At 55.9% G+C, this 48,909-nt stretch carries 46 protein-coding genes and 8 tRNA genes; 18 read left to right on the top strand and 36 right to left on the bottom strand.

Annotation, left to right across the window (positions count from 1 at the left end):
• The 20 genes from ACCW71_RS19390 to sdhC form a co-directional block, all read right to left on the bottom strand.
• Positions 1–72: transfer RNA gene (locus ACCW71_RS19390), tRNA-Lys, on the bottom strand.
• A gap of 164 nt (positions 73–236) precedes the next feature.
• Positions 237–1,037, bottom strand: coding sequence for a cell division protein CpoB (gene cpoB / locus ACCW71_RS19385; RefSeq protein ID WP_436374196.1), 801 nt, complete (start codon positions 1,035–1,037; stop codon positions 237–239).
• A 9-nt stretch (positions 1,038–1,046) separates the two neighbouring features.
• Positions 1,047–1,574 carry a peptidoglycan-associated lipoprotein Pal gene (gene pal, locus ACCW71_RS19380; protein WP_003853135.1) on the bottom strand — a complete coding sequence of 176 codons (528 nt, stop codon included), beginning with the start codon at positions 1,572–1,574 and terminating at the stop codon, positions 1,047–1,049.
• Positions 1,575–1,625: 51 nt separating this feature from the next.
• Positions 1,626–2,921: a Tol-Pal system beta propeller repeat protein TolB gene (gene tolB, locus ACCW71_RS19375; RefSeq protein WP_436374194.1), complete on the bottom strand. Its 1,296-nt coding sequence runs from the start codon at positions 2,919–2,921 to the stop codon at positions 1,626–1,628.
• Between the two features lie 115 nt (positions 2,922–3,036).
• Complete coding sequence (gene tolA, locus ACCW71_RS19370; RefSeq protein ID WP_436374192.1) at positions 3,037–4,359, bottom strand: cell envelope integrity protein TolA; 1,323 nt, start codon at positions 4,357–4,359, stop codon at positions 3,037–3,039.
• A gap of 27 nt (positions 4,360–4,386) precedes the next feature.
• Positions 4,387–4,815, bottom strand: a complete 429-nt coding sequence (gene tolR, locus ACCW71_RS19365; protein WP_009091394.1) for a colicin uptake protein TolR — start codon at positions 4,813–4,815, stop codon at positions 4,387–4,389.
• A gap of 13 nt (positions 4,816–4,828) precedes the next feature.
• Positions 4,829–5,515 carry a Tol-Pal system protein TolQ gene (gene tolQ, locus ACCW71_RS19360; RefSeq protein ID WP_031374831.1) on the bottom strand — a complete coding sequence of 229 codons (687 nt, stop codon included), beginning with the start codon at positions 5,513–5,515 and terminating at the stop codon, positions 4,829–4,831.
• Positions 5,512–5,916: a tol-pal system-associated acyl-CoA thioesterase gene (gene ybgC / locus ACCW71_RS19355; protein WP_436374190.1), complete on the bottom strand. Its 405-nt coding sequence runs from the start codon at positions 5,914–5,916 to the stop codon at positions 5,512–5,514. Before ybgC ends, tolQ begins: the two co-directional genes overlap by 4 nt.
• A gap of 178 nt (positions 5,917–6,094) precedes the next feature.
• Positions 6,095–6,388 carry a cyd operon protein YbgE gene (ybgE, locus tag ACCW71_RS19350; protein WP_436374188.1) on the bottom strand — a complete coding sequence of 98 codons (294 nt, stop codon included), beginning with the start codon at positions 6,386–6,388 and terminating at the stop codon, positions 6,095–6,097.
• On the bottom strand, positions 6,388–6,492 hold the full coding sequence (cydX, locus tag ACCW71_RS19345; protein ID WP_436374187.1) for a cytochrome bd-I oxidase subunit CydX: 105 nt from the start codon (positions 6,490–6,492) through the stop codon (positions 6,388–6,390). Before cydX ends, ybgE begins: the two co-directional genes overlap by 1 nt.
• Before the next feature lie 15 nt (positions 6,493–6,507).
• Positions 6,508–7,647: a cytochrome d ubiquinol oxidase subunit II gene (gene cydB, locus ACCW71_RS19340; protein ID WP_436374185.1), complete on the bottom strand. Its 1,140-nt coding sequence runs from the start codon at positions 7,645–7,647 to the stop codon at positions 6,508–6,510.
• Positions 7,648–7,658: 11 nt separating this feature from the next.
• Entirely contained in the window at positions 7,659–9,230 is a 1,572-nt protein-coding gene (gene cydA / locus ACCW71_RS19335; protein WP_436374183.1) for a cytochrome ubiquinol oxidase subunit I, read from the bottom strand.
• A 576-nt stretch (positions 9,231–9,806) separates the two neighbouring features.
• Positions 9,807–10,682: a succinate--CoA ligase subunit alpha gene (sucD, locus tag ACCW71_RS19330; protein WP_436374181.1), complete on the bottom strand. Its 876-nt coding sequence runs from the start codon at positions 10,680–10,682 to the stop codon at positions 9,807–9,809.
• Entirely contained in the window at positions 10,682–11,848 is a 1,167-nt protein-coding gene (gene sucC / locus ACCW71_RS19325; RefSeq protein WP_436374180.1) for an ADP-forming succinate--CoA ligase subunit beta, read from the bottom strand. The genes sucD and sucC overlap by 1 nt, the downstream gene beginning before the upstream one ends.
• Positions 11,849–11,918: 70 nt before the next feature.
• The gene (gene odhB, locus ACCW71_RS19320; protein ID WP_436374178.1) at positions 11,919–13,142 is read right to left on the bottom strand and encodes a 2-oxoglutarate dehydrogenase complex dihydrolipoyllysine-residue succinyltransferase; all 1,224 of its coding nucleotides are present in this window, start codon (positions 13,140–13,142) and stop codon (positions 11,919–11,921) included.
• 15 nt (positions 13,143–13,157) lie between these two features.
• Complete coding sequence (sucA, locus tag ACCW71_RS19315; protein WP_436374176.1) at positions 13,158–15,965, bottom strand: 2-oxoglutarate dehydrogenase E1 component; 2,808 nt, start codon at positions 15,963–15,965, stop codon at positions 13,158–13,160.
• Positions 15,966–16,169: 204 nt separating this feature from the next.
• Complete coding sequence (locus tag ACCW71_RS19310) at positions 16,170–16,886, bottom strand: succinate dehydrogenase iron-sulfur subunit (RefSeq protein WP_436374174.1); 717 nt, start codon at positions 16,884–16,886, stop codon at positions 16,170–16,172.
• Between the two features lie 13 nt (positions 16,887–16,899).
• A complete protein-coding gene (sdhA, locus tag ACCW71_RS19305) occupies positions 16,900–18,666 on the bottom strand; it encodes a succinate dehydrogenase flavoprotein subunit (RefSeq protein ID WP_436374172.1) in 1,767 nt (588 codons plus the stop codon).
• The gene (sdhD, locus tag ACCW71_RS19300; protein ID WP_436374170.1) at positions 18,667–19,014 is read right to left on the bottom strand and encodes a succinate dehydrogenase membrane anchor subunit; all 348 of its coding nucleotides are present in this window, start codon (positions 19,012–19,014) and stop codon (positions 18,667–18,669) included.
• On the bottom strand, positions 19,008–19,397 hold the full coding sequence (gene sdhC, locus ACCW71_RS19295; RefSeq protein WP_436374168.1) for a succinate dehydrogenase cytochrome b556 subunit: 390 nt from the start codon (positions 19,395–19,397) through the stop codon (positions 19,008–19,010). Before sdhC ends, sdhD begins: the two co-directional genes overlap by 7 nt.
• A gap of 631 nt (positions 19,398–20,028) precedes the next feature.
• Here sdhC and ACCW71_RS19290 point away from each other — a divergent pair.
• Entirely contained in the window at positions 20,029–21,312 is a 1,284-nt protein-coding gene (locus ACCW71_RS19290; protein ID WP_436374167.1) for a citrate synthase, read from the top strand.
• 275 nt (positions 21,313–21,587) lie between these two features.
• Here ACCW71_RS19290 and nei read toward each other — a convergent pair whose 3' ends face one another.
• From nei to ACCW71_RS19235, 11 genes are all read right to left on the bottom strand, one after another.
• Positions 21,588–22,376, bottom strand: coding sequence for an endonuclease VIII (gene nei, locus ACCW71_RS19285; RefSeq protein ID WP_436374165.1), 789 nt, complete (start codon positions 22,374–22,376; stop codon positions 21,588–21,590).
• Positions 22,377–22,387: 11 nt separating this feature from the next.
• Positions 22,388–23,035 (bottom strand): pyroglutamyl-peptidase I, encoded by a 648-nt coding sequence (gene pcp / locus ACCW71_RS19280; protein WP_436374164.1) that lies wholly within the window; start codon positions 23,033–23,035, stop codon positions 22,388–22,390.
• A 6-nt stretch (positions 23,036–23,041) separates the two neighbouring features.
• A complete protein-coding gene (locus ACCW71_RS19275) occupies positions 23,042–24,061 on the bottom strand; it encodes a DUF979 domain-containing protein (RefSeq protein ID WP_436374198.1) in 1,020 nt (339 codons plus the stop codon).
• On the bottom strand, positions 24,058–24,786 hold the full coding sequence (locus ACCW71_RS19270; RefSeq protein WP_436374162.1) for a DUF969 domain-containing protein: 729 nt from the start codon (positions 24,784–24,786) through the stop codon (positions 24,058–24,060). Before ACCW71_RS19270 ends, ACCW71_RS19275 begins: the two co-directional genes overlap by 4 nt.
• Positions 24,787–24,842: 56 nt before the next feature.
• Complete coding sequence (gene pxpA / locus ACCW71_RS19265; protein ID WP_436374161.1) at positions 24,843–25,580, bottom strand: 5-oxoprolinase subunit PxpA; 738 nt, start codon at positions 25,578–25,580, stop codon at positions 24,843–24,845.
• Entirely contained in the window at positions 25,570–26,502 is a 933-nt protein-coding gene (pxpC, locus tag ACCW71_RS19260) for a 5-oxoprolinase subunit PxpC (RefSeq protein ID WP_436374159.1), read from the bottom strand. The genes pxpA and pxpC overlap by 11 nt, the downstream gene beginning before the upstream one ends.
• On the bottom strand, positions 26,496–27,152 hold the full coding sequence (gene pxpB, locus ACCW71_RS19255; protein ID WP_436374157.1) for a 5-oxoprolinase subunit PxpB: 657 nt from the start codon (positions 27,150–27,152) through the stop codon (positions 26,496–26,498). Before pxpB ends, pxpC begins: the two co-directional genes overlap by 7 nt.
• A 158-nt stretch (positions 27,153–27,310) precedes the next feature.
• Positions 27,311–28,054 (bottom strand): type 2 GTP cyclohydrolase I, encoded by a 744-nt coding sequence (locus tag ACCW71_RS19250; protein ID WP_436374155.1) that lies wholly within the window; start codon positions 28,052–28,054, stop codon positions 27,311–27,313.
• 17 nt (positions 28,055–28,071) lie between these two features.
• Positions 28,072–29,499 carry a deoxyribodipyrimidine photo-lyase gene (gene phrB, locus ACCW71_RS19245; protein WP_436374153.1) on the bottom strand — a complete coding sequence of 476 codons (1,428 nt, stop codon included), beginning with the start codon at positions 29,497–29,499 and terminating at the stop codon, positions 28,072–28,074.
• Positions 29,500–29,511: 12 nt separating this feature from the next.
• Positions 29,512–30,468, bottom strand: a complete 957-nt coding sequence (locus ACCW71_RS19240) for a YbgA family protein (RefSeq protein WP_436374151.1) — start codon at positions 30,466–30,468, stop codon at positions 29,512–29,514.
• Between the two features lie 155 nt (positions 30,469–30,623).
• A complete protein-coding gene (locus tag ACCW71_RS19235) occupies positions 30,624–30,824 on the bottom strand; it encodes a YbfA family protein (protein ID WP_436374149.1) in 201 nt (66 codons plus the stop codon).
• A 256-nt stretch (positions 30,825–31,080) separates the two neighbouring features.
• Here ACCW71_RS19235 and kdpE point away from each other — a divergent pair, with 256 nt between their 5' ends.
• A complete protein-coding gene (gene kdpE / locus ACCW71_RS19230; RefSeq protein ID WP_436374147.1) occupies positions 31,081–31,755 on the top strand; it encodes a two-component system response regulator KdpE in 675 nt (224 codons plus the stop codon).
• A 251-nt stretch (positions 31,756–32,006) separates the two neighbouring features.
• Here the strand turns inward: kdpE and pgm are convergent, their stop codons facing one another.
• Entirely contained in the window at positions 32,007–33,647 is a 1,641-nt protein-coding gene (pgm, locus tag ACCW71_RS19225; RefSeq protein WP_436374145.1) for a phosphoglucomutase (alpha-D-glucose-1,6-bisphosphate-dependent), read from the bottom strand.
• 25 nt (positions 33,648–33,672) lie between these two features.
• Positions 33,673–34,221 carry a replication initiation negative regulator SeqA gene (gene seqA / locus ACCW71_RS19220; RefSeq protein WP_436374143.1) on the bottom strand — a complete coding sequence of 183 codons (549 nt, stop codon included), beginning with the start codon at positions 34,219–34,221 and terminating at the stop codon, positions 33,673–33,675.
• A 250-nt stretch (positions 34,222–34,471) separates the two neighbouring features.
• Between seqA and ybfF the strand changes: the two genes are divergently transcribed.
• The 4 genes from ybfF to fur all read left to right on the top strand — a co-directional run bounded on the left by ybfF (position 34,472) and on the right by fur (position 37,145).
• Positions 34,472–35,236: an esterase gene (gene ybfF, locus ACCW71_RS19215; RefSeq protein ID WP_436374142.1), complete on the top strand. Its 765-nt coding sequence runs from the start codon at positions 34,472–34,474 to the stop codon at positions 35,234–35,236.
• A gap of 167 nt (positions 35,237–35,403) precedes the next feature.
• The gene (ybfE, locus tag ACCW71_RS19210) at positions 35,404–35,679 is read left to right on the top strand and encodes a LexA regulated protein (protein ID WP_069728027.1); all 276 of its coding nucleotides are present in this window, start codon (positions 35,404–35,406) and stop codon (positions 35,677–35,679) included.
• Positions 35,680–35,811: 132 nt separating this feature from the next.
• Entirely contained in the window at positions 35,812–36,342 is a 531-nt protein-coding gene (gene fldA, locus ACCW71_RS19205; RefSeq protein WP_094119655.1) for a flavodoxin FldA, read from the top strand.
• Between the two features lie 359 nt (positions 36,343–36,701).
• Entirely contained in the window at positions 36,702–37,145 is a 444-nt protein-coding gene (gene fur / locus ACCW71_RS19200) for a ferric iron uptake transcriptional regulator (protein ID WP_031374805.1), read from the top strand.
• A gap of 69 nt (positions 37,146–37,214) precedes the next feature.
• On the opposite strand, the gene ACCW71_RS19195 is transcribed toward fur, so the two are convergent.
• The 3 genes from ACCW71_RS19195 to nagE form a co-directional block, all read right to left on the bottom strand.
• Positions 37,215–37,610, bottom strand: a complete 396-nt coding sequence (locus ACCW71_RS19195; protein ID WP_436374140.1) for a hypothetical protein — start codon at positions 37,608–37,610, stop codon at positions 37,215–37,217.
• Between the two features lie 233 nt (positions 37,611–37,843).
• Positions 37,844–39,511 carry a glutamine--tRNA ligase gene (gene glnS / locus ACCW71_RS19190; protein WP_436374138.1) on the bottom strand — a complete coding sequence of 556 codons (1,668 nt, stop codon included), beginning with the start codon at positions 39,509–39,511 and terminating at the stop codon, positions 37,844–37,846.
• 152 nt (positions 39,512–39,663) lie between these two features.
• A complete protein-coding gene (gene nagE, locus ACCW71_RS19185; protein WP_436374136.1) occupies positions 39,664–41,691 on the bottom strand; it encodes an N-acetylglucosamine-specific PTS transporter subunit IIBC in 2,028 nt (675 codons plus the stop codon).
• A gap of 331 nt (positions 41,692–42,022) precedes the next feature.
• Between nagE and nagB the strand changes: the two genes are divergently transcribed.
• The 12 genes from nagB (at position 42,023) to ACCW71_RS19125 (ending at position 48,909) form a co-directional block, all read left to right on the top strand.
• Entirely contained in the window at positions 42,023–42,823 is an 801-nt protein-coding gene (gene nagB, locus ACCW71_RS19180) for a glucosamine-6-phosphate deaminase (protein ID WP_436374135.1), read from the top strand.
• Positions 42,824–42,885: 62 nt separating this feature from the next.
• Positions 42,886–44,034, top strand: coding sequence for an N-acetylglucosamine-6-phosphate deacetylase (nagA, locus tag ACCW71_RS19175; protein ID WP_436374134.1), 1,149 nt, complete (start codon positions 42,886–42,888; stop codon positions 44,032–44,034).
• A 7-nt stretch (positions 44,035–44,041) separates the two neighbouring features.
• Entirely contained in the window at positions 44,042–45,262 is a 1,221-nt protein-coding gene (gene nagC / locus ACCW71_RS19170) for a DNA-binding transcriptional regulator NagC (RefSeq protein WP_436374132.1), read from the top strand.
• A gap of 39 nt (positions 45,263–45,301) precedes the next feature.
• Positions 45,302–46,054 carry an HAD-IIA family hydrolase gene (locus ACCW71_RS19165; protein WP_436374131.1) on the top strand — a complete coding sequence of 251 codons (753 nt, stop codon included), beginning with the start codon at positions 45,302–45,304 and terminating at the stop codon, positions 46,052–46,054.
• Positions 46,055–46,361: 307 nt separating this feature from the next.
• Entirely contained in the window at positions 46,362–48,029 is a 1,668-nt protein-coding gene (asnB, locus tag ACCW71_RS19160; RefSeq protein WP_436374129.1) for an asparagine synthase B, read from the top strand.
• A gap of 217 nt (positions 48,030–48,246) precedes the next feature.
• A tRNA-Met gene (locus tag ACCW71_RS19155) sits at positions 48,247–48,323 on the top strand.
• 9 nt (positions 48,324–48,332) lie between these two features.
• A tRNA-Leu gene (locus ACCW71_RS19150) sits at positions 48,333–48,417 on the top strand.
• A 22-nt stretch (positions 48,418–48,439) separates the two neighbouring features.
• Positions 48,440–48,514: transfer RNA gene (locus tag ACCW71_RS19145), tRNA-Gln, on the top strand.
• Positions 48,515–48,549: 35 nt separating this feature from the next.
• Positions 48,550–48,624: transfer RNA gene (locus tag ACCW71_RS19140), tRNA-Gln, on the top strand.
• 22 nt (positions 48,625–48,646) lie between these two features.
• Positions 48,647–48,723 (top strand) — tRNA-Met (locus ACCW71_RS19135).
• Between the two features lie 6 nt (positions 48,724–48,729).
• A tRNA-Gln gene (locus ACCW71_RS19130) sits at positions 48,730–48,804 on the top strand.
• Between the two features lie 30 nt (positions 48,805–48,834).
• Positions 48,835–48,909, top strand: a tRNA-Gln gene (locus ACCW71_RS19125).

Raw genomic sequence — 48,909 nt, 5'->3', positions numbered from 1 at the left:
GGGTCGTGCAGGATTCGAACCTGCGACCAATTGATTAAAAGTCAACTGCTCTACCAACTGAGCTAACGACCCATCTTCAGGCTTACCAGACACTTTGCAATGTGTCCCGGCAACGGCGGCATATATTACTGATTTAGCGGGGTAGCGCAACTCTTATTTCTGCTAAACGCTTCAGTTGCTTACCTTTCATACGGCAAGACCAGAAATCAGACGAAATCTGGTCTGAACCGTACAAATTACAGACTGGCCAGACGTTTTTGCGCCTGACGGGCAGAATCGGTATTCGGATAAAGTTTAATCACCTGCTGGAACACCGCTTTGGCTTTCGCGGTATCTTTTTTCTCCTGCATGATGACGCCCACTTTCAATAACGCTTCTGCCGCTTTCGGCGACTTCGGATAGTTTTTCACTACCGTGGCATAATAATAAGCCGCGTCGTCTTTCTTACCTTTGTTGTAGTTCAGCTGTCCCAGCCAGTAATTGGCGTTCGGCTGATAGGTCGAATCGGGGTAACGTTTCACCCACGCCTGCAAAGCGCTGATCGCCTGATCGTACTGTTTCTTCTCCAGAATCAGCGCCACAGCCGCATTGTAATCGCTGTTAGCATCACCGGTCTGGGCCGGAGCATCACCTGTAGAAGCCGCCGCGCCTGCGGTGGCCGCTGCGCCGGTATCCGCTGCTGCGGCATCGCTGCCAGCGGCGGGCTGCGCGCCACTGCTGGTCGCACTGCTGCTCAGGCTGTCAATCTGCTGGTAGAGCTGCTTCTGGCGCTCGACCACCTGATTCAACTGATAGGTATTTTGCTGAATTTGCCCACGCAGCGAGTCAATATCACGCTGGTTATCGCTCATCTGCTGCTGCAATTGTTGCATCAGCTGCGCCTGGGCGTTAGAGATTCGTTCAAGAGTGGTGACACGGTCTTCGACCGAGCCGGAGCCAACGCTACTGATTGACGCTTGGGCATTAGCGGCCCAGGGGGCCGCTACGCCAATCAGTAACGACAGACTCAACAGATGACGTCTGAAGTTACTAACCATGTGATTCTCTTAGTAGACCAGTACGGCACGACGGTTTTTAGAATAGGCAGCTTCGTCATGACCCAGAACGGCTGGCTTCTCTTTACCGTAAGAAACGATAGACATCTGGTCAGCCGACACGCCTTTACCTTGCAGGTACATTTTAACCGCGTTAGCACGACGTTCGCCCAGGGCGATGTTGTATTCCGGCGTACCGCGCTCATCCGCGTGACCTTCGATAGTCACTTTGTAAGATGGGTTGCTGCGCAGGAAGGTCGCATGCTGATCCAGCATCTGTGCGTAGTCAGACTGAACGTCATATTTGTCCAGACCGAAGTACACGATGTTGTTCTGTTGCAGCTGCTGCATTTGCAGACGCGCCTGCTCGTCAGAAGACATGTTGCCGCCGTTGCCGTTCATGCCAGAGTTTGCACCGTAAGCGCCATCAGCGCCCATGCCAGTCTGGTCATTGTTGTTGTTTTTGTGTGAGCTACAAGCCGCTACTGCCAGAACCGGCAGAGCCAGCATCAAACCCTTCAGCACTTTGTTCAGTTGCATTTCAAAAATCCCATTATTGTTTATTGTTTGTGATGTCTGTTAGGTCAGACATTACAGGTACGGCGACCAGGCAGGAAATTTTACCTGTCCATCAGTTGCCGGAAGACGCGCTTTGAAACGGCCGTCGGTTGAAACCAACTGCAACACGGAACCCATCCCCTGAGTAGAGCTATAGATTACCATTGTGCCGTTTGGTGCCAGGCTCGGCGTTTCATCCAGGAACGTGTCCGTTAACGTTTGAACGGCTCCCGTTTCCAGATCCTGTTTGGCGACATGCTGAGCACCACCGCTGGTGCTAATCATCACCATAGATTTCCCATCTGTTGCCACATCCGCATCCTGGTTCTGACCGCCTTCCCAGGTAATACGCTGTGGCGCGCCGCCATTCAGACCCACTTTATAGATCTGAGGAGCGCCCGCCTGATCGGAGGTATAGGCCAGAGTCTGGCTATCCGGGAACCAGGTCGGTTCAGTACTGTTATAGCGACCGTCAGTGACCTGACGTGTCTGACCGGAGGCGAGATCCATCACGTAGAGGTTCAGGCTGCCGGTTTTGGAGAGTGCGAAAGCCAGTTTAGAGCCATCCGGTGAGAACGCAGGCGCACCGTTGTGACGCGGGTAAGAGGCAACCTGACGGATCGCTCCGTTTGACAGCGTCTGCACCACCAGCGCTGACTTGCCGCTTTCAAAGGTCACGTAGGCAACTTTGCTGCCATCTGGCGACCAGGCTGGCGACATCAGAGGCTGCGGTGAACGATGCACCACGAACTGGTTGTAACCATCATAATCCGCAACGCGCAGCTCATACGGGAACTGGCCGCCGTTGGTCTGGACCACATAGGCGATACGGGTACGGAAAGCGCCCTTAATGCCGGTCAGCTTCTGGAAGGTTTCGTCACTGGCGGTGTGTGCGGCATAGCGCAGCCACTGCTTGGTCACTTTATAGGTGTTCTGTGCCAGAACGGTTCCTGGCGCACCGCCGGTGTCGACCAGCTGGTAAGAGACCTGATAGCTGCCATCCGGGTTAGAGGCAACCTGACCCACTACCACGGCGTCGATACCGAGCGCGCTCCATGCGGCAGGCTGCACTTCCTGCGCGCTGGCAGGTTGCTGTGGCAGACGTGAGCGATCCAGCGGATTAAATTTACCGCTGTTGCGCAGGTCAGCGGCCACGATACCGCCAATATCTTCTGGCGCAGCGCCTGAGCCTGCCCATTTGAACGGCACCACCCCAATCGGGCGCGCCGTATTGACACCCTGGGTAATCTCAATTCGAACTTCTGCATGCAGCATGGCTGCCCACAGCAGGATAAAAAAGCCTAACGTAACGCGAAGAGCTTGCTTCATTTTATCTCCCTTATCTGAACCTCAGTCCACGATAATTGGCACTGTTCCTGGAAACCACGAGTACAACTTGAGTACGGCAAGCTAAACATAGATCAACTTGCCGACCGTTACTGCATTATTGCGGTTTAAAACGCATCGGGGCGTTTTTAAACACTTCGTACACCGCCTGTGAAGGTGGCTTCGGAATGCGTGCCTGTCGGGCGGCGGCAATTGCTGCCTGACAGAGCGCCGGATCGCCACCCTCTGACTTAACATCAATCAACAATCCATCAGGTGCAAGTTTAATCCGCAAATCGCAACTTTTTCCGCGATACAGGTCCGCATCATAGAAGCGGCTTTGAATCGCGCTGGTTATCTGGCCCAGGTAGGAGTTGATCTCTGCTCCTGATGCACCCGCTTTCTTCTGGTTTCCCTGCCCTGCCGCACCGCCGGAGGTACCGCTTTTCGGTGCATTTTTGCCGGAAGCCAGTCCACCCAGCAGATCGTCGACATCACTGTCATTGGCGGCATCGGCGGCGGCTTTCGCTTTGGCGTCAGCTTTGGCTTTTGCGGCGGCATCGGCTTTCGCCTTGGCGGCAGCATCTGCTTTGGCTTTCGCGGCGGCCTCGGCCTTCTCTTTGGCAGCTTCGGCTTTGGCTTTCGCCGCGGCTTCGGCTTTCTCTTTGGCGGCTTCGGCCTTGGCTTTTGCGGCTTCCTCAGCTTTCTCTTTCGCCGCTTCGGCTTTCGCTTTTGCTGCTTCCGCCGCTTTCTCTTTGGCTTCTTCAGCCGCTTTGGCTTTAGCGTCCGCAGCCGCCTTCGCTTTGGCCTCAGCCGCTGCTTTCGCCTCCGCCTCTGACTTCGCTTTCGCTTCGGCTACCGCTTTCTCTTTGGCGGCGGCGGCCGCGGCGGCTTTCGCCTGCTGGTCAGCCTGCTTCTTCGCTTCAGCTGCCGCCTGTTTCGCCTGTTCAGCCGCGGCTTTTGCCTGGGCATCCGCCTGCGCTTTAGCATCTGCTTTCGCTTTGGCAGCGGCTTCTTCCGCCGCTTTCTGCTGCGCTTCAGCCTGTTTCGCGGCCTCTTCTGCCGCTTTCTGCTGCTCAGCCTGCTGTTTCGCCGTTTCCTGAGCCGCTAAGCGCTCTTTTTCCAGCGCTTTCAGACGCTGCTGCTCAGCCGCCTGCTTCTGCTGCAACTCTTCCGCCTGCTGCTGGGCCTGCTTTTTACGCTGCTGCTCAGCGCGCTGGCTGTCACTTTGCTGATTCTGCTGACGATTATATTGACTCACGACGGCACCCGGATCGACCATCACCGCGTCAATATCGCTGCCACCGCCACCGGCGCTGCTGGCGTCAATGTGCTCATTAAACGAGCTCCATATCAGCAGCGCGATCAGCACGATGTGCAGAATCACCGAAATGATTATCGCGCGCTTTAACTTCTCGTTTTGCTCGGTTGCCTTCGACACACTCGGTTCCCAAAAAACGGTTCGATTTTAAATCGGCTGCGTCATCAAACCGACAGATTTAACACCCGCCTGGTGCAGCAGGTTGAGCGCTTTAATAATTTCATCGTAAGGCACCTCTTTCGCGCCTCCGATCAAAAACACCGTCTTTGGATTGGCTTCCAGTCGGCGCTGCGCTTCGCTGATCACCTGCTCAGGCGGAAGCTGATCCATACGGTCGTGATCCACCACCAGGCTGTATTGGCCAACCCCGGCCACTTCAACAATCACCGGCGGATTATCATCGCTGGAGACCGTTTTGGAATCGGTGGCATCCGGCAGATCCACTTCCACGCTCTGGGTAATAATGGGTGCTGTCGCCATAAAGATCAGCAGCAGCACCAGCAGGACGTCCAGTAGCGGAACGATGTTGATTTCCGACTTCAGGTCGCGGTGTTTGCGACCACGTACTCTGGCCATCATTAACCTCTATTTACTTAGCGCTATCGCTGGAGAAAGCCTGGCGATGCAGGATGGCGGTGAACTCTTCCATGAAGTTGTCGTAGCCCTGCTCCAGTTTGTTGACGCGCTGGTTCAGGCGGTTGTACGCCATCACCGCCGGAATGGCCGCAAACAGACCGATAGCGGTCGCGATCAACGCTTCAGCGATACCGGGCGCGACCATCTGCAACGTCGCCTGCTTCACCGCACCCAGGGCGATAAAGGCGTGCATGATCCCCCAGACTGTACCGAACAGGCCGATATAGGGACTGATTGAGCCGACGGTGCCGAGGAAAGGAATATGGTTTTCCAGCGCTTCCAGCTCGCGGTTCATCGAGATGCGCATCGCACGGCTCGCTCCCTCAATCACCGCTTCGGGCGCATGGTTGTTGGCGCGGTGTAAACGGGCAAACTCTTTAAAACCGGAGTAGAAAATCTGCTCCGATCCCGCCAGTTCATCACGACGTCCCTGACTCTCCTGATAGAGACGCGAGAGTTCGATACCGGACCAGAATTTATCTTCAAACGCCTCTGCTTCCCGGCCCGCCGCATTCAGAATGCGCGTGCGCTGAATGATGATAGCCCAGGATGCAATGGAAAATCCGATTAAAATCAACATGATAAGTTTGACCAGAAGGCTAGCCTTCAGGAACAAATCAAGAATGTTCATGTCAGTCACTGCTTGAACTCCGCGACAATAGACTTGGGAAGCGCAATCGGCTTCATGAGATGTGGGTTGATGCAGGCAATCAGGACCTCTGCCTCATTGAGCACTTTGCCTTCAGTATTCACGATACGCTGAGAGAACGTCATCGTGGCCCGGGTCATTGATGTCACCTCACTCTGGATCTCCAGAAGGTCATCAAGCCGCGCCGCCGACAGATAGTCCACCGTCATACGCCGTACCACAAAAGCGATCTGCTGTTCTAACAGCGTCTGCTGATTGAAATGGTGCTGTCGCAACATTTCGGTACGTGCTCGTTCATAAAAAGCGATATAGCTGGCGTGATAAACCACGCCACCGGCATCAGTGTCTTCGTAGTAGACCCGAACCGGCCAGCGAAACAGCGTTGTACTCACTCTACATCCCGGCCTCGTTTTAAACGTTGCTACTATACGCAAGAGAATTGGGGTTGGGAATGGCTCACCAGAGCCAGACGAAAATAATTATCGCTCCGTAACAAACGGAACGATTTCAGTGAGATTTCTTGACCAGACGCTGACAAAAATTCACCGGCAGCGTTGATGAGGCGGGGCGTTACAGGAAAAAGCGACCAAGCGCGATAAACAGGACCAGCAGTGCCGGTAACGGGGTGAACAGCGCCTGCCAGCGGGTTCGCTCGGGCCGGAAACCGACGCCGTGGATCACACCGCTGCATACCGCCCAGATCAGGATGAGGCCCTGCACCGCAGGCAGCTGCCCGGCCTGATTCGCCAGGCGCGTCGGGTCCCACAGCACGCAACCCGCCGTCAGCAGCGCCAGCAGCAGTGAAAGGGCCCGTAACGGGCCCTTCTCCATCAGATCATACAGCATCCGAATCGCTTTACGCATCAGTGCGGCTCATCCTGCGTTTCGATATGCTCAATCGCCAGTGCGGTGACGATACCAAAGGCACAGGCCAGCAAGGTGCCGAGAATCCAGGCAAAATACCACATGCGACATCTCCTTAATTAATAGAGTGAATGACTGTTGCTTTCAATCTGCTCTTTGGTAATACGACCAAACATCTTCCAGTAGCACCAGGTGGTGTAAATCAGGATGATCGGCACAAAGATGACGGCAGCGACGGTCATGGTTTGCAGGGTTAACAGGCTGGAGGTGGCATCCCACATGGTCAAACTGATGCCCGGCACGGTGCTGGATGGCATGATGAACGGAAACATCGCAATACCGACTGTCATGATCACACAGGCCAGCGTCAGGGAGGAGAACAGGAACGCCCAGGCGCCCTTCTCGCCGCGTGAGCAGAGCATGGTCAGCAGCGGCAGCACCACGCCCAGCAGCGGGAACAGCCACAGCACCGGATGGTTCTGGAAGTTCACCATCCAGGCACCCGCTTCGCGCACCACGGTTTTACCCAGCGGATTGGAGGCGGCGAAGTGATCGATGGTGCTGGTGACCACATAGCCATCAATGCCATATTTCACCCAGACGCCCGCCAGAATAAAGCAGACCATCATCACCAGCGCCGCCAACTGTGCCGCGGTGCGTGAACGCAGATGCAGTTCGCCAGTGGTGCGCATTTGCAGATAGGTCGCGCCCTGCGCCAGAATCATCGCCACGCTGACCACACCAGTGAGCAGAGCAAACGGATTCAGCAGCTGGAAGAAGTTACCGGTATAGAACAGACGCAGATATTCATCCGCATGGAACGGCACGCCCTGCAACAGGTTGCCGAACGCCACGCCAATTACCAGTGGCGGCACAAAGCTGCCGAGGAAAATGCCCCAGTCCCAGGCTCCGCGCCAGCGGTTGTCTTCAATCTTTGAGCGGTAGTCGAAACCCACCGGACGGAAGAACAGCGAGGCAAGCACCAGAATCATCGCCACGTAGAAGCCGGAGAAGGCCGCCGCATACACCATCGGCCAGGCCGCAAACAGCGCGCCACCGGCGGTGATCAGCCAGACCTGGTTGCCATCCCAGTGCGGGGCGATAGTGTTAATCATGATGCGGCGTTCGGTATCGGTACGGCCCAGAATGCGCGTCAGCATCCCGACGCCCATATCAAAGCCATCCGCCACGGCAAAGCCGATCAGCAGCACGCCAATCAGCAGCCACCAGACAAAGCGCAGAACTTCGTAATCAAACATGGTCGCTCTCCTTATCCCTGTACCGGCTGAGCCGTAGTGGTGATCTGCTCGTGATGATAACGGCCGGTCTTCAGGCTGCTTGGCCCAAGGCGGGCAAATTTAAACATCAGGTACATCTCGGCCACCAGGAACAGGGTGTAGAGACCGCAAATCAGGATCATCGAGAACAGCAGATCGCCGGTGGTGAGTGACGAGTTGGCGACCGCGGTCGGCAGCACTTCACCAATAGCCCAGGGCTGACGACCATACTCGGCTACAAACCAGCCAGACTCGACGGCAATCCACGGCAGCGGAATACCGAATAGCGCTGCTTTCAGCAACCAGCGGCTCCGGCCGATACGATTACGCAGCACGTTCCAGAAGGAGAGCGCGATAATCCCCAGCAGCAGCACGCCACACAGCACCATGATGCGGAAGGCGAAATAGAGCGGAGCGACCCGCGGGATAGAGTCCTGCGTCGCCTGTTTAATCTGCGCCTCAGTCGCGTCAGCCACGTTGTCGGTATAGCGTTTCAGCAGCAGACCGTAGCCGAGATCCTGTTTGTGGCTGTTGAAAGCGTCACGCACCGCCGGATCCTGGCTGCCGCTGCGCAGCTCATTCAGCAGGGCGTAGGCTTTCATGCCGTTGCGGATCCGCACTTCATGCTGTGCCATCAGATCTTTCAGGCCGGTCACCGGCGTATCGGTGGATCGGGTGGCGATCAGGCCCAGCAGCCAGGGGATCTGAATCGCATAGCGGTTTTCCTGAGTCGCCTGATTCGGCAGGCCAAACAGGGTAAAGGAGGCCGGTGCCGGCTGGGTATCCCACTCCGCTTCAATGGCGGCCAGTTTGGTTTTCTGGACATCCCCCATTTCATAACCGGACTCATCGCCCAGTATGATCACTGACAGCACCGCCGCCATACCAAAGCTGGCCGCAATCGCGAACGAACGTTTCGCAAAGGCGAAGTCACGCCCTTTCAACATATACCAGGCGCTGATACCCAGAATAAACATCGCGCCAGTGGTGTAACCGGCCGCCACGGTATGAACAAATTTCACCTGTGCCACCGGATTCAGCACCAGCTCCGAGAAGCTGACCATCTCCATGCGCATGGTTTCAAAGTTGAACTCAGAGGCGATGGGGTTCTGCATCCAGCCGTTCGCCACCAGAATCCACAGAGCAGACATGTTGGAGCCCAGCGCCACCAGCCAGGTGACCGCGAGGTGCTGCACTTTGCCCAGACGATCCCAGCCAAAAAAGAACAGACCGACAAAGGTGGATTCAAGGAAGAACGCCATCAGACCTTCAATGGCGAGCGGCGCACCGAAAATATCGCCGACATAGTGAGAGTAATATGACCAGTTCGTCCCGAACTGAAATTCCATGGTCAGGCCGGTGGCGACGCCCAGCGCAAAGTTAATACCAAATAACTTGCCCCAGAACTTCGTCATATCTTTATAAATTTGTTTGCCACTCAGCACATAGACCGTTTCCATGATCGCCAGCAGAAACGCCATACCCAGCGTTAAAGGGACGAACAGAAAATGGTACATCGCCGTTAAGGCAAACTGTAACCGCGACAGCTCGACGATATCTAACATAATGACTCCTTGCTCCTCGCATTGTCTCCGTTGCGCGCGCAATGGGAACGCACGTAACCAGAGTCAGGAACGACTGTTTATTAATTCCAGTTTTTTATTACCAGCAGAACAGGTAAGTGAGCTGCCCGAACAGGCGAGTAACGGATGAAGCAGCTCTGAAAAGTGTCAAATCAGCGCTTTCATTCACGTCAGCTGTAGCAGGAGAAAGGCGGACATCATCCCGGGTTTAGCAAACGTTTGAAAGTTTGTGTAAAAGGCTGGATTGATGCAGCGCAATTTACGCCCTTAACGCTGCGCTTTGCCAGAGAAATAGTTGGATATAAATCGCAAAGAATTGATCTGGATTAACGCAATAAGTTTCCAGATAAGGTCAGGTAGGGTTATTGTTAATAAGATGTCACTATCGAAATGAATAATAGTGAAATAGATCACCTTCAACACCTTTTATTAACGTGGAAGTGACCTGTCCTCGTATTCTGAACCGCCCTCCCCTTTTTATCGTACGGGAACCGAACCGCGAATAAACACCATAAAAAAAGCCACCCGAAGGTGGCTTGCGTCGTTAATCAGGCTGACTTAGTTAGCAGGCAGGACCGCTTTCACGGCGTCGCCAATGTCCGCCAGGCTGCGAACGGTCTTCACGCCAGCCGCTTCCAGCGCAGCAAACTTCTCATCTGCTGTACCTTTGCCGCCCGCGATGATCGCGCCCGCATGACCCATACGCTTGCCTTTCGGCGCGGTGACGCCGGCGATGTAGCCGACAACCGGTTTGGTCACGTGCTCTTTGATGAACGCCGCCGCTTCTTCTTCCGCGCTGCCGCCGATCTCGCCGATCATCACGATCGCTTCGGTCTGCGGATCGTCCTGGAACATTTTCAGAATGTCGATGAAGTTAGAACCAGGAATCGGGTCGCCGCCGATGCCGACGCAGGTCGACTGGCCGTAACCGATGTCGGTAGTCTGCTTCACCGCTTCATAGGTCAGAGTACCGGAGCGAGAGACGATACCCACGCGACCCGGCTGGTGAATGTGGCCCGGCATGATACCGATTTTACATTCGCCTGGAGTGATGACGCCCGGACAGTTTGGACCGATCATCCGCACGCCCGCTTCATCCAGCTTCATCTTCACGGTCAGCATATCCAGCGTCGGGATGCCTTCGGTGATGGTGATGATCAGTTTGATGCCCGCTTCGATCGCTTCCAGGATGCCATCTTTACAGAATGGTGCCGGAACGTAGATCACGGTGGCGGTCGCGCCGGTGGCTTCTACCGCTTCGCGCACGGTGTTGAACACCGGCAGGCCGAGGTGGGTGGTGCCCCCTTTGCCTGGCGTCACGCCGCCTACCAGCTGGGTGCCGTAAGCCAGCGCCTGTTCAGAATGGAAAGTCCCCTGGCCACCGGTGAAACCCTGGCAAATGACTTTGGTGTTTTTGTCGATCAGAATGGACATTATTTACCCTCCGCGGCAGCAACAACACGCTGTGCGGCGTCTGTCAGGCTGGTTGCTGCAATGATGTTCAGACCGCTGTCCGCCAGTTTCTGGGCGCCCAGCTCGGCGTTGTTACCTTCCAGACGTACCACTACCGGCACGTTCACACCCACTTCAGCCACTGCGCCGATGATGCCGTCGGCAATCAGGTCACAGCGTACGATACCGCCGAAGATGTTAACGAACACGGCTTTAACCGCATCGTCAGAGAGGATGATTTTGAAGGCTTCGGTTACGCGCTCTTTGGTTGCGCCACCGCCGACATCCAGGAAGTTGGCTGGCTGACCGCCGTGGTGCTTAACGATGTCCATGGTGCCCATCGCCAGACCTGCGCCGTTAACCATACAACCGATGTTGCCTTCCAGCGCAACGTAGTTGAGCTCCCACTGCGTCGCATGCGCTTCGCGGGGATCTTCCTGGCTTGGATCGCGCATTTCGCGCAGCTCTGGCTGACGGAACAGGGCGTTGCCATCGGCACCCAGTTTGCCATCCAGACAGATCAGGTCGCCCTGTTTGGTGATCACCAGCGGGTTGATCTCAACCATCGCCAGATCGCGCTCCAGGAACAGCGTCGCCAGACCCATAAAGATCTTGGTGAACTGACCGACCAGCTTGCCGCTCAGACCCAGTTTAAAGGCCAGCTCACGGCCCTGATAAGGCTGTGGACCGGTCAGCGGGTCCAGCGCCATTTTGTGGATCAGGTGCGGGGTCTCTTCCGCCACTTTTTCAATTTCCACGCCGCCTTCGGTCGAGGCCATGAAAATGACGCGACGGGTGGCACGATCGACCACCGCGCCCAGATAGAGCTCCTGATCGATGTCAGTGGCTGCTTCAACCAGAATCTGGTTTACCGGCTGGCCGCTGGCATCTGTCTGATAGGTCACCAGGCGTTTGCCCAGCCAGTTTTCAGCAAAGGCACGAATCTCTTCTTTGCTGTTAACCACTTTCACACCGCCCGCTTTACCGCGGCCACCGGCATGAACCTGACATTTTACTACCCACGGACCTGCGCCAATTTTCGAGGCTGCTTCTTCCGCTTCACGTGGTGTAGTACAGGCGTAACCGGTAGGAGCCGGCATACCATACCGTGCAAACAGTTGTTTCGCCTGGTATTCGTGTAAGTTCATGATGTTCTATCCATTCAGATCTGAAAAGAGTAATGAGGTTGGGCGCGCAGCAAGGCGCGCCCGGTGAAAATCAGACATCCAGCAGCAGACGCGCCGGATCTTCCAGCATCTCTTTGACTGCAACCAGATAACCCACTGATTCACGGCCATCGATCAGACGGTGGTCATAGGAGAGGGCCAGATACATCATTGGCAGGATCACAACCTGACCATTCACCGCCATCGGGCGATCTTTGATGGCGTGCATGCCCAGGATGGCGCTCTGCGGTGGGTTGATGATCGGGGTGGACATCAGTGAACCAAAGACACCGCCGTTGGTGATGGTGAAGTTACCGCCGGTCAGATCGTCGACCGTCAGCTTACCGTCACGGCCTTTCACCGCCAGCTCTTTGATTTTCTTCTCGATGTCGGCCATGCTCAGCGCATCCACATCGCGCAGAACCGGCGTCACCAGTCCACGAGGTGTTGAGACCGCGATGCTGACATCGAAGTAGTTGTGGTAAACCACATCTTCGCCATCAATAGAAGCGTTCACTTCCGGGTAGCGTTTCAGCGCTTCAACCACTGCTTTAATGTAGAACGACATAAAGCCCAGACGCACGCCGTGACGCTTCTCAAAAGCCTCACCATACTGCTTGCGCAGATCCATGATCGGCTTCATGTTGATTTCGTTAAAGGTGGTCAGCATCGCGGTGCTGTTTTTCGCTTCCAGCAGACGCTCAGCAACACGCTTACGCAGACGGGTCATCGGCACACGTTTTTCGCTGCGGTTAGCCACGGGCTGCGGCGCGGCGCTGTTGTCAGCGGCAGGCGCGGCGGCTTTAGCGGGCTGCGGCTTATTCGCCAGATGTTTTTCAACATCTTCACGGGTCAGACGGCCACCGACACCACTGCCTTTAATCTGCGAGGCGTCGAGGTTGTGCTCGGCGATCAGACGGCGGATAGCCGGGCTGAGCGCGTCGTTGCTCTCTTCTTCCAGTGACGCGGTCTGACGCTGAGCCGGGGTCGACTCTTTGCTTTCAGACTTCGCGCTGGTCTCTTTACCGGCGCTGTTGCCCTCTTTCAGACGGCCCAGGATCTGGCGCGAGGTCACAGTGGCGCCCTCTTCTTCCAGTACCGCTTCCAGGATACCGTCAGCGGCGGCTGGCACTTCCAGCACCACTTTATCGGTTTCGATTTCAACCAGCACTTCATCGCGAGTGACGGCATCGCCTGGTTTTTTGTGCCAGGTTGCCACAGAGGCATCGGCAACCGATTCAGGCAGGTCGGGAACGAGAATATCTACGCTACTCATTATCTTTCCTTTTAATTAATTAACGTTCAGCGCGTCATTAACCAGGTCTTGCTGCTGTTGTTGGTGTACGGACATGTAACCCACGGCCGGTGAGGCGGAGGCCGGGCGGCCTGCATAACGTAAGGTGGCACCAAACGGCACAACTTCACGGAAATGATGCTGGCTGCAATACCAGGCGCCCTGATTCAGCGGCTCTTCCTGACACCAGACAAAATCCTGCACGTGAGAATACGCTTTTAATGCTTCCTGTACCGCCTGATGCGGGAACGGATAGAGCTGCTCGATGCGCACGATAGCGACATCGGTCTGCTCGTTTTTACGGCGCTGTTCCAGCAGGTCGTAATAGACTTTACCGGAGCAGAGCACCACACGTTTCACACCCTGCGGATCGAGATTATCGATTTCGCCAATCGCCGGCTGGAAGCTGCCGTTAGCCAGCTCATCCAGCGTCGAGATCGCCAGCGGATGACGCAGCAGGGATTTCGGCGACATTACAATCAGCGGACGGCGCATACCGCGCAGCGCCTGACGACGCAGCATATGGTAAACCTGCGCCGGGGTAGACGGCACGCAGACCTGCATGTTCTGCTCGGCGCAGAGTTGCAGATAACGCTCCAGGCGCGCCGAGGAGTGCTCGGGTCCCTGACCTTCATAGCCGTGCGGCAGCAGCATCACCAGGCCACACATCCGGCCCCACTTCTGCTCACCGGAGCTGATGAACTGGTCGATGACCACCTGAGCGCCGTTGGCGAAGTCACCAAACTGCGCTTCCCAGATAGTCAGGATGCGCGGTTCCGCGGTGGCGTAACCATATTCAAACGCCAGCACCGCCTCTTCTGACAGTACTGAGTCCCAGACTTTGAACTGACCCTGACCGCTGTGCACGTGGTGCAGCGGGGTGTAGGTCGAGCCATTAGCCTGGTTGTGGATCACCGCGTGACGGTGGAAGAAGGTTCCGCGACCGGTATCTTCACCCGACAGACGAACCGGAATACCTTCATCAACCAGCGTGGCGTAGGCCAGGTTTTCCGCCCCGCCCCAGTCAAAGGCTTTCTCGCCTTCGGCCATCAGGCGACGGTCGTTATAGATCTTAGCCACACGCGACTGGACTTCTACCTCTTCAGGTACCTGGCTGATACGCAGCGCCAGCTCTTTCAGACGCTTCATCTCAACCTGCGCCGGATAAGGCTCATCCCACTCATGGTTGAGGTAAGGCGACCAGGTAAAGGAGTGCAGGCTCATCGGACGCCATTCCGGCACCACGCATTCGCCCGCGTCCAGCGCGTCACGGTAAAGATTGACCATTTCGGTCGCATCTTCCTGAGTGGCGACAGCTTCCGCTTCCAGACGGTCGGCATAAATTTTACGCGGCGTCGGATGCTTTTTGATTTTCTGGTACATCAGCGGCTGGGTCGCACTGGGCTCATCCGCCTCGTTGTGACCATGACGGCGATAGCAGACCAGATCGATAAACACATCACGCTTAAAGGTGTTGCGGTAATCGAGCGCCAGGCGCGTCACAAAGGCCACCGCTTCCGGGTCGTCAGCGTTGACGTGGAAAATCGGGGCCAGCACCATTTTGCCGATGTCGGTGCAGTAAGGGGTCGAACGCGCGTCACGCGGGTTGGAGGTGGTAAAGCCAACCTGGTTGTTGATCACGATGCGAACGGTACCGCCCACTTCGTAACCGCGCGCCTGCGACATGTTCAGGGTTTCCTGTACCACGCCCTGACCAATTACCGCGGCATCACCATGAATGGTGATCGGTAAGACTTTGTTGCTGGCCGGCTCATCGAGACGATCGAGACGGGCGCGAACCGAACCCATCACCACCGGGCTGACGATCTCCAGGTGCGACGGGTTAAACGCCAGCGCCAGGTGAACCAGGCCGCCTTCGGTTTCCACGTCGGACGAGAAGCCCATGTGGTACTTCACGTCACCGGTGCCCAGGTGCTCTTTATGCTTACCGGCGAACTCGTCGAACAGATCCTGCGGCTTTTTACCCAGCACGTTAATCAGCACGTTGAGACGGCCACGGTGCGCCATCCCCAGCACCACTTCACGGGTCCCGCTCTTGCCGGCGTGACGGATCATCTCGCGCAGCATCGGCACCAGCGCATCGCCGCCTTCCAGCGAGAAGCGTTTAGCGCCCGGGAATTTCGCGCCGAGATACTTCTCCAGCCCTTCTGCCGCGGTCAGCTCTTTCAGGAAACCTTTTTTCTCTTCGTTGCTGAAGGAGGCACGGCCCGCAACCGACTCAAGACGCTGCTGGATCCAGCGTTTCTCATCGGTGTTGTTGATGTGCATATACTCCGCACCGATCGAGCCGCAGTAAGTCTGGGTCAGCGCCTCGAACAGATCGGCCAGCTTCATGGTCTCTTTGCCGATGGCAAAAGAGCCAACGTTAAAGCTTTCCTGAAAATCGGCCTCAGTCAGATCGTGAAAGGCGGGATCGAGATCGGCGACCCGATCCTGTTTCCACAGTCCGAGCGGATCTAGGTTGGCGTGCTGATGGCCGCGAAAACGGAATGCGTTGATCAGCTGTAGCACCTTGACTTGCTTGGAGTTGGTTTCCGGATCGGAGAGAGAGGAAGTGTAACGAGATGCATCTTTCGCCAGGCGACGGAAGTACTCACGTGTGGTGGAGTGAAACTGCTCAGGTTTCATTCCGGTGCCCGGTAACTGTTGGAACATCGAGCGCCACACTGCATCGACAGAGTCAGGATCGGTCAGGAAATCCTCATAGAGCTGCTCTATGTAAGACTGATTCGCGCCGGCCAGCCAGGAAGAGTCCAGCCAGGGCTTCATCGCGCTGTTCTGCATTGTGATCCCTTAAGCATTGCTATGCTTTTTTGAGGTTTCATTTGTTGCCGCTTTCGCGGTTTGCCGTAGTGAGTTCAGCGATACGAGCACTGTGCGCAGCGCGCGTGGCCCGTAAGGGAACCTTTGTAAACGTGGTGTCGCACCGCGCTTACAGAGGCTTCCGTAAACTATCGGGAACCTGAGGTTCCCGACAGAGGTGTTACCTTATGCCCCGCGTTGCAGCAGCATCGACTTGATATGGCCGATGGCGCGCGTCGGGTTAAGCCCTTTCGGACATACGCTCACACAGTTCATGATGCTGTGGCAGCGGAATACACTGAAAGCATCATTCAGATTGTCGAGACGCGCATCCGTTTCGGTGTCACGGCTGTCAATCAGAAAACGGTAAGCGGCCAGCAGACCAGCCGGACCGATGAACTTCTCAGGATTCCACCAGAAGGATGGGCATGAGGTTGAGCAGCAGGCACAGAGAATACATTCATATAATCCATCCAGATGTTCGCGCTCATCCGGGGATTGCAGATGCTCGCGTGCTGGCGGATTTTCCCCATTATTCAACAGGAAAGGTTTGATTTTCTCATATTGTGCATAAAACTGGCTCATGTCCACCACCAGATCACGCACCACCGGCAGGCCTGGCAGCGGGCGGATAACGATCTTCTGCTTGCCGTTACCCAGCGCCGAGACCGGCGTGATGCAGGCCAGACCGTTTTTACCGTTCATGTTCAGGCCATCGGAGCCACAAACGCCTTCACGACAGGAGCGACGGAAAGCCAGCGTCGGATCTTTCTCTTTCAGGCGAATCAGCGCGTCCAGCAGCATCATGTCGCGACCCTCTTCCGCTTCCAGGGTGTAATCCTGCATCCGCGGTTTGTCGTCGACGTCGGGATTGTAGCGATAAATTGAAAACTCGAGTCTCATCATCGTCTCCGGATTAGTAGGTACGCACTTTCGGCGGGAAGGCCGCGCGCAGTTTCGGCTGCATGTTCACCTCACGGCGGGTCATGCTCTCGGTTTCCGGGACATACAGGCTGTGGCACAGCCAGTTTTCATCATCACGATCCGGGAAGTCGAAACGACTGTGGGCACCGCGGCTCTCGGTGCGATAGTTAGCCGCCACCGCCGTGGCAAAGGCTGTCTCCATCAGGTTATCCAGCTCCAGACACTCAATACGCTGGGTGTTGAAGTCAGGTGAGCGGTCATCCAGACGCGCTGATTTCAGGCGCTGACGGATCTCTTTCAGCTCTTCCAGACCCTGGGCCATCGCTTCGCCTTCGCGGAACACCGAGAAGTTATTCTGCATGCAGCGCTGCAACGCTTTGCGAATCTCAACAGGATCTTCACCGGTGGTGTTGTTTTCCCAGCGGTTGAAGCGCGCCATCGCCGCATCAATCTCATCTTCAGTGGCATCACGCAGATCGCCCTGCTCCTGAATACTCTCCAGCAGATGCAGACCGGCAGCACGACCAAACACCACCAGGTCGAGCAGTGAGTTACCACCCAGACGGTTCGCGCCATGGACCGATACGCAGGCGATTTCGCCCACCGCAAACAGCCCTGGGATCACCACATCTTCGCCCTGCTCATTCACGCGCAGCGCCTGGCCGGTTACTTTGGTCGGAATACCGCCCATCATGTAGTGACAGGTCGGGATCACCGGAATCGGCTCTTTAATCGGATCGGCGTGGGCAAAGGTGCGTGACAGCTCCAGGATACCTGGCAGACGCGACTCCAGCACCTCTTTGCCGAGGTGATCGAGCTTCAGTTTAATGTGCGGGCCCCACGGACCATCGCAGCCGCGACCTTCACGGATCTCAATCATCATTGAGCGCGCGACCACGTCACGGCCCGCCAGATCTTTGGCGTTTGGCGCATAACGCTCCATAAAGCGTTCGCCATGTTTATTCAGCAGATAGCCACCTTCACCACGGCAGCCCTCTGTTACCAGCACGCCCGCACCGGCGATGCCGGTTGGGTGGAACTGCCACATCTCCATGTCCTGCACCGGAACGCCGGCACGCAGCGCCATGCCCACGCCGTCGCCGGTGTTGATGTGCGCATTGGTGGTGGACTGATAGATACGGCCCGCGCCGCCGGTGGCCAGAATAGTCGCTTTGGCTTTGAAGTAGACGGTTTCGCCGGTTTCGATGCAGATAGCGGTACAACCCACCACTGCGCCATCGGCGTTTTTCACCAGATCCAGCGCATACCACTCAGAGAAGATAGTGGTTTTGTTTTTCAGGTTCTGCTGATAAAGGGTGTGCAGCAAGGCGTGACCGGTACGGTCAGCCGCGGCCGCGGTACGTGCCGCCTGCTCGCCGCCGAAGTTTTTCGACTGGCCGCCAAACGGACGCTGATAGACACGACCATCTTCCAGACGGGAGAATGGCAGGCCCATGTGTTCCAGCTCCAGAATCGCTTCCGGGCCGGTTTTACACATATATTCAATCGCGTCCTGGTCACCGATATAGTCGGAACCTTTGACGGTGTCATACATGTGCCATTCCCAGTTATCTTCATGGGTATTGCCCAGCGCAACGGTGATACCGCCCTGCGCAGAGACCGTATGGGAACGGGTCGGGAAAACTTTAGATAACAGGGCGCAGCTCTGGCCACCCTGGGAGATTTGCAGTGCGGCCCGCATTCCTGCGCCACCTGCGCCGATCACCACGGCATCAAACTCTCTGATTGGCAAACTCATTTACACACCCCACACCACAACAAAGCCATAGATCGCATACCACAACAGCGCCACGACAATCACAAACTGCAACAGCAGACGGGCTGGCAGCGATTTAACGTAGTCTGTTAACACCTGCCACATTCCAATCCAGCCGTGGATCAGAATCGAGAACAGCGTCAGCAGCGTGAACACTTTGGTGAATGCGGAAGCGAAGAAGCCACGCCATAAATCATAAGTCAGCGTGTCTGTCATCACCATGAAACCCAGGATATAGACGATGTAGAGCGTAATGAGAATTGCAGTTGCGCGCAGCAGCAGCCAGTCCTGAATGCCGTTGCGACCCAACGAGGATGCATTGCTTACCATACGAGGACTCCCGCCAGAATTGCCAGCACGCCAGTGATCACAAAAGTCATATAAGCTGAGCGCTTACCGACCTCCAGCGTCTCCGCCAGATAACCAAAATCCATCAACATATGACGAATCCCGCTCACCGCGTGATAGGCCAGCGCAGTTAAAATGCCCCACATAATGAACTTCGCGAAGAAGCCATCCATAATGGACGCAGCGTGCTGGAAACCTTCAGGAGAAGAGAGAGAGAGGCCGAGTAACCACAGCAGGATGCCGAGGGCAACCAGGGTTATGACGCCGGAGACGCGGTGAAGAATGGACGATATTGCAGTAACGGGAAACCGGATCGTCGAGAGATCCAAGTTGACAGGTCTTTGTTTTTTCACGGTTTTGCCCACACAGCTCTTTTTTATTTTGCTTCCTCCGGACCTGAGGCGGAGTCTAATCACAACGCGTGGCAGACTTTAACCGTCACCAAAAAAGCAACATCCAGTGTTAATTGACGCGGTAGTAAACGCTGGGTGGCTCCTGGTGTCAGGATGTTCCGGAGACCTGGCTGGAGTATAGGAGGATCACATTCTGATTACAATTCCCCTACAAACTCTTTGGTATATTTTAGGTAGAACAGTGATCCTACTCACGATTTTCACAATTGATACAATTTTAATTATCTGATTTGACAATAGTTCAACAATTCAGTTACAAACTAAGCCTATAAATTCCTATGATGCACAAAAGTTATGGGGATACACTTTCCCCTAAGCGCAAGTTATGTAACATTGCGAATATGAGCTTTAAAAAGCATCAGGTTATTGGTTACCAAGAAGTTATGTCCTGACCGGATCTTTAACAACCGCGATATGCAGCACGTCCATGGCTCACCGGTTCCCTCAGGAACGCGCCGCTCACTCTGTACCCTGCACCCGTTTTACCTCCGCAGAGTGATACCAGGTCGTTATGCCAACCGCAACATGAACGCGTTTCAGGTGTCAAAGATCTTTACCTACATAAGGCGCTATGGAGACGAAAATGACAGATAAAAAAGTGACGTTAACCCTACAAGATGGAACGTCGATTGAACTGGATGTGCTGCAAGGCGCTCTGGGCCAGGATGTGGTTGATGTCCGTGCCCTGGGGTCCAGTGGCCTGTTCACCTTCGATCCCGGTTTCACGTCTACAGCGTCCTGCGAATCCAAAATTACCTTTATCGATGGCGATGAAGGTATTCTGCTGCACCGTGGCTTCCCGATTTCCCAGCTGGCGACCGACTCCAACTATCTGGAAGTGTGCTATATCCTGCTGAATGGTGAAGCACCAGACCAGCAGCAGTTTGATGAGTTCCGCACCACGGTGACGCGCCACACCATGATTCATGAGCAGATTACCCGTCTGTTCCACGGCTTCCGTCGCGACTCCCACCCTATGGCGGTGATGTGCGGCGTGACCGGCGCGCTGGCTGCGTTTTACCATGATTCGCTGGATGTTAACATTGAACGCCACCGCGAAATCGCGGCATTCCGTCTGCTCTCTAAAATGCCGACCATGGCCGCGATGTGTTACAAATACTCTATCGGCCAGCCGTTTGTTTACCCGCGTAATGACCTCTCTTATGCCGGTAACTTCCTGCACATGATGTTCGCCACGCCGTGCGAAGAGTATGTTGTCAATCCGGTGCTGGAACGCGCCATGGACCGTATTCTGATCCTGCATGCGGACCATGAGCAGAACGCCTCGACTTCGACCGTGCGTACCGCCGGTTCTTCGGGCGCTAACCCGTTTGCCTGTATCGCCGCGGGTATCGCCTCGCTGTGGGGACCGGCGCACGGTGGTGCCAACGAAGCGACCCTGCGTATGCTGGAAGAGATCAGCACCGTTGAGCACATTCCTGAGTTTGTTAAGCGCGCCAAAGACAAAAATGACTCTTTCCGTCTGATGGGCTTTGGTCACCGCGTTTACAAAAACTACGATCCTCGTGCCACCGTGATGCGCGATACCTGCCATGAAGTACTGAATGAGCTGGGTATGAAGGATGACCTGCTGGAAGTGGCGATGGAGCTGGAACACATCGCGCTGAACGACCCGTACTTCATCGAGCGTAAACTCTATCCAAACGTCGACTTCTACTCCGGTATCATTCTGAAAGCGATGGGTATTCCTTCCTCAATGTTTACGGTGATCTTCGCGATGGCGCGTACCGTGGGCTGGATTGCCCACTGGAAAGAGATGCACGACGAAGGGATGAAGATTGCCCGTCCGCGTCAGCTCTATACCGGTTATACCGAGCGCGAATTCAGCTCGAAGCTGAAGAAGTAAGATTCGGAGGGCGGAGAGGGATCTCCGTCTGATGTTGCCTTAAAGCCGGGGGGCGGTTGGGTTTGATACCGCGCCTGCGCAGAGAACACGGTCAGATCGGAAAGACGCAAAAGCCGTCATCCATGACATGCTCGGCCCGCGCCGTCCCTGGCGCGGGACGCTTTCCTCCTCTGACCGTGTTCCCTGCACGTTAAACTCCTACGTTGCTTCCAGATTCACGCGGGTTTGAGTTTGTCTGCCGTCTGATGTAAGAGCCTTTCGATTTCCTGCCCTTTCTATCTTTGACACCCCGGACACCAGTAAAACGGCCGTGATGAGAGCGTGCCCTTCTCAATCACCGTACCGCAGCGTCGGCATTTTTTGCCCTGCCGATGAAACACCTCAAACTGAAATGCCGCTTCCTCATGATACTTTTTCATAGTTCCACGCATCCGATAAGCATGACGTGGCACTGAGAGCAGCGCCTCGCTGAAAGCAGTCAGCTGAACCTCATCGAGATCCTGCGCCCGGTGATGGGGCAGCAGTTGCGCCAGCCAGAGGATCTCCGCGCGCAGGTAGTTTCCCAGCCCGGCGAGAAAAGCCTGATCCAGCAGCAGCCCGCTGAACTGACGCCGCCGGAAACGGGGTGACAGCAACCGCTCTTCTACCTCCGCCGCCGTCAGCGCACCATTCAGCACATCCGGCCCGATGCGGTTCAGGAAGGGATGCGCCGCCAGGGTATCCGCGTTAAGCAACTCAATATCGGAGGCGCTGTAGAGCAGAATCGCTTTTTTTTCCGTCGCCAGCCGTACCCGTAACTGGCGGGTCGTCTGTAACTCGGTATCAGGTTTCACAATCCGCCAGACACCATACAGCTGGTTATGGCTGTAAAGCGTCAGGCCATTGCTGAAATGTGTCAGCAGCGCTTTGCCCCGCGTCTCTATCGCCTGCACCTGTTCACCGATCAAGGCCGGTTCATAGGTCTTCAGCTGCGGAAAGGCAAACCACGCCTCGGTTAAGGGCTGGCCGACAATCGCGGTTTCCAGCTGATCCGCCGCGCGGCGGATTTCCGGTCCTTCAGGCATCCTTCATCCTCTTAATGGGTCGCACCGCCCACCTGTTTCACATCGTCGCCGGTCTCCAGCGTCACCCGCACCGCGATTTCCAGCGCCTGAATGATCTGTGCCACCGACATGCTGGGCGCACCGGGATGCTGCGCCGCCTGCTGCGGCAGATAGGGAATATGAATAAAACCGCCGCGCGCCGCACTGCCCTGCTGCTCCAGCCAGTGCAGCAGGCCATACATCACCCGATTGCAGGTAAAGGTGCCCGCCGTTTGCGACACCGAGGCCGGAATACCCGCCGCGCGCACGGCGGCCACTATCGCTTTGATCGGCAAACGGGAAAAATAGGCAGCCGGACCACCCGCCACAATCGGCTCGTCGATCGGCTGCTGGCCGGCGTTATCCGGGATACGGGCGTCATCCACGTTGATACCGATGCGTTCAACCGTAATGTCACTGCGGCCACCCGCCTGTCCCACCGACAGGATCGCATCCGGTTTCACCTCTTCCAGCGCCTGATTCAGCACCGTCAGCACCTCGCTGAACACCACCGGCAGGCGGCGGATAACGATGGTTGCGTCGCCAATCTGTTTGCCTTCCAGCGCGCTGACCGCCTCCCAGGAGGGGTTGATTGTTTCGCCGCCAAAGGGTTCAAAGGCGGTCATCAGAACAGTTTTCATGCAGCCTCACAGAAACATCAGGAAATAGAGCAGGAAAATGTTAACGATTAACAGTAGCACACCGGTTGGGATCTGAGCTTTGATCACCGCGTTACGGTCCGGCAGCTCCAGCAGCGCCGCCGGGACGATATTGAAGTTCGCCGCCATCGGCGTCATCAGCGTGCCGCAGTAGCCAGAGAACATACCAATCGCCGCCATCACCGCCGGATTTCCGCCATGCTGCAACACCAGAATCGGGATGCCGACGCCCGCTGTGATAATCGGAAAGGCGGCGAAGGCGTTACCCATGATCATGGTTAACAGCGCCATTCCGCCAGCATAGACGGTTACGGCGATAAAACGGTTATCCACCGCCAGCCAGGTTTCCGTCAGGTGTGAAATGGCGCTACCGACGCCTGCACTGGTAAACAGCAGCCCCAGGGTGGCGAGGATCTGCGGCAGGATAAAAGCCCAGCCAATCGAATCGAGCAGGCGTCGGGTCTCCTGCATCGACTGAACCGGTTTTTCATGGGTCAGTTTTAACGCCACCAGCCAGCCGATCAGACAGCCCACCATCATCGAAAACAGCGTCACCAGCGTTGAGTGATTTCCGGGGCCAAACATCCACTCCTGCAACCCAGGAATATGGTTAAACGCCAGCACCCCGACCACCGTCACGACCGGAATCGCCAGCGCGGGCAAAAACAGTTTGTTGCGCAGCCGCAGTGCACTGGCCTGTTTCTCCTGATCGCTGCGCTGATGATAGCGTCCCAGCCTGACACCGCCGGTGCCGGCAATCAGCGCCATGATCACCACCACCACGCCAATGCCAATGTGCAGCAGGCGGGTGGCCGCTGCCGCCGAGCCGACCCAACTGCTCATCAGCTGCGTCGTCCAGTCGCCAACCAGAAAAACCAGACCATAGAGCGCCCAGAACAGACCGGTAGTAAAGCGGCGCGGGTTGGCGCTATCACGCCACGAGAGGATCGCCACCACCAGCAGGATAATGCCCGCCAGCCACATCAGATATTCCTGCTGAAACATTATTCGCCTCCTTTGGCTTTCAGCGCCTGGCTGTTCAGCTGTTGCAATTCACGGGCCAGCTGGCGATCCAGCCGCATCAGGCGAGCGGAGTGGATCAGGAATGCGGCGAGAGCGGTCGGGATACCCCATAAGGCGATATGCAGCGGCTCGGTCTGAATACCGGCCGACTCCTGCATAAAGTTATGCATAAAGATAATCGCGCCAAAGGCGACGAAAATATCCTCGCCAAAGAACAGGCCGACGTTATCGGTGGCTGCGGACATGGCACGCAGGCGATGACGCAGCTCAGGCGAAATCTCACCGTAGCGGTTTTCAGTCGCGCCCTCGGCCATCGGGGCCAGCAGAGGCCGAACCATCTGGGGATGGCCGCCGAGGCTGGTTAATCCCAGCGCCGCGGTAATTTCACGCACAAACAGATAGACAATCAGCAGACGGCCAGCGGTGGCGGTTTTAATCTGGGCGATCCACGCCTGCGCCCGCTCTTTCAGGCCATGACGCTCCAGCAGGCCAATCACCGCCAGCGGCAACAGCAGGATCAGCGGCAGGTTACGGGTGTTGAGGAAGCCTGCGCCGAGCTTTTCCAGAATATCGGCCAGCGGCATCAGCGCCGCCAGACCGGTCACGAAACCGGCTACAATGACCACCAGTACCGGGTTGAAACGTAAAACGAAGCCGATGACGATGGCGGCAATGCCAAGTAATGGCCAGAGATTGACTGCACTTTCCATGTTTTCCCCTCAGAGTAAAAAAACAGCCCGGCTCAGGCCGGGCTAATCGTTATTATTCAGGCGCTGGTGACGCTGATCTGCTGGCGGGCGAACGCATCACGCAGCCGCCGGGCAAATTGCAGCGCGTGTGCGCCATCGCCGTGCAGGCAGACGGTCTGTGCATTCACCGTCACCCACTCGCCAGTGATACTTTTCACTTTACCCTGCTGCACCATCGCCAGCGTCTGATCGATCGCCTGCTGCTCATCCTCAATCAGTGCGCCCGGCTGACTGCGCGGCACCAGCGCACCACTGCTGAGATAGCCCCGGTCGGCAAACACCTCTTCCCGGGTGCGTAAACCGTAGTGCGCCGCCGCCCGGATCGATTCGCTGTTCGCCAGCCCTACGACGATCAGCTCGCTGTCGACCGCGTTGATGGCGCGGGCAATGGCATCAGCCAGCACCGCGTCAGCGGCCGACTGGTTGTACAGCATGCCGTGAGGTTTAACGTGCACCAGTCGCGCGCCTTCGCTTTCCGCCAGGCTTTTCAGCGCACCAATCTGGTAGATCATCTGGGCATAAACCGTCTCCGGCGGCAGCTGCATCGCGCTGCGGCCAAAGTTTTCCCGATCGGGAAAAGCGGGATGCGCGCCAATCGCCACACCGGATGCCTTTGCCCAGCGCACCGATTGCAGCATGGTCTGTGCGTCACCGGCATGGAAGCCGCAGGCGATATTGGCGGAACTCACCAGTTGCAGCAGCGCCTGATCGCTGGCGCAGCCTTCACCCAGATCGGCATTTAAATCAATTTTCATCAGCCAGTCCCCACATCATCTGATCCAGTGCGCGCTGCTGCTGCTGCCGCGCCAGCATCGCTTCCGGCAGGGTACAATGGATAAAGTGAATCGGTTCACCCAGCCGGATTTGCGCCAGGTGATAGAGATCCGCTTCGATAACCGAAGCGATACGCGGATAGCCGCCGGTGGTCTGGGCGTCCGCCATCAGCACGATGGGCTGACCGTTCGGCGGCACCTGGATGACGCCCGGCATCACGCCGTGTGACAGCAGTTCGCGTGGGCTCTGCCGCGTAAGCTCACGTCCCTCCAGCCGGTAGCCCATCCGGTTACTCTGCGGACTGAGTTTCCACGCGGTGCGCCAGAACGCCTGCTGAGCCTCGCGGCTGAATTCATGATACTCCGGGCCAGGCAAGGCGCGAATACGGTTGCCCCACAGCAGCTGTCGCACCCCGACTTTACGGTTAAACGCACGGGTCAGTCTGCCCAGCGGGATCTGATCGCCATCCTGTAAGGTACGCCCCTGAAACCCGCCAAAGCCCGCTTTGAGATCGGTGGTGACCGAGCCGAGCACCGCTGGCAGATCAAAGCCGCCCTGCACCGCCAGATAACTGCGCATCCCGCGCAGCGGCATCGCCAGCGACAGAACCTGCCCTTTTTTAACCGGCGTGCGCCAGCCGGTCCAGACCGGTTTGCCGTCCAGCTCAGCATGGCAGCCTGCGCCAGTCAGCGCAAACCAGCCACTGCGGGTAAACTCCGCTTTGAACTGGCCGAGCACGATCTCCAGCACGGCGCTGTCGGGCGCATTGCCCACCAGCATATTGGCGGTGAACATGGCGGGCTGATCGAGTACGCCACCAGGACTGACGCCATACTGACGCCAGCCATAACGGCCAGCATCCTGAATGGTCGCCGCCAGCCCGGCTCGCAGAATATTTAACATACGCCCTCCTGTTGCGGCACAAAGCGCACCCTGTCACCGGGACGGAGCAGCGTGGGAGGCTGCTGCTGAGGATCAAACAGCGCGGTGCGTGTCTGGCCAATCAGCTGCCAGCCGCCAGGGGAGGCCAGCGGGTAGACGCCGGTCTGACTGCCGCCGATACCCACCGATCCGGCTGGCACCTTCACCCTGGGCTCTGCGCGACGCGGCGTATGCAGGCGCGCATCCAGCCCGCCCAGATAGGGGAAACCAGGCTGGAAGCCGATAAAAAACACCACATATTCGCTGCTGCTGTGCAGCTCCACCACCTGACGGGGCGTGAGAGCGGCATGTTCCGCTACCACCGCCAGATCGGGACCGGCCTCGCCGCCGTAGATCACCGGAATGTCTACCTGTCGCGACTCCGGCAGCTGCGCTTCGCTCTCTTCCCACCAGCGCTGAAGCCGTTCAATGGCATCCAGCGCGCTCTGCTGCGGATCACGCAGGATCAGGGTGATGTTGTTCATGCCTGGGATCACCTCCAGCACGCTGGCATAGCCGTGCAGCCGCTGGCTCAGCCCCCAGATGCGCTGCTGGCTCTCCAGCGACACCGGCGGTTCCAGCTCCAGCACCACCGCGCGTTCACCCAGTAAATAGCATCGTGCTCGTTGCAACAGGCACCTCTCTTTCAGCTGAGATGCCGCACGCCAGACCCAATCAGGCGCACGACTCAGCCGTTTGCTTATCTTCATAAAGCAAACAGTTATGCGAAAGTGACAGGAGTGTGTCAACAGATTTAGCTCCTGCGTGGGCACGCAGGAGCGGAGGAGGATCAGGCAGGATTGGGAATATCGATGAAGGTGACATCCAGGCCGTGCTGCTGCGCCAGCCAGTCGCCCAGCGCTTTCACGCCACCCCGCTCGGTCGCGTGATGACCGGCGGCGAAGAAGTGCAGCCCCTGCTCGCGGGCGCTGTGGATGGTCTGCTCCGAGACTTCGCCGGTGATATAGGCATCCACACCCGCGGCGGCGGCCTGATCGATAAAGCCCTGTCCGCCGCCACTGCACCAGGCGATGCGGCGGATCAGCGCCGGGGCGTTATCTCCGCAATGCAGCGGTTCACGTCCCAGCCGGTCAGCGATCCGCCGGGCCAGCTGTTCGCCGGAGACCGGCTCAGCCAGTTCGCCGTGGAACACCAGCGGCATCACTTCGCCGCGCACCTCAATCTCCAGCAGTTGCGCCAGCTGGGCGTTGTTGCCTAACACCGGGTGGGCGTCGAGCGGCAGATGCCAGCCATAGAGATTAATATCGTTGGCCAGCAGCGTCCGCAGACGACGGCGCTTCATGCCTTTAATCGCTGCGGGTTCGTTTTTCCAGAAATAACCGTGATGGACGATAATCGCGTCCGCCTGACGCGCGACCGCCTCATCCAGCAGCGCCTGACAGGCGGTGACGCCGGTAATGACCGTTTTGATCTCACTGCGCCCTTCAACCTGCAAACCGTTGGGGGCGTAATCGCTGAAGTTATGGCTTTCCAGCTGCTGATTGATCAGCGTCTCTAATTGGTAATGATTCATCCAGGCTCCTTCCGACTCTATGAGGCTGCGCTTTTCGCGCGCTCAAAGGCGTCTAATGTCTTTTTACGGGCCGCCTTATGATCCACGATCGGTGCCGGATAATCGAGTTTCTTGTGATTCTTCTCCGCCCAGAGGTGTGGCTGGTGAATATCGCTGTCAGGAACGTCAGCCAGCTCCGGCAGATAGTGGCGGATAAAGTCGCCCTGCGGATCGAAACGTTCGCCCTGGGTGGTAGGATTAAAAATCCGAAAATAGGGTGCCGCGTCAGTGCCAGTCGATGCCGCCCACTGCCAGCCGCCGTTGTTCGCCGCCAAATCGCCATCAATCAGCTGCTGCATGAAGTAACGCTCGCCGTCACGCCAGTCAATCAGCAGATCCTTCACCAGAAAGCTGGCAGTGATCATGCGTAAGCGGTTATGCATCCAGCCCAGCGCATTCATCTGCCGCATCGCCGCGTCGACAATCGGATAACCGGTTTTACCCGCTTTCCAGGCGCTGAAATGGTCTTCATTGCGCTGCCACTCCACGTTGCGCGTCCAGTCGATAAAGGGCTTGTGCCGACAGAGCGCCGGGTAAGCAACCAGCAGATGGCGGTAAAATTCACGCCAGATCAGCTCGTTCAGCCAGGTAAAGGCACGGCTGTTATCGAGCGCATCGGGATGTTCATGCAGCACACGATGCAGACACTGACGCGGCGACAGCACGCCGGTCGCCAGATAAACCGACAGCCGGCTGGTGGCATCCAGCGCGGGCAGATCGCGCTTCGCCGGATAGTCGATAACTGGCTGGGTGGCGAAGTGCCGCAGACGTTTCAGCGCGGCCGTCTCGCCGGGCGGGAACAGCGTCTGATCAAAATCCTCTTTCGGATAATCAAACGCCGGAATCGGGGTGGTTTTCAGTGGCGCATCCGCACGCGCTTTTGGCGCAGGCACGCACTCCGGCAGTCCCTGCTGCAAACGGCGGACAAAGGCTTTGCTGAACGGGGTAAACACCTTATACATCGAGCGGTCGCCGCTCTGTACGCTGCCGGGTGGCAGCAGCAGACTGTCGTCAAAGCCCTGACAGATAACGCCCGCATCGTCGAGCCGCTTCTCCGCCGCTGCGTCGCGCTGCCGCTCGTTCACTTCATACTGGTAGTTGTAAAACAGCTGATCAACCTGCTGCTCCTCACAGAACCTGACCAGCGCGTCAACCGCGTCGCTGAACGCTTCACACGCCTGATAATGGAATGCGATGCCGCGCTCAGCCAGCGCCTGCTGTAGCTGCTCAAGGCTGGCATGAATAAACGCGGCCTGTTTTGGCGACATATCATGCTGCTGCCACTGTTTCGGGGTGGCGAGATAGAGCGCAATCACTTTTGCTTCGCTGTCGCGACAGGCGGCGTGCAGCGCCAGATTATCGTTGATGCGTAAATCGTTACGCAGCCAGACCAGATGCGTGGTCATACTCCTCCTGAGTTACTGTCCGTAGCGCAAGCACAGGGCTTCGGGATAGGGGTCGAAATAGCGTTGCTGCGCCAGCCACGGATGCGGATATTCCGCCATGTAGTGTTTAAGAATGGTAATCGGGGCCAGCAGCGGTTGTGTACCCTGGCGATAGCGATCGATCAGTGTCGCCAGCTCCTGACGCTGCGGTGAACTCAGATGTGAGCGGAAGTAGCCCTGCACATGCATCAGCACGTTGGTGTGGTTGCGACGCGAGGCGGGACGCGACATCAGGGCCATCATCCGATTGCGGTATTCAAAGGCAAAATCGTCCAGCGATTCCCACTGGCTCATGGTGGCGACAAATGGCCCCAGCTCGCGATATTTCTCCTGCGAATGGGCCAGCATCATCAGTTTGTAGCGGCTATGAAAAGCGATCAGTCGCTGGCGGGTCAGGCCCTCCTGCCACATCTGATTGAACTCGTGCAGGGCGCAGATGCGGCCAATAAAGTTCTCACGCAGGGCGGGATCGTGCAGACGCCCATCCTCTTCCAGTGGCAGCCACGGCATCTCGCGTTGCAGGAACTCAGCAAAAATGCCGGTGCCGACTTTGCGGTTATTGTTGGTATCGGGCTCGTAGACGCGCACCCGCTCCATGCCACAACTGGGGGATTTGGCGCAGAGGATATAACCCGACAGGTGGTGCAGCGATTTTACCCGCTCCGCTGACCAGTCACGCATCTGAGTGGTGACCTCTTCTCCGCCCTCTTTACTGAAGCAGAGATGCAGCTCATCATCGCCCTGCTTCACCAAACGTAAAGCCGGGCGCGGGGTGGGCAGGCCGATGGCCATTTCAGGGCAGATCGGTTCAAAGCGGACAAAAGGGGTGAGATCGTCGGTCGCAAAAGTAAGACGCTTATGGCCACCATCAAATCTGACGCTGTCGCCAAGCAAGCATGCACTGATTCCAACGGGGATTTTTTTGCTCATACTTGTACAACCTCCGAAATCTTGTAGAGGTTTAAGTGTAGCGCAAAATGGTCAGGAAGACAGCGTTAAAGCCTGGTTTCAGGCCGCTTATTTTCAGAAAAATCGTAAAAATAAAGCCCGGTCAGCTGACCAGGCTTATTCTGTGGCGGAACCGGTTACCAGAACAGGTCACCTGCGGCTTCGGATTGCGCCAGCCAGACCGGTTTGGCGCTGGTTTTACACCAGACGCGATGCAGATAGCTGTAGAAGCGAGCCCGATCCGGGCGAAACAGCATCACCGGGAGCGCCACCACGCCGAGAACAATCACCAGCATGCGGCGCGCAATAATTTTGTAACGTGGATAAGCCTGATACATGGTTTCTCCTCCTGGTCAGCGAAGTGGGCGAATGTGATCTTTGTCTAAGATTACGCCTGATTGTGTAATTTTACTACTCATCAGACCAGCCATTTGCCGCTTTTTTTGCCGTTTAAGAATTAACCTGTAATTAAGTTACAAACTGGTTATCAGATGGTTGCAGAGGCGTAGCTCAGCCGCGCGCAGTAGGCCGCCGGACGGCAGAATAAATTATTGATAAAGTAACCTCTCAGCATCTACTCAAGGCAGGTATTGCGTGACCACGGTTTTGATCGTTGAAGATGAAAAAGAGATCCGCCGCTTTGTCCGGCTGGCGCTGGAAAATGAAGGTCTGAAGGTGTTCGATGCCGATACGCTTCAGCGCGGGCTGATTGAAGCGGCGACCCGCAAGCCCGATTTAGTGATTCTGGATCTGGGCTTGCCGGATGGCGATGGCACCGACTTTATCCGTGACCTGCGCCAGTGGAGCGCCCTGCCGGTCATCGTGCTGTCAGCCCGCAGCGACGAGCAGGACAAAATAGCCGCGCTGGACGCCGGTGCGGATGACTACCTGACCAAGCCGTTCGGCGTTGGCGAACTACTGGCACGGGTCCGGGTTGCGCTGCGCCGCCATAACGGTCAGCAGCCGGAAGCGAAAGTCACCTTCGCCGATGTCAGCGTCGATTTTGCCGCACGCCGGGTGCAGCGTGGCGGCGAAGAGGTTCACCTCACCCCTACCGAGTTTCGTCTGTTAAGTATTCTGCTGAATAATGCCGGGAAGGTGCTGACGCAGCGGCAGCTGCTGAGCCAGGTCTGGGGACCCAATGCGGTGGAGCACAGTCACTATCTGCGCATCTATATGGGCCATCTGCGGCAGAAGCTGGAAGCGAATCCAACCCAGCCCGCCCATCTGCTGACGGAAACCGGTGTCGGTTATCGCTTTATGCCATAAAAAAAGGCGCCGGAGGCGCCTTAGGCTGCTGATGAAGCTAAACCTTGTGAATCTGGCCGCAATGAACAAACTCAACGCGCAGGGAACGGGGTCAGAAGAGGAAAGCGGTCCGCGCCATGGATGGCGCGGGCCGAGCGTGTCATGGATGACGGCTTTTGCGTCTTTCCGATCTGACCCTGTTTCCTGCGCTGCACAGACTCTCAGCGAACACAACAGCACTTAGCCAGCGACGCCTTCTGTCCTCTGAGTGATCAGGCGTTTTTCAGCACTTCGCTGACAATCTCTACCGCTTCTTTCTCAATCTGCGCGCGGTGTTCTGCGCCGAGGAAACTTTCACAGTAGATTTTGTAGGCGTCTTCGGTGCCAGACGGACGCGCGGCAAACCAGCCATTCTCCGTCATCACCTTGAGGCCACCAATCGACGCGCCATTGCCCGGCGCGGCGGTCAGACGAGCGGTGATAGGATCGCCTGCCAGGGTATCGGCGCTGACCATCTCAGGTGACAGCTTCGACAGCGCGGCTTTCTGCGCGGAAGTGGCTGAAGCCTGCAAACGGTTGTAGCTTGGCGCGCCAAAACGCTCTGCCAGCTCATCATAGTGCTGCTGCGGGTTTTTACCGGTCACGGCGGTAATTTCCGCGGCCAGCAGGCACATGATGATGCCATCTTTGTCGGTGGACCATGGCGTGCCGTCGAAACGCAGGAAAGAAGCGCCTGCGCTCTCTTCACCGCCGAAACCGAAGCTGCCATCATACAGACCATCAACAAACCACTTGAAGCCCACCGGCACTTCCACCAGCTTACGGCCAATGTCGTTAACCACACGGTCAATCATGGCGCTGGAAACCAGGGTTTTACCTACGGCAACATCCTGGCCCCACTGTGGACGATGCTGGAACAGATAGTTGATTGCCACCGCCAGATAGTGGTTCGGATTCATCAGACCCGCCGGGGTCACAATGCCGTGACGGTCATAATCGGGATCGTTGCCGAACGCCAGATCGAACTTGTCACGGTAGGCCAGCAGGCCCGCCATCGCGCACTCAGACGAACAGTCCATGCGCACTACGCCATCTTTATCCAGATGCATAAAGCGGAAAGTCTGATCGACCGCGTCATTCACCAGCGTCAGATCCAGCTTGTAGTGCTCTGCAATGCGCTGCCAGTAAGCAATACCGGAGCCACCGAGGGGATCAACACCCAGCTTCAGGCCCGCTTTCTGAATCGCCGGGAAGTCGATAATTTCCGCCAGACCTTCAACGTAAGGCTGGATCAGATCTTTTTCGACCACATGACCGCTGGCCATAGCCTGATCCAGCGGCAGACGTTTCACCTCTTTCAGCCCATCTTTCATCAGCTGATTGGCGCGATCTTCCACCACTTTGGTGACGTTGGTATCCGCCGGTCCGCCGTTAGGTGGGTTGTACTTGATGCCGCCATCTTCCGGTGGGTTGTGCGACGGCGTAATGACGATGCCGTCAGCCAGCGCGCCGCCCGCTTTGTTATGCTCAAGAATGGCGTTGGAGATTGCCGGGGTCGGCGTATAGCCATTGTCCTGCTGCACAATCACATCAACGCCGTTCGCCGCCAGCACTTCCAGTACCGAGAGCATGGCGGGCTCTGACAGCGCATGGGTGTCTTTACCCACGTAGCAAGGACCGGTAATCCCGTTCTTTTTACGCTCTTCCGCAATCGCCTGAGCAATCGCCAGAATGTGCATCTCGTTGAAGCTCTGACGCCCTGCGCTGCCACGGTGGCCGGAGGTGCCAAATTTCACCGCATGTTCCGGGTTCGCCACGTCGGGTTGCAGGACATAATATTGTGACGTTAATTGTGCAACGTTAATCAAATCGCTCTGCTGGGCGGGTTGCCCGGCACGGGGGTGATTGGCCATTGGCGCTTCTCCCTGACGCTTCAGTTTAAATGGTGCCGCAAACTTTCTCGGTCAGTTCCGCAGGGAACTGCATGGAGAGCATGATGTGTTCGATCATGCTGCATTTACGACCAGTATTGGTATTGGTGATCACCCAGTACGGCGTGCCGGGCACATGCTTCGGCTTAGTATGGGTGCCATTCTGCAACAGCGTGTGCTCATCGCCCGCAAAATAGACGCGGGTGCGGCCTTGCAAAGAGGCGGTAGCCTCAGCAAACGCTGCGGTATCAAGACGATAGAGCGTTGACAAGATTAGCATAAAGCGATTTACCGCTCGCTTCTGCTCCGCATATTCATCCGAGAGCAGCAGTTCACGCACGGCGCGGACGCGATCCTGTGGACGGGAACCCACAGGGGCGGGCTGAGACTCTTTCGCCGCGCCTGATGTCGCCTGCGGAGCAGGCGAAACGGGTGCAGGCTGACCGGCGGAGAACTTCAGCATACGACGCAGAATGTCTGATGCGCTTTCACCAATGTGTTGCGTGTGGCTGGCAATATAACGGTAGAGCTCTTCGTCAACTTCGATCGTTTTCATCTTATTCCGTACGGTTCTTTCTCATGACAGAACCACCTGTTACCTGAAAAGCCTTAAGTATAACCGGGCATTTCAAAGGGTGAGCGGGTTCTAACATCAGGATTATAAAGTTAAATTCAGGCGGGTTGTTAGCAATCAAACGGTTTATGGGCAAAAGTCAGAATATGTCCTAATGCCGCCGGAACCGGCGCGCCTGAAAAGGTGAAACCATGATAACCTAAGCTCAGGTCTCAAACTTAAGAACTTTGCTATGATTTTGAACGCCCGTCTGCAAACTGAACAATCCCCGACTGATTCCCTGCCCATCCTGCTGATCCACGGTCTGTTCGGCAGTCTGGATAACCTCGGCGTACTGGCGCGCGGGCTGAAAGATGCCGCGCCACTGTTGCAGGTGGATGTCCGCAATCACGGACTTTCACCGCGATCAGAGGAGATGAACTACGCTGTAATGGCACAGGATATGGTCGACACGCTGGACGCGCACGGTCTCGATCGTGTCGCCGTTATCGGCCACTCGATGGGCGGTAAAATCGCCATGACGATGAGCGCGCTGATCCCTGAGCGGATTGAGCGGCTGGTGATGATCGATATTGCGCCGGTCGATTACCAGACCCGCCGCCACGATACCATTTTCGCCGCTATCCGGGCCGTTACCGCGGCGGGCGTCTCGTTACGCAGCGAGGCGGCGCAGGTGATGCGCGGAGTGATTGATGAAGAAGGCGTGATTCAGTTCCTGCTGAAGTCGTTTCATGAGGGCGAATGGCGTTTCAACGTGCCGGTGTTGTGGGATAACTACACCACTATCTCCGGCTGGCAGACGGTGCCCGCCTGGCCCCATCCGGCGCTGTTTATTCGCGGCGGTGACTCCAGCTACCTGGATAATCGCTACCGTGATGCGCTGCTGCAACAGTTTCCGGCGGCCCAGGCGCATGTGATTGGTGGCGCGGGTCATTGGGTGCATGCCGAGAAACCTGACGCGGTTTTGCGCAGCGTCCGTCGCTTTTTTGCGCTTTAAAAGCAAATACCTGGCACCCAGGGTTTAGGATTGGCGTCTGCGGTGAGCGTGAAGTATGATGGCGCGCTAAAATTTTGCCGCGGGTCAGTTGTGCTGCGGCAACGGCCCATAATTTATAATCTGCGCGTGAGTCTCCGACACCCGCACCCATTCAGTTTTACTAAGCCATGGCAAAAGAACACACTGACCGCACGACGCTCGATCTGTTTGCTGATGAGCGCCGTCCGGGTCGACCCAAAACCAGTCCGCTTTCGCGTGATGAACAGCTGCGTATCAATAAGCGCAATCAACTGAAACGTGACAAAGGACGCGGACTTCGCCGTGTCGAACTGAAAATGAACAGTGAAGCCGTCGAGGCACTCAATACGCTGGCAGAACAGCGCAATCTCAGCCGCAGCGAATTGATTGAACAGATGCTGCTGGCTCAGCTCAAACTGGATTAACGCGGGCAGATCGCACGCAGGAGCAAATGTCGAGGCTTTAACCGTTCCGCGGGTTTGCCTCGTCTGCTATTATTCGCTGAAATGTGCTGCGGCACACATCTCATCATCAGGATTTAAGAGGTTATTTTACTCATGGCACTCGTAGGCATCTTCTTCGGCAGCGATACCGGCAACACCGAAAATATTGCAAAAATGATCCAGAAACAGCTGGGTAAAGACGTTGCGGAAGTGCACGACATCGCGAAGAGCACAAAAGAAGATCTGGAAGCGTTTGACATCCTGCTGCTGGGTATTCCGACCTGGTACTACGGGGAAGCGCAGTGCGACTGGGATGACTTTTTCCCGACGCTGGAAGAGATCGATTTCAACGGCAAACTGGTTGCCCTGTTTGGCTGTGGCGACCAGGAAGATTACGCAGAATATTTCTGTGACGCGATGGGCACCATCCGCGACATTATCGAGCCGCACGGCGCGGTGATTGTCGGACACTGGCCAACTGAAGGCTATCACTTCGAAGCCTCGAAAGGCCTGGCTGATGATACCCACTTCCTCGGCCTGGCGATTGATGAAGATCGTCAGCCTGAGCTGACCAATGCGCGTGTTGAACAGTGGGTTAAGCAGATTTTTGATGAATTGCAGCTGAAAGAGATCCTCGAAGCCTGATCGACCCTCTCCGACTCAATGTGAGCGCCAGCTCACATTGAGGCAACGGAATTTCCTATAGAAATAATAGCCACATTTTTTTAACTTTCTCCGTTTAACCTGTAGAATACCCGCATCGATCTTCCGCTTATTTTCTCTGGCAACAGATAGAGCTAAGCGAAATGTTAATAGATAACGGTCAGAATCCTCGCCGGTCCGGTGACCTTCTCCCTGACACAGGATGATTCTGGCACGCCCGTTGAGTTTTCATTTCACCGCTTCAGTTCTATAATGAGACGCAAATGAGAATTGATATAGACAGATCGACATTCAAGGCGACAAGCCACAAAAGTGAATATTAGTAACAGGACAAAATCCGCATGACTGACAACAATACCGCATTAAAGAAGGCTGGCCTGAAAGTCACGCTGCCCAGACTAAAAATTCTGGAAGTGCTTCAGGAACCTGAGTGCCATCACGTCAGTGCGGAAGATTTGTACAAACGCCTGATCGACATCGGCGAAGAGATTGGTCTGGCTACCGTTTACCGCGTCCTGAACCAGTTTGATGATGCCGGTATCGTGACCCGTCACAACTTCGAAGGTGGCAAGTCCGTCTTTGAGCTGACGCAGCAGCATCATCATGATCATCTGATCTGCCTCGACTGCGGCAAAGTTATCGAATTCAGTGACGAGTCGATTGAAACGCGCCAGCGTGAAATCGCCACCCGTCACGGTATCAAACTGACTAACCACAGCCTCTATCTCTATGGACACTGTGCGCTGGGCGACTGCCGTGAAGATGAAACGCTGCACGACCAGTAAACCTGGGCAGCCTGAAACAGAAAAACCGGCCTGTGGCCGGTTTTTTTTCGTCAATTTTTCGTCACAACCTCAGGCAACCAGCGTTTCGTGCAGATAACGCCAGCGCGGAATCGAGCTGCTGCAATCCAGAATAGCCAGCGAGATCCGGCTCTGGTTGTCACCGTCCATCATCTGCATTTCACGATACTGAACGGTGATCTCATTTTCATGATGAGAGAGGATCACATGTTCACAGGTGGCGATGCGCATTCCCTCACGCTGCCCCTGCAACTGGCGAAAAAGATCTTCCACTTCGTTCAGGTTGTACTCTTTCCCTTTTGGGGTAACCATGCGAAATTCGGGGTGAAAGTAGGACATCAGCAGCTGAAAACTGTCGTCTGAACCGGCGGGCTGATTAAAAATACGTTCAATGAGCTGATGTAATACGACGACACTGTGTCTGGCTTCCTGGGCGAGAACTGTCATTTTTTTTCCTTCTGTAACTCGCGGGGCAACGTCTGAGAGCGCATAGCCTACCTGAAAGCTGTTAATTCACACCCGGAAATTGATTAATTTTTTTAAACTCAGATTTCTCTCACGGCGGCAGATTGATAGTGCAGAATCGAGGGCAGTATAAATGTCGGTGATGGCTGAAATCGGGCCAATAAAAAAGGGCGAACAGTCGCCCTTTTGTCATTTTGTGAGGTCAGCGAAAAATATTATTCGCCGGTTTTGGTCCAGGTATCCCGCAGACCAACGGTGCGGTTAAACACCAGCTGTGACGGTTTTGAATAGACGCTGTCGGCGCAGAAGTAGCCTTCACGCTCAAACTGGAATGGCACAGACGGCTCGGCGTCACGCAGACCAGGTTCCACAAAGCCCTGTTTGATGGTCAGGGAGTCAGGATTGATCACCGCGAGGAAGTCCTCTGCCGCGCCCGGATTCGGCACGCTGAACAGACGATCGTATAAGCGGAATTCGGCTGGCTGCGCGTGATCCGCAGAGACCCAGTGGATCACTCCTTTCACCTTGCGGCCATCGGCTGGATCTTTGCTCAGCGTATCCACGTCGCTGGTGCAGTAGATGCAGGTAATGTTGCCCGCTTCATCTTTTGCCACCCGTTCAGCGCGGATCACATAGGCGTTGCGCAGGCGCACTTCTTTGCCCAGCACCAGACGCTTATATTGCTTGTTCGCCTCTTCACGGAAATCGGCACGGTCGATCCAGATCTCACGGCTGAACGGCACTTCGCGCGTGCCCATCTCCGGCTTACCAGGATGGTTCGGCATGGTGACGATTTCGCTGTGGCCTGCTGGCAGGTTCTCGATCACCACTTTCAGCGGGTCCAGCACGGCCATCGCGCGTGGCGCGTTCTCGTTCAGATCGTCGCGAATGCAGGACTCCAGCGAGGCCATCTCTACGATATTATCCTGCTTGGTGACGCCAATGCGACGGCAGAACTCACGGATAGAGGCGGCGGTATAACCGCGACGGCGCAGACCTGACACGGTCAGCATCCGTGGATCGTCCCAGCCTTCTACATGCTTCTCGGTCACCAGCTGGGTCAGTTTACGCTTGGACATCACCGCATATTCGAGATTCAGGCGCGAAAACTCATACTGACGCGGATGCACCGGAATGGTGATGTTATCCAGCACCCAGTCATAGAGACGGCGGTTGTCCTGGAACTCCAGCGTACAGAGTGAATGGGTAATGCCTTCCAGCGCATCGGAGATGCAGTGGGTGAAGTCGTACATCGGGTAGATGCACCACTTGTTGCCGGTCTGATGGTGTTCCGCGAACTTAATACGGTAGAGCACCGGATCGCGCATTACGATAAAGCTGGAAGCCATGTCGATTTTCGCGCGCAGACAGGCGCTGCCTTCGGCAAACTCCCCGTTACGCATCTTCTCAAACAGCGCCAGGTTCTCTTCCACGCTGCGATCGCGATAAGGACTGTTTTTACCCGGTTCCTTCAGGGTGCCGCGATATTCACGAATCTCATCAGGACTCAATTCATCAACGTAGGCCAGCCCTTTAGAAATCAGCTCAACGGCGTAGTGATAGAGCTGATCAAAATAGTCTGATGAGTAACGAACCTCACCGCTCCACTCAAAACCCAGCCACTGGACGTCACGCTTGATGGATTCAACGAACTCCAGATCCTCTTTAACCGGATTGGTATCGTCAAAACGCAGGTTGCATTGCCCCTGATAATCCTGGGCGATGCCAAAATTCAGACAGATCGATTTCGCATGACCAATGTGCAGATAGCCATTGGGCTCCGGCGGGAAACGGGTATGCACGCTGCTGTGCTTACCGCTCGCCAAATCTTCGTCAATGATCTGACGAATAAAGTTAGTTGGGCGGGCTTCAGCCTCACTCATCTCAAAAATCCTCAATACGAATAACGGGTGATTTGTACCACGAAGTAACGGAGTATGATCCACAAAGCGTCTGAGGGAAACAACCGTTTGTTAAGCCTTTAAAACAAAAAAGGCAGGAATCGCTTCCTGCCTGTGGGGTTCTGTTGCGGGGATTAGCCTTTCACTTCATACAGCGCGGTTTCACCGGCAACCACCTGACCGCGAGCCAGTAAAGTCAGACCGGCGAAATCATCGCTGTTGCTGACCACCACCGGACTGATCATCGACCGGGCATTAGCGTTCAGGAACGCCAGATCCATCTCCAGCACCGGCTGACCGGCCGCCACGCTGGCGCCCTCTTCCACCAGTCGGGTGAAACCTTTACCGCCCAGCGCCACGGTATCCAGCCCCATGTGCACCACGATCTCCACGCCATTTTCCGTTTCCAGACAGAAAGCGTGATTGGTGTTGAAGATTTTCACTACGGTACCGGCAATCGGTGCCACCACCCATTTGTCGCTGGGTTTGATCGCCAGACCATCGCCTACCGCTTTACCGGCAAAGGCTTCGTCCGGCACATCTTCCAGCGCCACCACTTCGCCACTGACCGGTGCCAGCAGCGTGGCGACCACGCGCTTCTCACTGTTCAGCACCGCCTGCGGTTTGACGTCCGGTTCCACCGGCGCACTGCTGCTGGCCGCCGCCGCTACCGGGCCTTTGGTCAGCACTTTTTTCATGGCAGAGGCGATGCTTTCCGCCTGGGTGCCAACAATGATCTGCACACTCTGCTTGTTAAGACGAATCACGCCAGAAGCACCCAGACGTTTGGCCACGCTCTCATTCACCTGCGCTGAGTCGTTAACGTTCAGACGCAGACGGGTGATGCAGGCATCAATGCTGGTTAAGTTATCAGAGCCGCCGACAGCGCCAATGTAACGACGCGCCAGGGACTCGGTGGCATTTTCACCGTTATCGCTGTTATCGACATTGACGTCATAACCGTCGCTTTCATCACCGGCAACCGCCAGCTCGCGACCCGGCGTCATCAGGTTGAATTTTTTGATGGTGAAACGGAACACCACATAGTAGATCACGAAGAACACCAGGCCCTGCGGGATCAGCATGTACCAGTGGGTCGCCAGCGGGTTACGGGTCGACAGCACCATATCCACCAGCCCGGCGCTGAAGCCAAACCCGGCAATCCAGTGCATGCTGGCGGCGATAAAGACTGAAATACCGGTCAGTACGGCGTGGATCAGATAGAGCACCGGCGCCACGAACATGAAGGAGAACTCCAGCGGTTCGGTAATCCCGGTAAAGAAGGCAGCAAAAGCCGCGGCCAGCATGATGCCGCCCACTTTGGCGCGGTTCTCAGGACGTGCGCAGTGATAAATGGCCAGTGCCGCACCTGGCAGACCAAACATCATGATAGGGAAGAAGCCCGCCTGATAGCGACCAGTGATACCTACCGTTGCCGAGCCATCCGCCAGTGACTGCGCACCGCCCAGGAACTTAGGAATATCGTTAATCCCGGCGACATCAAACCAGAACACCGAGTTCAGGGCGTGATGCAGACCCACCGGAATCAGCAGACGGTTGAAGAAGGCGTAGATACCCGCACCCACCGAGCCGAGCTTCTGAATATGCTCACCAAAACCGACCAGACCATTAAAGATGACCGGCCAGATATACATCAGAATAAAGGCCACCAGAATCATCAGGAACGACACCAGGATCGGCACCAGGCGGCGTCCACTGAAGAAGGAGAGCGCTTTCGGCAGCTCGACATGGCTGAAGCGGTTATAGACCTCCGCCGACAGGATACCGACCAGAATGCCGACAAACTGGTTATTGATTTTGCCAAACGCAGCAGGAACCTGATCGACCGGCATCTTCTGAATCATGGCGACCGCGGCCGGTGAACAGAGCGTGGTCACCACCAGGAAGCCGACAAAGCCGGTCAGCGCGGCGGCGCCATCTTTATCTTTAGACATGCCGTAAGCGACACCAATCGCAAACAGCACCGACATATTTTCGATGATCGCTGCACCGGACTTGATTAACAGCGCGGCCAGCGCGTTACTCGCTCCCCAGCTGTTGGGATCAAGCCAGTAACCGACCCCCATTAATATCGCTGCCGCTGGCAGGGTTGCTACCGGCACCATCAGTGCGCGGCCCACCTTTTGTAAGTAACCTAACATGTACCCTTCCCCCTATGAGCCTGACTTGTCGCTCTGCGCCGCTTAATGTTGTTATGTCGGCAGCAAAGACCTTTTACACACTTCTTATCACGCAGCGAAGTGTAATGATAAATTAATTCGCCTCGCAAATTAAAACCCTGGTAACTGTGATTTTTGTCACTAAAAAACATCGTTTCATCTCGCTACGTCTGGCTATAGCAGTAAACTTATTTTATGATCCGAATTATTGAATTCTACCCGGACCGTGGCGAGAATAGGTAATCCGTTTAGGCTGATGGATAACGCAACGGTTTAGCGATCCTTTTTCCATTCTTTTTTATTGAGGTGAAACATGAGACTGATTCCTTTGGCTACCCCGACCCAGGTGGGTAAATGGGCCGCTCGCCACATCGTCAACCGGATTAACGCCTTTAACCCGACAGCCGACAAACCTTTTGTGCTGGGCCTGCCTACGGGCGGCACGCCGCTGGAAGCGTACAAGCACCTGATTGATATGCACAAAGCGGGCCAGGTCAGCTTTAAACATGTTATCACCTTTAATATGGATGAATATGTCGGCCTGCCGAAAGAGCACCCGGAAAGCTATCACAGCTTCATGTATCGTAACTTTTTCGATCACGTTGATATTCAACCGGAAAACATCAACCTGCTGAATGGCAATGCACCCGATATTGACGCAGAATGTCGCCAGTACGAAGAAAAAATCCGTGCGCTGGGAAAAATTCACCTGTTTATGGGCGGGGTCGGCAATGATGGTCACATCGCCTTTAACGAACCCGCCTCTTCGCTGGCTTCCCGTACCCGCATTAAAACCCTGACGCATGACACCCGCGTGGCGAACTCTCGTTTCTTCAACGGTGACGTTGACCAGGTACCAAAATATGCACTGACGGTCGGCGTGGGTACGCTGCTGGATGCGGAAGAGGTGATGATTCTGGTTACCGGTCATGTGAAAGCGCAGGCGCTACAGGCGGCGGTCGAAGGTAACGTCAACCATATGTGGACCATCAGCTGCCTGCAACTGCACGCGAAATCGGTGGTGGTCTGTGATGAGCCCGCCACCATGGAACTGAAAGTCAAAACCGTGAAATATTTCCGCGAAATGGAAGCGGAAAATATGAAAGGCGTGTAACTGAATATTGTCTTGCCCTGCTGTCGCCCGGTGTGACAGCAGGCCAGGACGGGAGAAGAGAGATGTACGCATTAGTTAACGGTCGAATCTACAGCGGCCATGAAATTCTGGATAATCATGCTGTGGTGGTTGCCGGGGATCGCATTGCGCGCGTCTGCCCGCGTGAAGCACTGCCGGCTGACGTGGAGCAACGGGATATGGCGGGCGCGATCATTGCGCCAGGCTTTATCGATCTCCAGCTTAACGGCTGTGGCGGCGTGCAGTTCAATGATGACATTGATGCACTCAGCATTGAAACGCTGGAAACCATGCAGCGCGCCAACGAAAAGTCAGGCTGCACCAGCTTTTTACCCACGCTGATCACCAGCAGCGATGCGTTGATGCAGCGGGCGATTGAGACCATGCGTGCCTATTTACAGCAGCATCAGCATCAGGCGCTGGGTCTGCATCTGGAAGGCCCCTGGCTGAGTAAAGCGAAAAAAGGCACCCACGATCCAGCGCTGATCCGCCAGCCAGACGCCGCCCTGGTGCAATACCTGTGCGAAAACGCCGACGTCATCACAAAAGTGACGCTGGCCCCCGAAAACGCCGGCAGCGATGTGATTCGCCAGCTGCGTGATGCGGGTATCATCGTTTCCGCAGGCCACTCCAATGCCACTTATGAAGAGGCCAAAGCGGGCTTTTCCGCCGGGGTGAGTTTCGCCACGCACCTGTATAACGCCATGCCGACCTTTGCTGGCCGTGAACCGGGTCTTATCGGTGCGCTGTTTGATGCGCCTGATGTATACTGCGGCATTATTGCGGATGGTTTACATGTGCATTACGCTAACGTTCGCAATGCCAAACGCATCAAAGGTGACAAACTGGTGCTGGTAACGGATGCCACCGCACCGGCGGGTGCTGCCATCAGCGAATTTATTTTTGCAGGCAAAACAATCTATTATCGTGACGGACTCTGTGTTGATGAGAACGGCACGCTGAGCGGCTCCGCCCTCACGATGATTGAAGCCATACAGAACAGCGTCGAGCATGTGGGTATTGCACTGGACGAAGCGTTGCGCATGGCATCCCTCTATCCGGCACGGGCGATGGGCGTGGAACGGCAGTTAGGCTCGATCGAAGCAGGAAAAATCGCGAACCTGACTGTGTTTACGCGCGACTTTAAAATCATTAAGACGTTTGTCAACGGAGACGACGTCCTGAGCGAGTAAGCACTGAATGACCACTGGCGGCCAGTCACAAATAGGAAATGTCGATCTTGTTAAGCAACTTAATAGCGCAGCCGTTTATCGACTGATTGATCAACAGGGGCCGATATCGCGCATTCAGATTGCCGAACTCAGCCAGCTCGCCCCCGCCAGCGTCACTAAGATTACCCGCCAGTTGATTGAGCGCGGCCTGATCAAAGAGGTAGACCAGCAGGCCTCTACCGGTGGTCGCCGCGCTATCTCTATCATCACTGAAACCCGCCATTTCCATACCATCGGTGTCCGGCTCGGACGCAACGACGCCACGCTGACCCTGTTTGACCTCAGTGGCAAGTCGCTGGCGCAGGAGGATTACGCGCTACCGGAACGCACCCAGGAGACGCTGGAGCATGCGCTGTTTAACGCCATCAGCGCCTTTACTGAACAGCACCAGCGTAAAATCCGTGAACTGATCGCCATTTCCGTGATCCTGCCAGGACTGGTTGACCCGATTAATGGTGTGATCCGCTACATGCCCCACATTGCCGTCAGCCACTGGCCGCTGGTCGCCAGCCTGAAAAAACGCTTCAACGTCACCAGTTTTGTCGGTCATGACATCCGCAGCCTGGCACTGGCAGAGCACTATTTCGGGGCAAGCCGTGACTGTGCTGACTCTATTCTGGTGCGTTTACACCGCGGCACCGGGGCTGGCATTATCGCGAACGGGCATATTTTCCTGGGCAACAACGGCAATGTCGGCGAGATAGGCCACATTCAGGTCGATCCCTTAGGTGAGCGCTGCCACTGCGGCAACTTTGGCTGCCTTGAAACCATCGCCGCCAATGGCGCGATAGAAAATCGCGTGCGCCATCTGCTGAACCAGGGTTATCCCAGCGTGCTGACGCTGGAAACCTGCCAGATGCCACACATCTGTAAAGCGGCTAATCAGGGCGACGCGCTGGCCTGCGAGGTGATCGAGCATGTTGGCCGCTACCTCGGTAAAACCATCGCGATTGCCATCAATCTGTTTAACCCGCAGAAGGTGGTGCTGGCTGGCGAAATCACTGAGGCCGAAAAAGTGCTGTTGCCGGCGATTGAGGGCTGCATCAATACCCAGGCGCTGGCGGCATTCCGTAAAAATCTGCCGGTGGTTCGCTCCACGTTAGACCATCGTTCAGCGATAGGGGCCTTCGCGCTGGCAAAACGTGCGATGCTCAACGGCATCCTGCTGCAACATCTTCTGGAAGAATAAATTCACCCGCTGCTGTGGCGGGCCACATCGGATCTGACTATGACCATAAAAAGCGTAATTTGTGATATCGATGGCGTGCTGATGCACGACAACACGGCCGTTCCCGGTGCACAGGAATTTTTACAGCGCATTCTGACTAAAGAGATGCCGCTGGTGGTGCTGACCAACTATCCCTCGCAGACCGAGCAGGATCTGGCAAACCGTTTCTCCTCAGCCGGAATTGAGGTGCCGGAGTCGGTGTTTTATACCTCCGCGATGGCGACAGCCGATTTTCTGCGCCGTCAGGAGGGCAAAAAAGCCTTTGTGATTGGTGAAGGCGCGCTGATCCATGAACTCTACAAGGCGGGCTTTACCATTACCGATGTCAATCCCGACTTTGTCATCGTGGGTGAGACGCGCTCCTTTAACTGGGACATGATGCATAAAGCCGCCTTCTTCGTAGCCAACGGCGCGCGCTTTATCGCCACCAACCCGGATACCCACGCGCGCGGCTTTGTGCCCGCCTGTGGCGCGCTCTGTGCCGGTATTGAAAAGATTTCAGGCCGTCGCCCGTTCTTTGTTGGTAAACCCAGTCCCTACATCATGCGAGCCGCGCTGAACAAGATGCAGGCGCACTCCGAAGAGACGGTGATTGTCGGAGACAACCTGCGCACCGATATTCTGGCCGGTTTCCAGGCGGGGCTTGAGACGGTGCTGGTGCTCTCCGGGGTCTCGACCCTGAGTGATATTGACGCGATGCCGTTCCGCCCTGACTGGATCTACCCTTCTGTCGCCGATATTGACCTGTTCTGATTCCTTTTTCTTATGACGCATCAGGCTAATCTGTGATGCGTCGCACCTTTTACCCGCACTATGCTGGCTTTTGCCTGACTATTTTTTGCCCGAAAACTTCATTTCATTATCGATTCATCAATAAAAAAGCCATTAAATTGTGGTTTATTCAATTTTATCCACATGCTACCAATCTTTTTCTCAGTAAATCACGATTCCTCTTGCATTGAATGCACCAAATAGCGCATTTTCTTATCTATCACGCAGCGTCAGGCTGCCGGACAAACGAAAAGATAACATCGCCGTAAGGTGAGCTCAGGAGTCAGTTATGTGTTCAATTTTTGGTGTACTGGATCTGAAAACCGATCCTGTTGAGCTGCGCAAAAAAGCGCTGGAATGTTCACGTTTAATGCGTCATCGCGGCCCGGACTGGTCAGGCGTCTACGCCGATGACCATGCGATTCTGTCGCATGAACGTCTCTCCATTGTTGACGTCAACAACGGCGCACAGCCGCTCTATAACGCCGATCATACTCACGTGCTGGCCGTTAACGGCGAAATCTATAACCATCAGGCGCTGCGCGCGGAACTCAGCGATCGCTATGCGTTTCAGACCGGTTCTGACTGTGAAGTGATTCTGGCGCTCTACCAGGAGAAAGGGGTCGATTTCCTCGATGAGCTGGAAGGGATGTTCGCCTTTATCCTCTATGACAGCGTCAAAAAAAGTTATCTGATTGGTCGTGACCACATCGGCATCATCCCGCTCTATATGGGCAACGATGAGCACGGCAACCTCTATGTGGCGTCTGAAATGAAAGCGCTGGTGCCGGTCTGCCGTTCAATCAAAGAGTTCCCGCCGGGAAGCTACCTCTCCAGCACCGACGGTGAGATCCGTCGCTACTGGCAGCGCGACTGGATGGAATACAAAAACGTTGAGCACAACACCACCGACGCGGCGGGCCTGAAACATGCGCTGGAAGAGTCAGTGAAAAGCCACCTGATGTCAGACGTTCCTTACGGCGTACTGCTCTCTGGCGGTCTGGACTCCTCTATCATTTCAGCCATCACCAAGCGCTACGCGGCAAAACGGGTGGAAGATCAGGATAAGAGCGATGCCTGGTGGCCACAGCTGCACTCTTTTGCGGTCGGGCTGGAAGGTTCACCTGATTTAAAAGCGGCGAAATCGGTGGCAGATCATCTCGGCACCGTGCATCACGAAATTCATTTCACCGTGCAGGAAGGTCTGGATGCAATCCGCGATGTGATTTATCACATCGAAACCTATGACGTCACCACCATTCGTGCCTCTACGCCGATGTACTTAATGTCACGCAAAATCAAAGCGATGGGGATTAAGATGGTGCTGTCAGGTGAAGGCGCAGATGAAGTGTTCGGCGGCTACCTCTATTTCCACAAAGCGCCCGACGCCAAAGAGTTCCACGACGAAAACGTGCGTAAACTGCTGGCGCTGCATATGTTTGACTGCGCCCGCGCCAACAAGGCGATGTCAGCCTGGGGCGTTGAGGCCCGTGTTCCCTTCCTGGATAAAAAATTCCTTGATGTGGCGATGCGTATCAACCCGGCGGACAAGATGTGTGGCAGCAACGGTAAAATGGAAAAACACATTCTGCGTGAATGTTTCGCCTCTTATCTGCCAGAGAGCGTGGCGTGGCGTCAGAAAGAGCAGTTCTCCGATGGCGTGGGTTACAGCTGGATCGATACCTTGAAAGAAGTGGCGGCCAGGCAGGTCAGCGATCAGCAACTGGCAACCGCCCACTTCCGCTTCCCGTACAACACGCCGGGTTCGAAAGAGGGCTATCTCTATCGTGAAATCTTTGAAGAGCTGTTCCCGTTAGCCAGCGCGGCAGAGCTTGTGCCGGGTGGTCCATCGGTCGCCTGTTCATCCGCCAAAGCGATTGAGTGGGACGAAGCGTTTAAAAGAATGGACGACCCTTCAGGCCGTGCCGTGGGCGTGCATCAGTCAGCCTATAAATAAGCTAAGTAATAGCGATAAAAATGGGCCGGTTCTGGCCCATTTTTTTTGCGATTGGCGTTGTATTCACTGAAAATTGCCGAATAAAACGCCAGCCTGGTTATAAGCCAGTCAAACAGCCGTTATCTGGCGAAAAACGGTAAAAAAATTGTTGACGCTGTCAGGTCAACTCCGCATAATGCGCCCCGCAACGCCGATGAAGGTAACGCGAAAAAAAGATGGCTACGTAGCTCAGCTGGTTAGAGCACAGCACTCATAATGCTGGGGTCACAGGTTCGATTCCCGTCGTAGCCACCATCTTTTTTTGCGGGAGTGGCGAAATTGGTAGACGCACCAGATTTAGGTTCTGGCGCCGCAAGGTGTGCGAGTTCAAGTCTCGCCTCCCGCACCATTTCATTATTCGGCAGCGTGGATGGGATATCGCCAAGCGGTAAGGCACCGGTTTTTGATACCGGCATTCCCTGGTTCGAATCCAGGTATCCCAGCCAATTTCAGTGAATCTCGTGGCTGCGAGATGGACGAATGGGATATCGCCAAGCGGTAAGGCACCGGTTTTTGATACCGGCATTCCCTGGTTCGAATCCAGGTATCCCAGCCATCACTGAAATGCAGTACAATTTGGCTACGTAGCTCAGCTGGTTAGAGCACAGCACTCATAATGCTGGGGTCACAGGTTCGATTCCCGTCGTAGCCACCATATAATTGGGGTGTCGCCAAGCGGTAAGGCACTGGTTTCTGATACCAGCATTCCGGGGTTCGAATCCCTGCACCCCAGCCATACAAAAGACAATTTGAAAAACACCATTATTGGGGTGTCGCCAAGCGGTAAGGCACTGGTTTCTGATACCAGCATTCCGGGGTTCGAATCCCTGCACCCCAGCCA

It is taken from the genome of Pantoea sp. C2G6 (genome assembly GCF_051336815.1).
Taxonomy (GTDB): domain Bacteria; phylum Pseudomonadota; class Gammaproteobacteria; order Enterobacterales; family Enterobacteriaceae; genus Pantoea.
This window is presented reverse-complemented; position numbering and strand designations above follow the sequence as displayed.

Coding starts and splice junctions, on each gene's coding strand:
- cpoB (WP_436374196.1), bottom strand. CDS start 1,037: ATGGTTAGTAACTTCAGACGTCATCTGTTGAGTCTGTCGTTACTGATT.
- pal (WP_003853135.1), bottom strand. CDS start 1,574: ATGCAACTGAACAAAGTGCTGAAGGGTTTGATGCTGGCTCTGCCGGTT.
- tolB (WP_436374194.1), bottom strand. CDS start 2,921: ATGAAGCAAGCTCTTCGCGTTACGTTAGGCTTTTTTATCCTGCTGTGG.
- tolR (WP_009091394.1), bottom strand. CDS start 4,815: ATGGCCAGAGTACGTGGTCGCAAACACCGCGACCTGAAGTCGGAAATC.
- ybgE (WP_436374188.1), bottom strand. CDS start 6,388: ATGCGTAAAGCGATTCGGATGCTGTATGATCTGATGGAGAAGGGCCCG.
- cydX (WP_436374187.1), bottom strand. CDS start 6,492: ATGTGGTATTTTGCCTGGATTCTCGGCACCTTGCTGGCCTGTGCCTTT.
- cydB (WP_436374185.1), bottom strand. CDS start 7,647: ATGTTTGATTACGAAGTTCTGCGCTTTGTCTGGTGGCTGCTGATTGGC.
- cydA (WP_436374183.1), bottom strand. CDS start 9,230: ATGTTAGATATCGTCGAGCTGTCGCGGTTACAGTTTGCCTTAACGGCG.
- sucD (WP_436374181.1), bottom strand. CDS start 10,682: ATGTCCATTCTGATCGACAAAAACACCAAAGTCATTTGCCAGGGTTTC.
- sucC (WP_436374180.1), bottom strand. CDS start 11,848: ATGAACTTACACGAATACCAGGCGAAACAACTGTTTGCACGGTATGGT.
- odhB (WP_436374178.1), bottom strand. CDS start 13,142: ATGAGTAGCGTAGATATTCTCGTTCCCGACCTGCCTGAATCGGTTGCC.
- sucA (WP_436374176.1), bottom strand. CDS start 15,965: ATGCAGAACAGCGCGATGAAGCCCTGGCTGGACTCTTCCTGGCTGGCC.
- ACCW71_RS19310 (WP_436374174.1), bottom strand. CDS start 16,886: ATGAGACTCGAGTTTTCAATTTATCGCTACAATCCCGACGTCGACGAC.
- sdhA (WP_436374172.1), bottom strand. CDS start 18,666: ATGAGTTTGCCAATCAGAGAGTTTGATGCCGTGGTGATCGGCGCAGGT.
- sdhD (WP_436374170.1), bottom strand. CDS start 19,014: ATGGTAAGCAATGCATCCTCGTTGGGTCGCAACGGCATTCAGGACTGG.
- ACCW71_RS19290 (WP_436374167.1), top strand. CDS start 20,029: ATGACAGATAAAAAAGTGACGTTAACCCTACAAGATGGAACGTCGATT.
- nei (WP_436374165.1), bottom strand. CDS start 22,376: ATGCCTGAAGGACCGGAAATCCGCCGCGCGGCGGATCAGCTGGAAACC.
- pcp (WP_436374164.1), bottom strand. CDS start 23,035: ATGAAAACTGTTCTGATGACCGCCTTTGAACCCTTTGGCGGCGAAACA.
- ACCW71_RS19270 (WP_436374162.1), bottom strand. CDS start 24,786: ATGGAAAGTGCAGTCAATCTCTGGCCATTACTTGGCATTGCCGCCATC.
- pxpA (WP_436374161.1), bottom strand. CDS start 25,580: ATGAAAATTGATTTAAATGCCGATCTGGGTGAAGGCTGCGCCAGCGAT.
- pxpC (WP_436374159.1), bottom strand. CDS start 26,502: ATGTTAAATATTCTGCGAGCCGGGCTGGCGGCGACCATTCAGGATGCT.
- ACCW71_RS19250 (WP_436374155.1), bottom strand. CDS start 28,054: ATGAATCATTACCAATTAGAGACGCTGATCAATCAGCAGCTGGAAAGC.
- phrB (WP_436374153.1), bottom strand. CDS start 29,499: ATGACCACGCATCTGGTCTGGCTGCGTAACGATTTACGCATCAACGAT.
- ACCW71_RS19240 (WP_436374151.1), bottom strand. CDS start 30,468: ATGAGCAAAAAAATCCCCGTTGGAATCAGTGCATGCTTGCTTGGCGAC.
- ACCW71_RS19235 (WP_436374149.1), bottom strand. CDS start 30,824: ATGTATCAGGCTTATCCACGTTACAAAATTATTGCGCGCCGCATGCTG.
- pgm (WP_436374145.1), bottom strand. CDS start 33,647: ATGGCCAATCACCCCCGTGCCGGGCAACCCGCCCAGCAGAGCGATTTG.
- seqA (WP_436374143.1), bottom strand. CDS start 34,221: ATGAAAACGATCGAAGTTGACGAAGAGCTCTACCGTTATATTGCCAGC.
- ybfF (WP_436374142.1), top strand. CDS start 34,472: ATGATTTTGAACGCCCGTCTGCAAACTGAACAATCCCCGACTGATTCC.
- ybfE (WP_069728027.1), top strand. CDS start 35,404: ATGGCAAAAGAACACACTGACCGCACGACGCTCGATCTGTTTGCTGAT.
- fldA (WP_094119655.1), top strand. CDS start 35,812: ATGGCACTCGTAGGCATCTTCTTCGGCAGCGATACCGGCAACACCGAA.
- fur (WP_031374805.1), top strand. CDS start 36,702: ATGACTGACAACAATACCGCATTAAAGAAGGCTGGCCTGAAAGTCACG.
- ACCW71_RS19195 (WP_436374140.1), bottom strand. CDS start 37,610: ATGACAGTTCTCGCCCAGGAAGCCAGACACAGTGTCGTCGTATTACAT.
- glnS (WP_436374138.1), bottom strand. CDS start 39,511: ATGAGTGAGGCTGAAGCCCGCCCAACTAACTTTATTCGTCAGATCATT.
- nagE (WP_436374136.1), bottom strand. CDS start 41,691: ATGTTAGGTTACTTACAAAAGGTGGGCCGCGCACTGATGGTGCCGGTA.
- nagB (WP_436374135.1), top strand. CDS start 42,023: ATGAGACTGATTCCTTTGGCTACCCCGACCCAGGTGGGTAAATGGGCC.
- nagA (WP_436374134.1), top strand. CDS start 42,886: ATGTACGCATTAGTTAACGGTCGAATCTACAGCGGCCATGAAATTCTG.
- nagC (WP_436374132.1), top strand. CDS start 44,042: ATGACCACTGGCGGCCAGTCACAAATAGGAAATGTCGATCTTGTTAAG.
- ACCW71_RS19165 (WP_436374131.1), top strand. CDS start 45,302: ATGACCATAAAAAGCGTAATTTGTGATATCGATGGCGTGCTGATGCAC.
- asnB (WP_436374129.1), top strand. CDS start 46,362: ATGTGTTCAATTTTTGGTGTACTGGATCTGAAAACCGATCCTGTTGAG.